Raw genomic sequence first — 57,134 nt, 5'->3', positions numbered from 1 at the left:
CCGCAAGGTAGAGGCCACAGGCGAACCAGTAGCATGGGCAGCCGCTCCAATAAATCAACATGCTTTCATGATGGCGCAAAGCATGCCTAGCCGCCAATGGTTAGCGGCCAATCCACTCGACAAAGCTGGTTTCACCCAGCGCATGGCGTTCATGCCGCACCCGGCTCATTGCCGCGTAGGGTAAATCCATTGCCAGTACCCGCGAAAGCGGCTGCTCGATCACCTGGCGCAGCAGGCCATTGCAGACAAACAGATGCGCCACTACCAGCACATGCTTGCCAGGCGGGTTACTTAACAGCTGCTGCCAGGCCTCGGCTAATCGCGCGTCAAAGGCTTGCAGGGTTTCGCCACCGGGGGGAGACACCGCGGCAGGATCGAACCAAAAGGCACTCATTCGCTCGGTGCCCTCTTCGGCAAACACCTGGGCGTGGGTTTTGCCCTCCCACTGCCCCAAATGCAACTCGGCGAAATCGTCTTCCACCTGAACGGGCAGATCAAACTCCTCGCCCAGCCATAAGGCGAATTCACGGCAGCGTGTTAACGGCGAGGTAACGATCGCATCGTAGGGCAAATGCCCGTCGACCGTTTGCCTCATGACTGCATCGGTCACCTGCTGCCAGCCGGTTTCACTCAGCGGATGGTCGGTGGAGCCGCGGAGCATACGCCCGCCCACCGGCTCACCGTGGCGCAGTAAGTCAATCGTTGTTTGTTCGGCTTCAGGAAAGCGCATAGGGGTAACCTCGCCGATTTAGGCAGCTTGCAGTTTAGATAATTGCGTGACGCACGCGTGCGGAAATCCACTCCGACACCAGCACGGTAGCGAAAATCATAATAAAGATGACGCTAACTTGATCCCAGGCGAGGCTATTGATCGAGGCATTCAACTGCAGACCAATACCACCTGCCCCGACCAAGCCCAACACCGTCGACTCACGGATATTAATGTCCCAGCGGTAAACGCTAATCCCCGCGAACGCGGGCATCACCTGGGGCAGCACGCCGTAGTTCATCACCTGCAGTCGACTCGCGCCGGTAGCGCTAATCGCCTCAACGGGCGTGGGATGGATCTCTTCAATCGCTTCGTAAAGCAGCTTGCCCACAAAGCCGATGGAGCGCAGGGCAATGGCAATAATCCCCGCCAGTACGCCGGGGCCAAGAATGGTGACCAGTAGCATCGCCCAAATCAGCGAGTTAATGGAGCGCGATGAAACGATCACCATCAGCGCCAAACTGCGCACCAGCGGATGCGGCGTCGTGTTACGGGCGGCTAAAAATGCCACCGGAAACGCCATCATAATCCCTAACGCGGTGCCCAAAGTGGCGATATTGATGGTGTCCCACATGGGCTTCCAGAGCACATTGGCGTAGCTCCATTCGGGAGGGGTCATGCGGCTGATCAAATCTGCTCCCTGGCGGCCGGCATCTTCCACAAACACCCACATGGTGTTGTCGGAAATCATCTTCCAGCAGAGCAGAAATAGGCTGACACCCGCCAGCCAAGCCAGGTACTGCAACCATTGAGCGCGAGTAGTGCGCCGCCGCCAAACCGGCTGACCCTGGGGTGTAGTGGAAACAGGCATTTAAACTCTCGACAAATTAAGGGGCCAGAACTTACGGATCCAGCAGTTACTGAATCAGCGTTTACTGAGTCCAGCGGCGGACATGGCTTGAGCTGTACTCGCACAGCAGCACGATGGCGATGATAATCAGCAGAATCGCCGCGGAGGTGTCGTACTCATAGCGGCTCAGCGAGGTATTCAGCGTGGCGCCAATACCGCCTGCGCCGACAATGCCAATCACCGAGGACTCACGGAAGTTGATATCCAAACGGTACATGGAGAGCCCGATCAAACGCGGCATGACCTGGGGCTGCACGGCGTGGTTCATGGTTTGCCACCAACTGGCGCCCGTGGCGCGTACCGCTTCTACCTGCCGCCAATCCAAATCTTCAATATCTTCCGCCAGTAGCTTGGCCATAAAGCCAATCGTCGCGAAGGCCAGAGTAATCATGCCCGCAAAGGGCCCGAAGCCGAACATCACCACAAACAGAATCGCGATGATGATCTCCTGGAACGTGCGCGAAACGGCGATAATCGCGCGGCACACAAAGTAGATCGGCAGTGGTGAAATGTTACGCGCTGCCCCTAAACCCACGGGGATCGCCAGCAGCACACCCAGTACCGTGGAGGTGAGCGTCATGGTCAAACTTTCCAGCAATCCCGCGACGATATCGTCGTAGCGGCTGACAAAGTCGGGCTGCATAAAGGCGCCTAAAAAATTAACCGCACGGCCTGCGCCTTCCGCCACCCGCTCCCAGTTCACCTCAACCGAGGCAAGCGCTAAAGACAGATACACCACTGCACCAATGGCGAGCCCCCAGCGCAAGCGGGGACTGTCAATTAGCGGTAGTCGCCGCCACTGACCGTGCTGCGCCGCCTGCTGGCGTGCATGCTCGCTCATCGTGCTGCCCCCGCTTCGATTGACGACATCACCCGCGCGTAGGGAGGATTAATCGGAGCAGTGTTAGTCGTCTCATCGCCGCTGACTTCTTCGTCCATTGGCTCAGGCGTGGTGTCCCAGTCCTCTTCACCGTAAATCGTGGTGAGGATCTCGCTGGTGAGGTCGCTGGGAAGGCCATCAAAGACGATTTCACCCGCCCGCAGGCCGACAATGCGGTCAGCAAATTGCTGGGCCAGCGCTACGTCGTGAATATTGATGATCGCCGCCAGTTCGCGCTCTGCGCACAGCTCACGAATCAAACGCATGATTTGGCGCGAAGTTTTTGGGTCAAGGCTGGCGGTGGGTTCATCCACCAGCAACAGCTTAGGACTTTGCAGGAGCGCCCTGGCGATACCCACCCGCTGGCGCTGGCCGCCAGACAGGGCATCGGCACGTTTATCGATGGCATGCGGCAACCCCACTCGCTCCAATAGACGGAAGGCTTCAATCACAGCCTCCTGCGGGTAGCGGCGCAGGAAGCTGCGCCAAAAGCCCACGTAACCGAGCTGACCTGAAAGCACGTTTTCCATCACGGTTAGGCGGTCTACTAACGCATACTCTTGAAAAATCATTCCCATGGAGCGGCGGGCATGACGCAGCTTATGTCCCGAGAGCTTCGTCAGTTCCGTGCCGTCCAGGCGAATGCTGCCCTGAGTAGGCTCAACCAACCGGTTCACACAGCGAATCAGTGTGCTTTTACCCGCGCCAGATGGTCCAATCAGCGCCATCACTTGGCCTTTGGGCAGCGTGAGTTCAATATCCGTCAGCGCTCGATCCCCGGTAGGGTAACGTTTACCAACGCCGGTGAGTGTCAACATGGAAGTGCCTCATCTACATAGCGGTTCGGCCAGAAGGTTGCCCTCCTGGCCGATCGTATTGGGGTACTGCTTAAAGATTAATCGCAGTCGTAGGTCACGCCGTTGGCGTCAGCGATAGTGCGAATAACCGCCCAGTTATCCTGATAAGTAATCGGAATAAACTGCGCTTCGCCGGAGTTGGCGAATTCTGACTCGAGGGCCGTGCCTTCCCAGTCGTAGCTGAAGAACGCATCCTGAATCTTCTCGGCAAGTTCCGGGTTCAGGTTATTCGCCAGCCCGTAAGCGGTGGTGGGAAAGGTTTGTGAGGTGTAGATAATTTCGTAATCACCTTCGTTCACTACACCGCGGGAAATCATCCGCTTGCCCACGGAGTTAGCAATCGCCGCCGCGTCGTAGTCTTCGTTGACCACGCCGAGAATGGAGTTGTCGTGAGAACCAGAGAAAGCGGTCTCAAAATCTTCCCCCGCTTCCATACCGTACTCAGAGCGCAGCAGCGCAGAGGGGGCGCGGAAGCCAGAGTTAGAGGTTTCTGAGGTAAACGCTAGTTGGCGACCCTGCAAGTCTTCAACGGCTTCAATGCCGCTTCCTGGGTAGGTGATAATCTCCATCTCATAGCCAAAACTGCCATCTTCCGCGGCCATCATGGCGAAGGGGCGGAAACCACCGCAGTTAACCGCGACCGGGACGCCACCGGTATTGAAACCGGCTACGTGGAGACGGCCAGCGCGCAGCGCTTCCTGCTGGGCAGCATTGGACTGCACCGGGAAGAACTGGACTTTTTTGCCCGTAGCTTCGCTCAGGTGATCCAGAAAGTCAGACCAGACATCCGCGTAAACCGCGGGGTCTTCAACCGGCGTGTAGGCAAACACTAAAGTATCCGGATCTACCCACTGAGACTCATCGCTGGGGACATCGGCGACCATATCGCCATCGTTATCCACATAGCGCGATGAAAGATCCGCAGAGGCGTTCACTGCGACCAAGGCGAAGGCACTGGCAACGGCGGCACTGATTAACGTGCGGGAGAGGGATAATGTCTGCATGGGTCACCTGTAGCGTTTTGTAGAGTTATTAAAAGATGACAACATCCTGACGACTCCAGATGACAAAAATGGGGCACTTATATGACCGCTTCGTGACTTTTTGGCGAAGGACAGTTAATCTGCAGTTTGAAAAGCCTCGTGACCGCGGCGCTCTACAAACAGGCTGTTACCGGGAATTTTTTTGGCCTGGTGCTTCAGCTCAGAAAGCTCGCCTGCGATATCCAGCGATTGGCAGGTAGTCGTATCATGGATGGGTTTTACCGCAATCGAGACGCTCACAAAGGGAAAAAACGTCATTCTATTTTGACGGTTTTCGATGTGAATCCCGCCCTGAAGGCGGTCAGCCTCTTCATAGAAGCCCGGAGCCATCACCTCGAATGAGTGTAGAATTTGCTGACAAACACTTTCCCAGTACTCAAGCGGCAGCAACATCATAAAATCATCGCCGCCAATATGGCCAATAAAGCCCCCGGCATTCTCTACCTGTGCTTGCAGCAGCCGCGATAGCGAAATGATGATGTGGTCACCTCGGGCGTAGCCATAGGCATCGTTGAAGGCTTTAAAGTTATCCAAGTCAACATAGGCCGCAGCAAACCCATGCCCGGAGGCCAAATAAGCCGCCAGGGTTTCATTGATCAGGATATTACCCGGCAGGCCGGTGAGCGGGTTGGCATGCCGCGCTTGGCGCACCTGAATCGCGGTAATCTCACGCAAAAGGTCAACGATATTGCCCATCCCCAGGTAGTCACCGTTAGCGTTAACGATGACAAAGTCCTCTTGCTCAATATCCCGGCTGTCGGTCAACTTCTGACTCAAAATCTCAAGCGGAGTATCCGCTTCGGCCACCAGCATGCGTGCATCAGCAACGTCCAGCACACGGCGCTTGGCATAAAGCGAATGGCTATAGGGGTTGGTAAATAGAGTTAAAAACGAGTTGCGTCGCACCACCGCCACGGGCTTACCATTCTCCAGCACGGCCACGCAGCGCAAGCTGGGTTGTTGGCGAAATCGCTCGGAGATATACGGCACTGCGCAATCCGTAGTTATGGCATCGGTAGCCCGTAATATCGAGCGCGTGGTGCGACCCGCGGGGCTTTTTAATTGGGTGCTCGCCGGCAGCACCATATTGAGTTCTAAAGGCGGCTGCTGGTTGGGTCGGGCGAAATAGAAGCCTTGTAGTAGTGCGAGCCCACGGTCGAGTTCCCACAAGCAAAGATGCTCAGCAGCGGTCTCCACCCCTTCGGCGATCACTTGGCAGTCCAGGCTACGCGCCACATCGAGAATCGAACGCAGGAACTCTCGCTTGGCAGGATCCTGGTCAATGCCGGAGATAAAGTGTCGGTCGAGTTTAACGAAATCCGGGCGCAGCTCCGACCAGTGGCGCAGGCTTGAGTGACCTGCACCGAGGTCATCCAGCGCCACCTGGAAGCCCATGGTGCGGTAGTGATCCACCGCTTGGCGCATTAGCTCGTAGTCGTGGATTGGCACGTGTTCAGTGAGCTCGATCACCACCCGCTCTGGGGGCAAGCCGCTGTCACGAATAAAGCCAAGCGTTAAGCCTTCGCGAAAATCACGCTCTACGATCGTCAACGGCATAACGTTAAGAAACAGCAGGCCCGGCAGATCGAGCTCTGCAAAGCGGTAGATGGCTAACCGTCGGCAGAGTATATCTAATTCCACCAGCTTTCCGGCCTGAGTGGCTACTTCAAACAGTCGTAACGGCGAGTGAAGCGGCGATGTTTTAGGCCCACGAATCAGTGCTTCGTAGCCATAAATCGCCTGCTGGCTGGCATCCACAATGGGCTGAAAGAGCACGTGCAACTCTTCTGTTGCAATAATCTTTTGCAACCACTGCGATTCTTGTGCGGTCATTTGCCTGCTGCCCTATTCTGCCACCCTAATAACCAGCGGTGGTTCCTATGATGTGTCACCTTCCCTGGAGTTGGTTGATAAGCTGCAAGCAAGCGTGCGTCATTTTTGTGACGCTATAATGACAATCATCAAGGACATCAGTCAGTTGACGCTACACTGATGTTAAATGAGCGGTTTTTCCCGCGCCGGAAAGACCACCTCGCTACCGTCGGCGTCGAGCTGTCGGATATCGATAGGGTGGCCTTTTTCATCCAGCGTTACTAAGCCAATGCCGCTGGCGTTCCACAGCCGTTCACCCGCGCTGGCGCGGTCAGGATCGCGGGGGTGAACGCTTAGCTTGCGGCGCTTGGTGAACCAATTAAGCGGCGACCACGGCGCGTAGAGCCAGCGATTGAGCCGGTCAAAGGTATTGAGCAGGTTTTTGGGAAAGGTGTTTTTGATCCCGCTTGAGGTGATCTGCCACAGATGGGGAGAACGGCGCTGATGACGCACCACAATGTCGTAGACAAACGAGTAGTGCACGTCGCCAGATAGAATCACGTAGTTGCCTGGGGTTTTGGAGTGCCGCCAAATCTGCAGCAGCGTATTGGCCGCTCCCCGGTGCGCCATCCAGTTTTCGGCATCCACCACCAACGGCTTACCGGCAAGGGTAAACAGCTTTTGGATTCCCTCTATCAACTTGACGCCGAACATCGGTGCGGGAGAGACAATCACCGCACTTTTGGCCCCCATTAGCGCCTGCTGCATTTCCATTAGCGCCTCCCAGTCCATCAAGCCTGAAGGCCGATGCGGGCTGCGTTCGCTGCGCCAGCGTCGGGTGCGGGTATCCAGCACAATTAGTGCGGGAGTGCCGGGCACCTGAAACTCCCAGCCCTGAAAACGCAGTAATCGCTCGATCAGCCCATCCTGTTCAGCGCAGACTAGCGGTTGGTCGCCATCACCCAGCAGGGTCAAGGCATGATGGGCTAACGGGTTCAATTTATCCGGATCGTTACCCCAGGCTTGGCAAAGCAGATAGGCCACCAGAGCGTTACCGATAATACGTTTAGAGAACGGGTGACCGTAGGCGGCGCGCTCCCAGTCGGCGGTTAGGTTCCAGTCGTCGGTAACGTCGTGGTCATCGAAGATCATCAGGCTGGGCAGGTGCGCCATCAACCGCGCACACTGGGGCAAGCCTTCAGCAAAGGCATCGATTACCGCCTGCTCCTGACGATAGAGCTCGGCGTCTTTTTCATCTAAGGCAGGCGCTTTAGGGGCAATCACCTGCCAGGGCACCGGCGACCACACCAAGCAGTACATGGCGAGCATTTCAGCCAGCGTCATCAAGTGATTATGGGCATTCGCCGAGGTAAACACTGGCTTTTTGACACCGCCGAAGAAGCGCTCGCGCAGCGCTGCGTTGCTGGTCACATCCGGCAACAGTTCAGCACGTCGGTAGTAGCTATCCGGCGAGCGGTAGAGCGCTTGGCTATCATCGACCGTCGCACCTTCCAGCCACTCATCCACCAGCCCTAGCCGCTCAATCAGCGCATGTACGGCGCGTAGCATCGGCCCGGCCACGTCGTCGGCGTACACCTGGTCGCCGGTCATCAGCAGCCAAGCGGGCCACTCGGTGGGAGCTGACTGCTGCTCAGCAATCCAACTGTCGGCGCGCACCAAGCCATCGGCGCTGTCGTGATGGGGCTTGCGGCAGGAGCCATGCATCAGGCGGTGATGGCGGGATGCAATCACAAAGGCAGGATAGGCGGCGCCGTCATAACAGAGCCACGGTGCCCACTCGGGCAGAGAGCGCCACTCGCCCTGCTGTGTTTCCACCTGCAGGTCGTACTCGATGCGCTCGTCACAGGGCAGCGCTGACTCAAGCTCACAATCAATTAGGTAGATAAAGGCCCGCTGACCGATGGGGATGCACTGCTGGTGGTGCGCTAAGCCGATTGACTGGCTATCGGCGTGCCCTGGGCGCAGCACTAATGCCATGTTCAGTGGCCGAGTGGCGACGAGCCAAAGTACCAGCCGTGTAGTGCTGATACGTCTTAATAGGGGGCCGGCGACTATATCGGGCAGCGTATCTGTACGATTCATTCGGTGCGGTCTCCATTATTTATACGAGACGATTACGCGCGACGACGGGCAGCTCCACCACGACTTTTAACCCACCAGTGCTGGCGCGGCTAAGGTGCAGTTGGCCGCTATACAGAGCGACAAGATCAGTCACAATGGCCAAACCCAAGCCACTGCCCGAACGCTGTTCATCCAACCGTTTACCGCGCTGCACCGCCTGCTGGCACTCTGCTTCGTTCATACCGGGGCCGTCGTCGCTAACGGTCAAGGTTAACTGCTGCCCGTCACTCTCTAGCTGTAGCTGCACATCGCTATGCGCCCAGCGCAGCGCGTTATCCATTAAGTTACCCACCAGCTCTTGAATATCCTGCCCATCCATATGGACTTTAATCTCACCCGCCCAGGTTTGGCGCAGCTCAATGCCACGCCGCTGGGCAAGCCTGGCCAGCCCATTGAGCAGCGGCGCCAGGGTGGCATGTAAATCAATGGGCGCAAAGCGAACGCCTTCGCCCGCCGCTGAAGCGCGTGCCAAATGATGACGTACCGCGCTATCCACGCGTTCTAGCTCAACCTCCCAGGCGGCTCGGTTCGCTTCCGGCAACTGGCGTAGCTGCAGGCGCATCACGCTCAGCGGGGTTTTCAGCGCATGGGCAAGGTTGCCAGCGGTATGGCGGCCACGCTCAATCAAGCGCTGATCGCGGGCCAGCACCGCGTTCATTGAGGCAGCAAGCGTTGCCAGCTCGTCGGGCAAGCGGGTATCTAACTGCTCGGCACGCCCCTGCTCCACCTCATGCAGGTTGGCATGCATGCGGCGCAGTGGCGCTAGCCCCCAGCGTACCTGGAGCGCCAATACGCCAAGCAACAACACGCCCAGGCCCACTAAACCGCCCCACAGCAGGCGCTGAAATTCGCCAATGTCCCGGGCCAACACATCGTCCCGGGCGGCGACGCTAATATGTAGCGGCGTTTCTAACGGCGCCAAATAGATATCACGCTCCACCACGCGCAGCGACTGCCCCCGAGGGCCAGGTATCGAGCGAGCGCTAAGAGTGTCGCTATCAATCACCGGCAGGCGCTGATCCCACAGCGAGCGCGAGGCCAACGTATGCTGCTCGCCATCGGTGATTTGCCAATACCAGCCGGAGTAGACATTGTCAAAACGCGGGTCGCCCAGCGCCCGGTCATGGACAAGCTGTTGCTCTATGCGGTCGTAGGTAACGCCCGCCATGATGACGTTGAGGGTGGCCCCCAGGCGCTCATCAAAGGCCTGAGTGGCCGAGGCACGGTAATGATGAGAAAGCAGCGTGCCCGCAACGGGCAGCGCCAGCCCTACCATCACTAGCACCGCCAGCAGTAACCGCAAGCTTATGGAGCGCTTTGCCCAGCGCCTTACCCAAAGTTCAGGCCAGACCGAATTGAGTCGACTCATTCGGTAGCGGGCTCTTCTGCTAATAAGCGGTAGCCCTGGCCACGCAGGGTGGCAATTCGCCAACTGCCCAACTTGCGACGCAGGCGGCTGACCTGAACATCGATCACGTTGGAGTCCGGCTCGTGGTCGCGGTCATAAACGTGCTCCGAGAGCTCGGTGCGGCTCACCACCCGTGGTGCGGCGTGCATTAAATAGCCCAGCAGTCGGGTTTCCTGAGCGGTTAATCCCACCGGACGCCCTGCCAAGGTGACGTGCTGGGTGTGGGTATCCAAACTCAACTCACCCACTTTCAGTACTGGATGGGCATGGCCGTGGCTGCGGCGCACAAGGGCGCGCAGGCGAAACAGTACTTCCGCGGGCTCAAAGGGTTTTGTGACGTAGTCATCCGCCCCGGCAGTAAAACCCGCGGCTTTATCGGCCCAGCGTTCCCGGGCGGTAAGGATCAGCACCGGCAGGTCGATACCATCTTCCCGCCATGCCGAAAGCCAGCGAGTGCCATCGCCATCGGGTAGTCCGACATCCAGAATCAGCGTGTCGTAGGCTTCCGTGCGTACCAGAAAATCAGCATCCTGACCGTTAGCCGCATGCTCTACAAGCCAGTCGCCATCGCGCAATGCTTGGCTAAGCTCGCGAGCCAGCGCCTGGTCGTCCTCTACCAACAAACACTTCATCGGCTAACTACCCTTTTTTGGCAAGTGACATCAACAGGCTAGCGGCGCATATCATTGATACGCACCCCTTCAATGGCCATCAATTGGCCGTTATGGCCATCAAACTCAAACTCGACCACTTGGCCCTGGGGGCCAAGCAATTTGATCTCATACTCGACATAACCCCCTTCACGTTCCACCTCAACCTCCAGTACTTCCCCTATATAGTGCGCTTCCAGCCAGTCCAAAATAGTGTCGAGAGGCACAACCTCACCGCGGCGCACTTCACCGTGTAGCGACTCCCAATGCTGGTCACCCACAGCGCTACCCGCCAGCAACAGCACCAAGGCTAACCCAGTGACGTTGCGGCGAGGGACGCTGCGCAGTAGCTTTTTAAAGTGGCGTAGGATTTTACTCATTGGGTCAGCATGCCAAAGGCAACATGAACGTTAGATGAACAGCTTTGTCAGCTTAAGGAAAGTATCGGGGTGGTATAAATTCACTGTCGCATTCGCTGAATGCCGTTTATTCACTGTTGTATAAACATTGACGTACAGACATTCTCGTACAGATACGTAAAGAAGGAATTTGCCATGAACACCATGAAAAAAATGCTGCTGATCCCGACCTCTGCGCTGCTGCTTGCTGCGGCTGCAGGGAGTGTGCAGGCCGACGATTCGCTGCCGATGGATCGCATTGATGACGTATTGACCCACGCCAATAACTACGGTTTCAGCCACTACGAAGAAGTTAGCATTAAAAGCCGTGGCCGCGTAGAGGTAGAAGGTTGGCTGGACGATGAGTGGTACGCCGATGTGGAATTTTCTCTTGATAACGGTGAAACGCTACAAGAGAAACGCGAGCGCCTGATTACCGGTGCCTGGGGTATGAGCGAAGACGATATCCGTCAAGCACTGGACGTAGCTAGCCAGGAGGGTATGGTTGAATTTGAAGATCTCGATATCGATAAAAGCGGCATCATCGATATTGAAGGCCGCGGCGAAGATGGCCGTGAGCTAGAAATCAGCGTCCGTCAGGGTTCTTCCGAAGTGACTCAAATTGACCGCGATTAATTTATCCAGCTAATCGCTTTGCGGGCTCCCCACGGGGAGCCCGCTGCGTTTATGGTAGGCTGACAAATCATGTAGCTAAAGTGATAGTGCTGACCTTATGAGGTTGCTGAGGAGATATCCGTGCTGAACGAAGGCGTTGATGGCGCGCTGGAGAATGTAGAACTCGGCAACACGGTGTCAGTGCTAAGAGATTTGGCTTGGCTGATCTCCACGCCTGATCTTGTGGTGCTTCCTCCGCCGATCCCCTGTGGAGGGCGGCCCACCATTAAAGAGTTAGGGCTGGAGAAATCGCTATTGGCCTGGCTACGTAAGCTTGGTCTATCACCGCTGACCGCGTTGAACGGCAGCCGCGCAACGCGTATGGGCCATTACCACGAACGCCTGTGGCATATGCTGTTAGATCACGCACCGAATACACGGCTGCTCGCCCGGAACGTGCGCATCACCCGCCAGCGCAACACCCTGGGCGAGCTGGATATGCTGTACAGAACCTGCGACAACCCGGCACCGATACATTTAGAAGTCGCTATTAAGTTCTACCTGGGGCTGCCCGAAGGGCCTGGGGCAGCCAATAGTCAAAGCCGCTGGATTGGCCCCGGCGGGTTAGACAGCCTGGCGCTTAAGTGCTCTCACCTCAGACGTCACCAGCTCCCCCTTTCCACCACGGCGCCTGCGCTGGAAACGCTTACGCATTGGCTAACGCCACGGGATCTGGGTGTTTCTGATCTGCGTTTAGGCGAGCAGTTAACCCAGCGGTTGGCGATGCCCGGCGTACTTTACTACCCCTGGCACACCGCCATGCCAGCGCCCGAAGGCGCGACGGCAGACCATCGCCGAGGTACCTGGTGCTACTTACGTGACTGGCCTGCGCTGGCAGCCCGGTTTCCCGCCATGCCGCGCATGGCGTGGTTGGAAAAACCTCACTGGTTGGCACCGCCGCCCCTCAGCGCTTTTCGCCCTGCGGCGGAGCAGTTGCCCGCCATTATCGAAAAGGTTCACGCCTGGCGCTCACCCCAGCAAGTAATGCTGTGCTTCTCAGAGCGGGAGCACAATGAACAACGCTACGAGCGGCTATTTTTGGTACCTGATGACTGGCCCCGGCAAGTGCCTCTACCGCCTCGCATTCGGGACTGAAAAACGACCAGAATAAGCCTCTATATAACGACAAGGTTATCGCGATGGATCAGTTCATGGGCTTCCACGTAACCGAGGATGGCTTCGATCTGGTGGCTGGGCTGGCCCGCCAATTGGCGCGCTTCATCAGCGCCATAGTTCACCAAGCCTTTGGCCACTGACGCACCCTGCTCATCCACACACACCACCATATCGCCGCGTTTGAAACCGCCCTGTACATCGCGCACGCCCACTGCCAGTAAGCTTGAGCCTTTATCGCGCAATACCTTGACCGCCCCCGCATCCAGCACCAGCGTGCCACGCACCTGCAGTTGACCCGCCAACCAGCGCTTGCGTGCCGCCATGGGCACTTGGTCAGGACGCAGCAGCGTGCCTAGCGCTTCGCCCGACATTATCCGGTTGATAACGTCAGGCTGGCGGCCACTGGCAATCACCGTGACCGCCCCGGAGCGCGCCGCCAACTGCGCCGCGCGCACCTTGGTACTCATACCACCCCGCCCCAGCGCGCCACCGCTGCCTGCGACGGCGGCTAAGCGTGGATCATCGGCGCGCCCTTCGGCAATCATCTGGGCGTTTGGATTGTGGCGCGGGTCGGCGTCAAACAGGCCTTCCTGGTCGGTCAATAGCAGCAGCGCATCCGCTTCCAGTAGGTTAGCAACCAGCGCGCCTAGGGTGTCGTTGTCGCCAAAGCGAATCTCATCAGTGACTACGGTGTCGTTTTCATTGATCACCGGCACCACGCGCATCTCTACCAACGTACGCAGCGCTGAGAGCGCATTCAGGTAGCGCTTGCGGTTGGAAAGATCATCATGAGTAAGCAGAATCTGCGCGGTGAGCATGTCGTGGCGGGCAAAGTGCTGCTCGTAGCATTGGGTCAGGCCATTTTGGCCTACCGCCGCAGCCGCCTGCAGTTCATGCACGGCGCTGGGGCGCACCTGCCAGCCAAGACGCACCATGCCAGCCGCCACGGCGCCGGAGGAGACCAGCACCACTTCTATCCCCTGCTGGTGCAAGGCGGCAATTTGATCCACCCAGCCACCGATGGCGGATTCGTCCAGGCCGCGCCCATCGTTAGTCAGCAGCGCGCTGCCAATCTTCACCACGACCCGCCGTGCACGGCTTAGCGCGCTGCGGCCCAGGATTTGCTCGTTACTTTCCATGCGACCCACCTCAATCAGACGCTAACAACGTAATCAGGCACTCATCACTAAATCAGATACTCACCACTAAATCAGACACGTGCAACTTAATCAGACGCCCATAAAAGGGGCCGCGCGAACGCAGCCCCCTTTTTGCATACTACCGATTTTAGCTGACTACCGAATGCACCCGTTCAATACCACTAAGGGGCGTATTCGACTTCAACGTCGTAATCATCGTCGTCGAAGTCTTCGTCATCTTCATCGTCCCGCTTACGCCGACGGCCCAGGCGAGCTTCGGTACGCGCAACCGACTCCTCTTCCATGCGGCGGCGCATCTCTTCTTCACGGGCCAACGCCTCTTCATCTTCGTGCTCAAGGCGGCGCTGCTCGGTCAACCAGCGGTAAGCCGCCTGAACCAGTTTATCGGTGCCGTCGCTGCTGATCGCCGAAATGCGGAATACCGGGCCTTCCCAGTTCAGCGCCTGAATAATCTTCTGGGCGCGCTCTTCACGCTCATCTTCCGGCAGCAGGTCAAACTTGTTCAGCACCAGCCAGCGCGGCCGCTCAGAAAGCGCCGGAGAAAACTGCCCCAACTCATGAACAATGGCTTTTGCCGCTTCCACCGGGTCGGACTCGTCAAACGGTGCGACGTCGACCACGTGGAATAGCAGCCGCGTGCGGGTTAAGTGCTTCAGGAAGCGCAACCCTAAACCGGCGCCATCAGAGGCTCCTTCAATCAAGCCGGGTACATCGGCCATTACGAAGTGCTCGTGCATACCCAGTTTTACCACGCCCAAGTTGGGCACTAAGGTCGTGAACGGGTAGTTGGCAACCTTGGGCTTGGCGGCAGACACCGAACGAATCAGCGTCGACTTACCCGCGTTGGGCATGCCCAGCAGGCCCACATCGGCCATTACCTTCATTTCCAAGCGCAGGTTGCGGCGGTCACCGTCGGTACCCGGTGTCGTCCGACGCGGTGCGCGGTTGGTAGACGATTTAAAGTGGATGTTACCCAAACCACGACGACCACCTTCGCCCACCAGCACCACCTGGCCAATTTCGGTCACATCGGCGATGACTTCCAGGGTGTCTTCATCAATCACCGTGGTGCCCACCGGCACTTTGACGTGCAGGTCTTCACCGGCCTTGCCGCTCATTTGACGGCCCATGCCGCCCTGCCCGTTCTGGGCTTTATAGAAGCGCTGGAATTTAAAATCGATCAAAGTGTTAAGAGCATCGTCACCAATTAGGTAAACGCTACCACCATGACCGCCATCGCCCCCATCGGGGCCGCCCCTGGGCACATATTTTTCGCGGCGAAAGCTCAGACAGCCATTGCCGCCTTTGCCCGCCTCAACAATAATCGAGGCTTCATCGACGAACTGCATTGGATTCTCCCGGCCGCTTCCGCCGCCCTAATATATGCACTACTTTTTCTCCAACCCTTTATTCCCACCGGTATCTTGGTAAAACCCAGCATTCTGGTAAAGCGTATTGGAAAAGAGATTTAACCGACAAAAAAGCCCCGCCATAGCGGGGCCTTTTTCTCGCAACCGCGAGCATAGTACTAGCCGTTTAGGCAGAAACGATGCTAACGAACTTGCGGTTTTTCGGGCCTTTGGTCTCAAACTTCACAAAACCGTCGCTCAGTGCGAACAGTGTGTGGTCACGACCAAGACCTACGCCTGTGCCCGCGTGGAAACGCGTGCCGCGCTGACGCACGATGATGTTACCCGCAGTCGCCGCTTGGCCACCGAAGAGTTTTACACCTAAGCGTTTGGACTCGGAATCGCGACCGTTACGCGTGGAGCCGGCTGCCTTTTTATGTGCCATTGCAAAATCCTCCTAAGGGAATTGACCGCTTACGCAGAAATTCCGGTAATTTTGACTTCAGTGAACCACTGGCGGTGGCCCTGACGCTTCATGTGGTGCTTACGACGACGGAACTTGATGATGGTGACTTTATCGCCGCGCCCGTGGGAAACCACTTCGGCAGAGACTTTAGCACCACTGATCATCGGCGCACCGATGTTGAAGTCATCGCCGTCAGCGACCATCAGCACTTCGTCAAACTCAATCGTTTCGCCGGTAGCGACTTCGATTTTCTCGAGCTTGAGGGTTTGACCTTCTTGAACGCGGTACTGCTTACCACCGCTTTTGATAACTGCGTACATGTCGCTCTCCGGACTGTCGTTAATGCCGTTCTAACGGTTAAACGGCACTCATCTCCTACGCTCTTTCGAGTCGTGCTCTTATCGACCTGCTGCGAGTGGCGCCCCTTTTGGAGCCATCTGACAGGGAGCAAGATGAGTGGGTCGCGGATTATAACGACTATCTTCTCTTACCACAAGACCATAGGCCGTTGTCAATTGACACGACCATCTCCTTATAACGGCATATCATAGCGTGACCACAGCGCGTGTCTTGACGCCTAACAGGCAGCCCCATAGCATGACCTCCACTATGGGCGGGAGTTACCGCCTCAATCTGCCGCGATGAACGTATCCCATGACCGCTAACGTCTCCTCAGCCCAGCCTGACAGCCCAACGCCTTCACCGCTGCATGCCGTGGTGGCCGATGATTTCGCAGCCGTCAATCGGACAATTGTCGAGCAGCTCAATTCTAAAGTGCCACTGGTTGAAACGATCGGCCAGTACATCACCGAAAGCGGCGGCAAGCGCTTGCGCCCTTTACTGGCACTCCTAGCCGCCCGCTCCCTCGACTACACCGGCGACAAGCATATTCCGCTGGCCACATTAATAGAGTTTATGCACACCTCCACGCTGCTACACGATGACGTGGTGGATGAATCGCATATGCGCCGGGGCAAGAAAACCGCCAACGACGCCTGGGGCAATGCGCCCTCGGTACTGGTCGGTGACTTTCTCTACGCCCGCTCGTTTCAGATGATGGTCGATGTGGGCTCGATGCGCATTATGGCGATCCTTTCCGGCGCTACCTGCATCATCGCGGAAGGGGAAGTGCTGCAGTTGACCAACATCGGCAACCCCAGCATCTCCGAAGAGGACTACTTCGAGACCATTTTGGGCAAAACCGCCATGCTGTTTGAAGCGGCTTCCCACAGCGGTGCTGTGCTGGCAGAAGCAACGCCGGAACAGGAGCGCGCTCTCCAATATTATGGCCGCTACTTAGGTCTCGCCTTTCAGTTGATCGATGACCTGCTGGATTATCAGGGCGACGCCGATGCCATGGGCAAAAACGTTGGCGACGACCTAGCCGAAGGTAAGCCGACACTGCCGCTGATCCACGCCATGGAGCAAGGCACGCCGGAACAGGCCAAGCTGATTCGTCAGGTGATTCGCGATGGCGGACTTGAGCAGCTCGACGCCGTGCTGGAAATTATTCACGCCACCGGCGCACTCGACTACACCCGCCAGCGGGCCGAAGAGATGGCCGATAAAGCCCTGCAGCAGTTGGATGCCCTGCCGCCCAGCGCTTACCGCGACAGCATGGCCCAGTTGGCCCGCTTAGCAGTTGATCGCCAAGCATAAAAATTGCTAGATCTCACCGCCGAGGACTTGAAAAAACACGTCTGGCTAAGTATGATCCACCTCCGTTGTTGAGCACAGATAAGCACGGCTCGGCAACCTTCGGAATATAGCTCAGCTTGGTAGAGCGCTGCCTTCGGGAGGCAGAGGTCGTAGGTTCGAATCCTGCTATTCCGACCAAGAATTCCAGAAAAACGGCCACTTAGCTAATATAGCAAGTGGCCGTTTTTTTATTTGCAGTAGCTCCAGGTTCCAAGCAGAAACATTAGGGGCTAGCAGCAAATGGCTAATACATCGCAAAAGCTAACCCGATTTACCTATCGCCTACGCCAAGACTCGAACGGTGGTCACTACGCCTGGTTTGAAATCCGAATCCGCTCGCAGAGCCAGCGCGTCAAGGGCGGTTCTTTGACCGCATTAGCCGTTGTATTGTTTGATGAAGTGCGTGTTTTTCATCGCCCGCACCCATCACCGGATACCGATAAGGGCGCTGTGGCCAGCATACGCAAATGGTTAGAAGAGAACGGAGAGACGCCATGAATAACATCATGATCATTGACGGCTATCGCGCCGTCATCCAGTACGACCCCGACATTGAAATGTTCCGTGGCGAATGCATTGAGCTAAGCGGCGGGGCCGACTTCTACGCCGATAGCGTTGCCAGGCTACGCGACGAAGGCAAAATCTCGCTGCGTATTTTTCTGGATGAATGCCAAAAGCGCGGCATTAAACCCACCAAGTCCTACTCTGGCAAGTTTCAGGTGCGTCTACCGGAAGAACTGCACAAACACGCCGCCGACGCCGCCACGACCAAAGGACAAAGCCTTAAGCAGTTTGTAACCACCGCTATCGAACACGAACTTTCTGTTTAAGCAATTCAGCCGCTTCATTTTCCCAATGCCCTGTTTTAAAAACATAATCCCCGGCCATCCAATGGCCGATGGTCTTTGGTATCCGTCTCCTTACAGAAAAGCTGGCTCCTTCCAGCTCGCGCATCCAAGCGTCATAGCCAGCTCCTCAAGCCCCCATTGATGTAAGCCATTGCCGACAAGATTTGTAAAAGATCTCTTACACCGACAATCACCGGATAATCGACGGAACCACCCATTGAGTAAACTGGGGTTATCAGGGTTATAGAAGTTGACCCTTTTGAAACTTGGGGTTATAGTAACCCCAATAATTAACAGCACAGGGGCAGGAGGTGGATAGCAGAACACTGATAAAAGAACTGAAGAAAGATGGCTGGGAGTTGGTCAGAGTCAACGGCAGCCACCACCACTTCAGGCACCCTACCAAGCCCGGCACGGTCACCGTGCCACATCCTAAAAAGGATTTGAAAACGGGCTTGGTAAGAGCAATCAGAAAAAGCGCCGGTCTCTTATGAGGTTGGCCACTGCTGCCCCCCATAAAGGAGATCAACGTATGTTGTTTCCCATTGCAATTGAGCGCGGCGACGAACAGCACGCCTATGGCGTCGTAGTACCCGATCTTAACGGCTGCTTTTCAGCGGGTGACACCTTTGAAGAGGCGTTAGCCAATGTGAAAGCAGCGATCGAAGGATGGCTGGAAGTAGCCGTGGACTATGGCGACCCCATTCCCGAAGCGACGTCCATTGAGCACCACATGGACAACCCTGATTACGCTGGTTGGATCTGGGCGGTGGTCGATATAGACCTGACCCCCTACCTGGGCAAAAGCCACAAAATCAACGTCACATTACCTGATTTACTGGTTAAGCAAATTGACGACTTTGTGGCCAGCCACCCCGGCGACAAAACCCGCTCGGGCTTTCTCTCCCGCGTCGCCATGGCCGAACTGGCCAGAGCACGCAAAGGCGCATAACCCAAGATAAACAAGACCCCCGGCCACTCCACATGGCCGAGGGTTTTTATTGCCGCATTATTCTGGCGAAGCGTTTCCGCAACGCGTGCTCTTAGGCGACACTTTCACTATGGCAAAGTTTTGCTAAGTTGCAAACAAGTAATTTAACGTTACGCAATGTAATGGTTCGCCTACACCGCCCAACACCTGGCTTGCCTTACCACCACCCCTTGAACTGCTGTGCGGTCACAAAACAGCCCTGGCCACCATTTGTTGGCACGCATCAACAGTACGACCAAGTAAATGCGGAGACTGTATGATGAATATCCAGCCTATCCATAACGATGCCGATCTTGATCGTGCATTTGCTCGCCTAGAAGAGCTATGGGCCGCAGATGCTGGTACTCCAGAGGCTAATGAGCTTGAGGCACTCTCCTTGCTCATCAAGAAATATGAAGATGACCGCTACCCTGTCGGTTCTTCCCATAGCGCTTAACGGTTCGTAGCCGAACCTGACTGCTTGAGAAGTAGAAGGTAAAAAACACAAACATAGCACGCTAACAAACATGCTACGATTAGCGTTTGTGCTCTTCACTCTCTCCCCTCCTCTTGATATGGACAAGACTATTAGCCAATTAACACATATTAAGGCCGTACTACTGTTTGCCAGCACCATGACCGTGATGTCGGGGGCAATTATCGCGCCTGCACTGCCGGGCATCAGCCGCCATTTTCCCGACCAGCCCCAGGTAGTGATCCAGCTGATTCTGACCCTGCCTGCGCTGATGATTACGCTGTTCAGTCCACTGATGGGTTATCTTGCTGACCGGTTTGGGCGCAAGAAATTGCTGCTGATGATGCTGGGCATCTACGGTTTTGCGGGGGGCGCGGGCTTTTTCATTGATCGCGTGGATCTGCTATTAAGCTCCCGCGCACTGATGGGGATTGCGGTAGCCGGTATTCTCAGTATCAGTACCACGCTGGTGGGGGATTATTTTGACAGCTCCGAACGCGCCCGTTTTTTGGGGCTGCAAAGCAGCTGCATGGCGCTGGGCGGGGTAATCTTTATTAACCTAGGCGGGCTACTTTCCGACTGGAGTTGGCGCGGCCCGTTTTTACTCTATATGACTGGTGTGCTGCTGCTTCCCTATGCCTGGGTGATTCTCCAAGAGCCTCGATCCAGTGATGGTGCCAGCCGCGATACAAGCGATGCGCCGGTAACGGTGGACTACGGGCGTACCTGTCTTGCTTACCTGATCGCCATGATCAGCATGACCATGTTTTATATGTTTCCCGCGCAGCTGCCCTTTCTGCTTTCCCAACAGGGCCAGATTAGCGGCATGGCGATCGGCGTGGCGCTCTCGATGGCAGCCCTGACGGCCAGCATCGTGGCGTTTTGCTATGGTTACTACAAGCCGTTCCTGTCGGTGATGACAATCTATGTGCTCGGCTTTTTCCTGGCGGCAGCCGGTTTTTTGGTGGTGGGCTTCACCCAGAGTTACGCCATGGCAATCGTGGGTGCGGCGATCTCCGGATTTGGCCTTGGCGCCTTCATGCCCAATACCACCACGTGGCTGATGCGGATCACTCCTCAGCGAGTACGGGGCCGGGTATTTGGCGGTTTTACCTCGACCTTCTTTTTTGGCCAGTTTATCTCCCCGGTGGTGGTCGCCCCGGCGGTGATCTGGCTGGAGTCGTTGCGTAACGTGTTTACCGGCATGGCAGTCGTGTGCGGCCTGCTGGCCGTTATCCTGATCATTCTAGGCAAGACGACGCTAAAGGCCGACAGCCAACTTTGAGCATCAGCACTTACGCGGGCGGGTGAATCAACCCCACGACACTGACAAGAATCAGCACCGCGCCCAGCACACGAAAGAACAGCCCGGTGTTCGCTTTGAGCATATAGCGATGGGCTTTCTCGCCCACCAAATGGCCGATAAAGGCACAGGGCAGCAGCCACAGCTGGTGAATTAACTGAAGATCCACGCCTGCAATCAGGAACGAGACCATTTTGATCATCACCAGGATAAACCACAGCACAAACATGGTATCCCGCAGTTGCTCTTTGGCGACGTGAGTGGCGAATACCGCCACAATCAACGGCGCGCCAATCAGCGACGTACCGCTGACATACCCACCAAGCGCCAGCAGCACGTAGTCCACGTACTTGTTCTTGCTTTTGAACGGCTTATTCAATACATAGCCAATGGCATAGATGATCACAATGCCGAAAATGATACTGGTCATGACTTGTGCGGGCAGCGTTAACAGCCCCACTACCCCAATCAGCTTGGGGATGATCATGATTTTCAAGGCTTTGGTTAAATAACCCCAATCGATATTACTCTCTGGCGATGTGGTGCCCACGCCCGCTTGCTGTAGCTGGCGATGCCCACTCCAGGCGATCCAACTGGAGAAAATCAGCAGGTGAATGGCAATAATCGGCAAGAATACCAGTGGCTCGTTGACGACCAAAAGCAGGAAAGGCAGTGCCAGCACGGCACCGCCAAAGCCCAAGCTGGTTCGCACAAAACCGCTCCAGGCAAAAATTAGCCCGATCAGCGCATACTGGTACCAGAGTAGATCTGTCATGGTTCGCGTTAGGATCCTAAGTTAGGGGTGGATATCTCCCAGCGTCCACCAACGTGGCAATAGCGCACGTACGCTGGCCTGGGCAAAACGATCATCCATTAATACCACAACCCCTTGATCTTCTGGACTGCGAATAACGCGACCTGCGGCCTGCACCACTTTGATCATGCTAACTAAGTCTGCTTTCATAGCCCCCTCAATTAAGTTAAAGTGGCCGACTTTTTTGGGTGGGTCGTTAGAACTGTGTCTTTTTCCCTATATCTCGAAGATTGGCGGGGTTGGCTTCCTGAAGGGGCGATTACCACCAGCAAACCAAGCTGGCGAATCTCGGCTCAGTTGGGCAAAGGGATGCCGGCCATGCTGCGACGGCGTCTTGATGACACGGGCCGTGCCACCTGCGACATCCTTCGAGAATTGGATCCAGAGGCCGGCTTGCCCTTAGTGCATGCCTCACGACATGGGGGCACTGCCGATACGTTGGCGATGCTTGAAAACTTGCAAGGCGGCCACCCTGTCTCCCCAACCCGTTTTTCAATGTCGGTGCATAATGCAATTTTGGGTGTTCACTCCATCTCTCAGTCTCATCACCGGCCTTTACAGGCGCTAGGCGCCTGTGGCGATGAGTTTGACGCGCTACTTTACGAGTCATTCGGATATCTCATGGAAGGATATCCTGCCGTTATTGCCGCTTTCTCAGAAAGCCCTTTGCCCTCTGCTTATCAAGGGTGTACTGAGCATCCCGGTACGGCATGCGTTGTTGGCATGCGATTAACGCTGAACCAGGGACGACAACTAACAGCTACAAAGCCAACGCATTGTGCTTACCCAACGCCTATCACAGTAATGAACTGGCTTAATGGAGATGCTCCCTTCCTGGATGGTAGGAGTCGCTGGCAGTTGAGGCAGGAATGAATATACATAGATGGTATCGCGGATTGGGCACCGCTCTTTCTTTCACAGCCTTCGGAATCGGTGGCCTTTTTATTGGTTTAGTGGTTGCCCCGTTGCTGAGCCTCTGTGTGCGTAACACCGAGCGGCGCCATTATTTAGCACGGCGCCTTATCCAATGCTGCTTCTTAGCTTTTATCAAGATGATGCAAGGCCTTGGAGTCCTCGATTACCGCCTAGGCAACAAGGAACGGCTAATGCGTCCTGGGTTATTAGTGATAGCCAACCATCCGTCGCTGATCGATGTCGTTTTCCTATTGGCCCATACGCCCCATGCCAATTGCATTGTTAAGGGTCGGCTGGCCCGCAACCTTTTTACGCGGGGCCCAATTCATGCGGCAGGTTATATCACCAACGACACCCCCGAAGCAGTACTCGACGCAGCACGTGAGAGCCTACGGAAAGGTAATTCGCTAATCCTGTTTCCCGAAGGCACCCGTACCAGCCCGCAACGTCCGATCAAATTCCGGCGCGGCGGGGCAAACATTGCATTACGCACAGAGACAGCGATCACACCAGTACTGATACGCTGCACGCCAACAACACTGACCAAGGGTGAACCTTGGTATCACATCCCAGCCACCAAAGTCAGGATGGAGCTTCACGTACTCGACGATTTGCCCGTTACATCAGATAGCCAACAGCCGACCGGGCAGCTCGCTAGACAACTAACACAACGGCTGAGCGATCACTTCAACCGGGAATTGGATCACTTTCATCATGAGCGAAACCTGCAATCTGACGCTTGAGCTCAAGCGCCTGATCATTGACACGCTAGAGCTTGAAGATATCAATCCTAGCGATATCGACCCTAACGCCCCTTTATTTGGCGAAGGCCTCGGGCTCGACTCCATTGATGCCCTCGAACTCGGCTTGGCACTTCAAAAGCAGTACGGCATCAAGCTGGACTCCGAAGCCGAGGAAACCCGTCGTCATTTTGCTAGCCTGGCAAGCCTACAGGCACTGGTGGAGGCCCGTCGTGACAATTGAAACCGCTGACAGTAACCACGAACAGATACTGGCGCATATCCGCAAAACACTGGTCGAGTTATTTGACCTCAGTGCCGATGACGTTCAACCCAAAGCGCGCCTCTACGAAGACCTCGACATCGACAGCATTGATGCGGTGGATTTGGTTGTTGAACTCAAGCAGTTCACGGGGCGACGTATCAAACCCGATGACTTTAAGTCAGTGCGTACCATCGATGATGTCGTCAATGTCGTCGAACAATTGATGCAACGATAAGAGATGCCGAAACAAGCAAGCATGTTACTGGCGTTGATCTGGCCGATATTGGTATTCGTCCTGCACGACCACGTAGGCAGCTGGCCACTTTTAGTCGTCGGTGCCGCACTGCTCGCCTGGAGAATGCCCCAGGCTCGCTACCTCGCCATCATGGTGGCGATAGTGTTGCTAGCTTTAGGCGGCCTGGGGCACGCCGAGCTTGGTATGCGTGCCTACCCCGTCGCCGTCAATACCATCATGCTGACCATCTTTCTATCCAGCCTGTGGCGGGGCATTCCGGTCGTGGAACGTTTAGCACGCCTGCGCGAGCCTGACCTACCCCCCGCCGGAGTGCGCTATACCCGGCGCGTCACCTGGGCATGGTGCGGCTTCTTTGTCTTCAACGGGGCCATCGCTGGCTGGACGGCGCTGTACGCTGACCTGGCCACCTGGTCGTTATACAACGGCGTCATCAGCTATGGGCTGATCGCCTTGATGTTTGTCGGTGAATGGCTGCTACGCCACCGGCTGCGGAGGAGTCTGTCGTGACCTTCATCCCGCTTACTCGGTTGCCCTGGCGTAACACGATTGCGAACCATTACGCACTTCCGAATCACTGGATCGCCCCAGCGTCGCTCACTCGGCGCATCAATGCCTGGCGCCTCTGGTTAGCAGACAAACCCAGCGGCCACTGGCTGCTCTGCCATCAGCAACCTCTGGAGTTCTGCGCAGCCTTGGCGGCACTATGGGAAAGTGACCGGGTCGCGGTATTACCCGCTGACAATCGCCCAGAAACCTTGGCCCTGCTCCTTGAAAAGGTTGATGGTACGCTGCCCGACGATCCCGGTGAGCTTGAAAGCATTACACCATTCGCACATCCCGAGGCACTTGACCCAACGGCTACGGCAGTCGTCCTGTACACGTCCGGCTCCACCGGCGAGCCCGTTCATCTGACCAAGCGTTTCAACCAGTTGGATGCGGAATTGACGGCGCATGCCAAGCTATGGCCATTAGCTGATAGCGGTGTCATCTCTCAGGTCAGCCATCAGCATATCTATGGCTTGCTCACCGGGGTATTGCACCCCTTATGCACCGGCACCCCCTTCTGTGGCGATGAGTGTCGTTATCCGGAAGGCCTTTTCGCACGCCTGCAAGAGGCCGGCGCGGCCGGTTTGAAGCCAGTGATCGTGAGTTCCCCTGCCCAATTATCACGCCTACCGGAGCACCTACCGTGGAGCGAGACACCCCGCCCCACGCGCGTATTCTCGTCTGGCGCGCCCCTGGCGTTGGAACATGCCCAGCACACCGAGCGTCTACTCCAGGCGCCTGTGATCGAGATCTATGGCAGCACCGAGAGCGGCGGAATTGCCCAGCGGCGCCAAACGCAGGGTACCGTCTGGCAGGCCTTGCCAGGAGTAGAGCTAGCATTTTCGGACGATTACCTAAGCCTGCGGTCGCCGTTTCTGGAAACGCCACAACGCTGGTGGCACCAGCCGGACCGGGTGGTACCGACAGAAGGCGGCTTTGAGTTGCTGGGGCGCGCTGATCGTCTGGTCAAAATTGCCGGTAAACGAGTCTCGCTGAATCATGTTGAACGCGTCCTCGCCGCAGCGGAAGAAGTAATAGAGGCACGCTGCGTCGATCTCGGTCGAACCGATGGCCGAATGGGGGTCGTGGTCGCCCTCTACGATGCGTTCATTCCGCACCAGCACGATACTCGTCATGACTTAGTGCAACGTATGCGAGCCCATCTCTCGCACCACCTTGAACCCATCGCCATTCCTCGCTACTGGCGCTTTGTCGATGCACTGCCGAGCAATGCCCAGGGCAAGCTGGATCGCGCTCTGATCAATCGCCTGTTTGCCGATCTCGATAACCACAAGATACCGCGCTGGCTGGGTGAGCAGCGACCAGGTGCTGACTCTTGTCTATTGACCCTGGAAGTACCGGAGCGATTGATTTTTCTCGAAGGACACTTCGACGAATATCCGTTGGTGCCGGGTGTCGTGATGGTGCAGTGGGCCATCGAGTGCGCCAACGACTGCTTCGCTGAGCTGGGAGAATTTCAGGGCATCGAGCGCTTAAAATTTCAGCGGGTTTTACAACCCGGCGCACGCTTCACTTTGCAGTTGACGCGCCGCGACGACGGTATCGCCTTTACCATAGAATCTCATGAAGGTCGCCATTGCGCCGGTCAAATTCGCCTGCAAGCCAGCCACGGGGGTAAACATGGCTGACCCACATCCTTGCATCTTGATCCCCGTTTATAACCACCCAGCGACGATCAGCCCGCTATGCGATGAGCTCGCTGTATTGGAGATACCCCTGCTACTGGTGGATGACGGTAGTGACCATGAGTGCGCGAGCGAGCTTGACCGCCTGGCCGCAAACGGCCATCACCTGCTGCGCCTGGATATCAACCAGGGCAAGGGGGCCGCGGTACGTGCTGGGCTCAAGCAAGCCCAGCATCTGGGTTACACCCATGCCCTTCAGGTTGATGCCGACGGCCAGCATGGCATCGATGACCTGCCCGCTTTTCTCGCCGAACTGGATACGGCACCCGATACGCTGGTGGTTGGCTATCCCCGCTATGATGCCAGCGTGCCAAGAGTACGTTTTTACGGCCGTTATGCGACCCATATCTGGGTATGGATCAACACCTTGTCGCTGGATATCCGCGACTCGATGTGTGGCGTCAGACTTTATCCGGTCGCGGCGCTCAACCGACTACTGGCCCAGTATAGCTGCGGCAACCGCATGACCTTTGATACGGAAGTGTTAGTGCGCTGGCATTGGGCGGGGGGTGATATGGCGCATCGCCCGGTACGCGTACACTACCCGCGCGACGGAGTGAGTCATTTCGCCGTGTGGCGTGACAACCGCCAAATCTCTCTTATGCACACCCGCCTGTTCTTTGGCATGCTGCTACGCCTACCGCGCTTGCTGGCGCGACGCTGGCGAAGGCAACACGAGGTGAGCCGATGAGCCATCATTGGGCGCGGATAGGCGAGCGTGGCACGGTAGCGGGCATGTTCCTGATGGTGGTGATACAGCGCCATTTGGGGCGCTGGCCCTTTCGGCTGGCGTTATGGCCAGTCATGCTGTGGTATTTCCTGATACATGCCACGGCAAGACGCTCGTCACAAGCCTTCCTGCAGCGCCTCTACCCCCAGCTTGAGCAGCGCATTTTGGCCCGATGGTGGCACAGCTATCGCCACTTCCTGGCCTTTGGCGAAGCCCTGATGGACAAGGTAGAGGCGTGGTGCGGAAATATCACCGACGAACGTTTGGTCGGTACTGGGATTGAGCACTTCAGTGCCGCCATCGACGGCGGTCGGGGTGGATTAATTCTGGTCGCCCATCATGGCAATCTCGATGTGGTCAATGCCCTCGCTGAGAGACACGCGAAACTCGATTTGACGGTGATGATGCATACGCGCAATGCCCGCAAGTTCAATGCACTGCTTGAGCGTGTCACGGGTAAAGCCCGCCCCCAGGTACTCGAAGTCAGCGAGGTCACCCCTGCCACCGCCCAGACCTTGGCAGAGCGCATTAACGCCGGCGGCTATGTGGTCATCGCGGCTGACCGCTTTCCTCTGTCAGGGCAGCGCACGCAGACGCTTGATTTTCTCGGCGGTCAAGCAAGATTCCCCGAGGGCCCTTTCCGCCTGGCCACGCTGCTCCGTTGCCCGCTATATGCGCTGGCCTGCGTGCGCGATGGCGCTAACTTTCGAATCGACTTTGAATGCCTCGGCGATACCCAGGAACTGCCACGCCGCCAGCGCGAAACATGGATTGCCGACGCCATGCAGAACCATGCCAATCATCTAGCCGAGCGTGTTCGGCGACACCCTCTGCAATGGTTCAATTTTTATCCGTTCTGGAACAACGACACTGGATACCTTCATGACGATACTCCATGACCCGGCGGCGGGTTCTATCACCAGCGAACCTCTCATCCTGGATGGTTCGATTGTCAGCCTCGAGGAGGTACTGGCCGTCGCTGAAGGTCGCCGTCGCGTCACCCTATCAACGGCCCCGGACTTCCGTGAACGCATTGCACGCGGCAACGCCTTCCTTGAACGCCTACTCGAGGAAGAGGGAGTCATCTACGGCGTCACCACCGGCTATGGCGATTCCTGCACCCGTGAGGTCTCCGCGTCCGATCTGGAACAACTACCGCGCCAGCTATATACCTTCCACGGCTGTGGCTTGGGCGAGGCGTTGTCGGTGGAAGCCGCACGAGCAGTGATCATGGTACGCCTAGTCTCGCTATGCCGCGGCGTTTCGGGGGTCAGTGTCGAGCTCCTCGAACGCCTGACCTGGTTGCTAGAGCATGATGTGATCCCGGTTATTCCTGAGGAAGGATCCGTCGGAGCCAGCGGCGATCTGACGCCACTGTCTTATTTAGCTGCTGTCCTATGCGGTGAGCGCGACGTGTTTTATGGCGGCCAGCGGCGTCCCACCGCCGAGGTCTTCGCCGAGCACGGCCTCGTACCCTATCGCCTAAAGCCTAAGGAAGGCTTGGCATTAATGAACGGCACCGCTGTAATGACGGCACTGAGTGTGTTCGCCTTCGCCCGCACTGTCTATTTAGCGCAGCTGGCCACCCGTATTACAGCCCTATCCGTACATGCACTGGACGGTAATCCCTATCACTTCGATGCTGAACTGTTCGCCGCCAAACCCCACCCGGGACAAAATAAAGTCGCCGCGCGACTACGCGAAGATCTTCACGCAGCCAAAACACCGCGCAACTCGCCTCGCCTCCAGGATCGATACTCAACCCGCTGCGCCCCGCACGTAATCGGCGTGGTGGAGGATGCCTTACCTTGGTGGCGCCAGTTTCTTGAGAACGAACTCAACAGCGCCAATGACAACCCGTTAATCGACGCCGAACAAGGCAAAGTGATGCACGGCGGCCACTTCTACGGTGGGCATGTCGCTTTCGTGATGGATAGCCTCAAGCAAGCCTGTGCCAACTTGGCTGATCTGCTCGATCGCCAACTGGCGCTGCTGGTCGACGCTCGCTTCAATCACGGCCTGCCCAGCAACCTGAGTGGTGCCACACCCGCGCGGGCCAGCCTCAACCATGGCTACAAGGCCGTACAGATCGGCGCCTCGGCATGGACCGCAGAGGCACTAAAGTTGACCATGCCGGCCAGCGTGTTCTCGCGCTCCACTGAATGCCACAACCAGGACAAGGTCAGCATGGGCACCATCGCCGCGCGTGATGCACTGCGTGTGCTAACACTGGTCGAACAGGTGACTGCCTCTACCCTGCATGCTGCCTGCCAGGCCGTCGAACTGCGCGGTCAACTCGCCGATGCCCCTCCACTACCCAAGCGCCTGGCAGGATTTCTCGATGACTGTCGGCAGACCTTTCCCGCTCTCGGCGAGGACCGCGCACTGGAGCACGAACTGCGCACACTCTGTGACCTGATTCGCCAACGTCACTGGAGCCTATATGACGCCTAACGACCGCCCATTACCCAGTTGCGAGACCGAGCTAACAATCCCCTTCCATGATATCGACATGATGCAGGTGGCTTGGCATGGCCACTATGTGCGCTATCTGGAAATAGCCCGCTGCGAACTGCTTGATGCCATTGACTACAACTACCCGCAAATGCAGGACTCGGGGTACGCCTGGCCGGTCATTGATCTACGCCTACGCTACGCCGCTCCGGCGCTATTCGCCCAGCGTATCGCCATCGAAGCGCGCCTTAGCGAATGGGAGAATCGCCTCAAGATCGACTACACCATCCGCGATGCACAGACGCGCAAACGCCTGACGCGAGCCTGGAGCGTACAGGTCGCTGTCGGGATTGAGGATCGCGAAATGCGCCTGGAGTCGCCGCCCGTTCTGGTCGAACGTCTTCTCGCCTGGCAGGAGGCTAATCAGTGACACGCTCTATTCGCCACTCGATTGTTTATGTAGCTGTTTATGTCGCTGTTTATGTCGCCCTTAGCCTGATGGTCAGTCCCGCTACGTGGGCGGCCCTCAATGGTGATGGCCTTGATGGTGACGCCCTCGCCGAACGTCTAGCTGCCCACGCCCCGCAGTGCGGCCGCTTCGATCAGTCGCGCTGGCTGGCCGATCTTGATGCCCAGCTGGATAGCCGTGGGTACTTTGAACAGCAAGCAAACGGCCTGGTTTGGCAGACGACATCCCCCGTGCGAGATCGTGTGGTTATGAGCGAGGACAACGACGAACTGCCCATGGGGTTTCAAGTGGTCGCACCGGTGCTTGGTGGTCTTCTGTCAGGCAACTGGCAGCGCCTGGAATCACACTTCACCATCGAGCTCAGCGGTGCGCTGGACGACTGGCAAGCCAAACTGACGCCCAGTGAAGTACACATCGCCGAACGGCTTTCGCAACTGCTCGTTCAAGGCAACCAGCAAGTGGAGCACGTCGAGCTGATGTTCACCAACGATGACCGCCTCAACCTGACTCTGGCAACAGTGGATTGCGCCAGCCTCGAAGAGGGTGACCGTTCACTGTGAGCAAGGCAACGCACCCGAGCAGAATAGAACGTCTAGCCGCTATCGGTTGGGCCGGGCTGTTGCTGGGCTGCGCCATTCTGCTGGCGGGTTTGCTAGGCAGAGGGGCACCACTGGATACGCGCATCACTGCACTATTGCCGGAAACCCACCAGGGGGCTTTGCTTGAGCAAGCCGAACAGCGCTTAACCCACACCTTTGAGGACCGCTTCGTGCTGCTGGTTCGGGGTGAGTCCCCAGCCAGGCTGGTCGCCGAACTCAAAACCCGGCTAACAGATTCGGCAAGCGTCAAGGCTTTCGACGATGACAGCTTGCAGCGCCCCAGCAGCGACTTGGCGGCGTACCGTTATCGTCTGCTGACCCCATCACTGGCGGATGCCAGTGATGGGGCCTGGGTACAGCGCGGCCTAAGGCAACTGTTTACGCTGGGAAGCGAAGCGGATCCTCGCCGCGATCCCTTCGGTCTACTGGATGCCTGGCTGAACCAGCGGCTTGCTGGCCCCATACGATTGATCGACGGCCTACCGGCCGTCAGCGACGGCGACAAGCACTGGTTCGTCGTCAGCGGCCAGCTATCAGCCAGCCCCTACGACATGGCCATGCAGCAACGCCTTATGGCAGCGCTGTCGCGCTTCGGCGAGGGTCACCCCCAGGCCGAGCTGTTACGCAGTGGTCTGGTATTTCATGCTGCTGCCGGCGCCGATCAGGCCAAGCGAGAAATCTCCACTATCGGCCTGGGCTCGCTGCTGGGTATCGGCTTACTACTATGGGTCACGTTTCGGCGTGGTTCGATGCTGGCCAGTTTATGGCTGCCGGTCGCTTGTGGCATGCTGTTTGCGCTGCCACTGACCTGGGTGCTGTTTGGTACGCTCAACCTGCTGACGCTGGCATTCGGCGCCAGCTTGATCGGTATCGCGATAGATTACGCCCTGCATTTCCAGTGCGCCCGCCAATTAGCGCCCGAACAACCACTGGCACGGCTTTGGCCAGGGCTGTTGCTAGGCCTGATATCCAGCCTGGTCGCCTATCTTGTCCAACTTGCGACCCCACTGCCGGGGCTACGCCAAATGGCGACTTTCGCGGCGCTGGGCTTGGTCGGCGCCTGGTTGACCGTGCGCCTTTGGCTACCGTGGTTCACTCCTCGTCCCCATGCCGCGACGGCACGTATTGCAGCCCGGCTGGATCACCTGCGGCTACCGCCCCGAGCGCCCTTGCGTTGGGGGCTGCTGGCCCTGCTTGGCATCCTGGCGGTGGTCATCGTCGCCACACGGCTGACAACCAATGACGACCTGCGTCAGCTCAACCCTTCACCCACCGCGCTGATTGCTGAGCAGCAACGTGTACAGGGCCTATTGGCAAGTCCCACGGGCAGTCGTTACCTGATCGTCACCGCCAAGCATGAAGCCGAGCTATTGGAACGACTGGAAGCCTTGGAGGCTACGCTGGCAGAGCTGAAGACCCAAGGGCACTTGAGCCAGTACCGTCATCTTGCCCAAGCGGTACCCTCCCCTTCGACCCAGCAAGCCAACCTGGAGCGAGTGCACCAAGCCTATGACAACGCCCTGCCCGAGCTGATCGCCAAATCTGGTCTTCCCCTGGACTTACTGGAAGCCGCACAACAGCCGTTGCGAGCGGTGCCGCTATTGACCATCGAAACATGGCTTACAACCCCCGCAGGAAGTGCCGATAGCACGCTCTGGTTAGGCGACGTCGCCACTGACCAACGTTCTGACATGGCGGCGCTGGTGGTATTGGGCGATGCCGACAACATGGCCCAGAAAGCGCTCATGCGTCTTGCGGCACCGGCATATGTGCTCTACCAGGATCGGGTGGTCACGTTATCCGACCATTTGTCACGGCTACGCGATCAGATCGCCCTATGGCTGGCTGTCGCCGTCGCAGGATTAGCGGTGGTATTTGGCTGGCGCTATCGTGGGCAGGCTTGGCGCGTATTGCTGCCCCCGCTGGGTGCGCTGTTAGCGACCCTGGCACTGTTCAGCGCGCTCAATATCGGCCTGACGCTATTCCATCTTCTGGGCCTGCTGCTGGTACTGGGTATCGGCCTCGACGCTGGCATATTTAGCACGGAACACCCAGATAGCCCTGCGGCCTGGCTGGCCATCAGCCTATCCTGTGCGTCGAGCCTATTGGCCTTCGGCCTATTGTCGTTCAGCGCTACTCCGGCACTGCATTACCTGGGGCTCACCTGCCTCGTTGGGCTTGCGTCGGCGTGGGCCCTGGTGCCTTTCGCAAGGGCGAACACCCGGCACAATTCTTCCCACTGCAATTCTTCCCACTACAATCCACCATGATGGCGACAGGAGCCACGAAACAGATGAAGACGCAAGACACTACCGATGTCGCCATCATCGGCGCAGGCCCCTCCGGCGCCGCTGCGGCCGCTTGGCTCGCCCGGCGAGGCATCAATGTGCGGGTTATCGAGCGCCAGCGCTTTCCGCGCTTTTCCATCGGCGAGAGTCTGCTGCCACAATGCATGGTACATCTTGAGGCTTGCGGCCTGCTCGACGCCGTTCAGACAGGTGACTTTCAGTTTAAGAATGGCGCTGCCTTTACCTGGAGAGACCGCTATGCCGCCATCGATTTTCGTGACAAGTTCAGCCCTGGCCCCGGCACCACCTGGCAGGTCGAACGTGCTGATTTCGATCAGCGCCTGATCGACGGCGCGCGTCAAGCAGGTGCTAGCGTCGAGTTTGAAACACAAGTCGAGGCCTTCGTTGCCGACCACGATCGACCCAGCCTTACACTGGTTGATGCCAATGGCGAGCAACGCTCGCTACAAGCCCGCTTCGTACTTGATGCCAGCGGCTATGGGCGTGTTTTAGCACGTCTCACCGGTCTTGCTCGGCCTTCGACCCTCGAATCACGCTGTGCGCTGTTTACCCACATTGAGGACCATATCGATTGTTCGCACTATGATCGAGACAAGATTCTGATCGGTTTGCACCCTGAACATTCGGGCATCTGGTACTGGCTGATTCCTTTCAGCCAAGGGCGTGCGTCGGTCGGTGTGGTGGGCGACCGAGCAACGCTGGAAGCCGCCGGTGTCGACGACAACGAGCGCCTATGGCATTTTCTCCATGCCGAGCCCAGGCTCAACAAACTGTTGGTCAATGCTAAAGCCATACGCGATATCGGCCGCCTGGAAGGTTATTCCGCTGATGTCGAGCAACTGCACGGCCCCGGTTTTGCTCTCTTGGGTAATGCGGGCGAATTCCTTGATCCGGTGTTTTCCTCGGGGGTAACCATTGCCTTGGACTCAGCCCTGCGTGCCGCTCCCCTGGTCGAGCGGCAGCTCGCTGGCGAAAAAATCGATTGGGATAGCCAGTTTGAACAACCACTACGCCGTGGCATCGCCACCTTCCGCGAGTTTGTCGACGCTTGGTACGATGGTCGCCTGCCACGCATTATCTTTAACGATCAACAGATACCACGCATACGCGAAATGATCAGTTCGGTACTCGCCGGCTATGCCTGGGATGAAGAGAACCCATTTGTCGCCGCCAGTCGCCGTCGCCTTCACAGCTTAGCTGAGGCCTGTAGCGACATTTCGAGCCATGCCACGGGTGAGGGTTGATGGCCATGAAGTTACCCCCTTTCGTGCGTCAGGCATGGCTGATCATCGCTATAACACTACTGGCCGGCTGCGCCGGACGGCCGGTCGCTACGCTTCCGGGGCTATCAACGTTGCCGGAGATGGAGACGCAGATGCAACGCCTGACGTTTTACCATCACGACCAACGGCATGAAATGATCGGAGTGCTGCGCCACGACGACATGTCGTTGCGTCTGGCCATACTCAGCCCACAAGGCCAGCGCTTGCTGACCTTGGTACATGATGACGATGGGAGCCACTTTCTTCACGATGCCTCGTTCGAGCCACCCTTTTCGGCCGAATGGCTCGCCAGTCGCTTGAGCTGGAGCCTATGGCCCTCAACAGCTATTTCCCAAGCCTTCCACACCAGTGCCTGGTCGCTGGAAGAGGATCAAAAGGGTCGTACCATTCGCTACCATCAGCGCGTCATCGCTCGTATCAGTGGTGACGCCTCATGTCGGGTAATAGAAGACATTGAGGCTAATTACCGATTGTATATTGCACGACTTGATGACACCGACCGGACGGCAGCCACATGCTCAGCCCAGTGACTTCCTTTCAGGCGCAACCCTGCCGCCTGCTGCCGCCAGCACTGGTCTGCTCGATTGGCGACGACTTAGCGGCAATCACCGACGCCCTGTTCAACGGTCGGCGTGGGCTGGTGTATGACGACGTGTTTACACCAGGCCGCTCCTTGCCACTAGGACGGGTAACCACTGCATTACCCGATGCCCGCGATTTACCACCGGAGCACCGCTCGCGCAACAACCAACTGCTGGCCGCTGCACTAGAGCGGCTGGCACCGACACTCGACGCCTTTCGCAAACGCAGCCCCCAAGCGCGTATCGGCGTGGTGCTCGGTACCAGCACCTCGGGAATCGGTGAAACCGAAATGGCTGTGGGAGAGCGAATGAAAGAAGGCAAGTGGCCTAGCGATTTCCATTATCAACGCCATGAAATCGGCTCGCCGGCCAAGTTCATCGCCGAGCGGCTAGGCCTTGAGGGGCCAGCCTACACACTGTCCACTGCCTGCACCTCCAGCGCCCGGTCTCTCGCCAGTGCCAAACGCTTGCTGACGAGCGGTATCTGCGACGCAGTTATCGCTGGTGGCGCCGATAGCCTTTGTGGCTTGACAGTCAATGGCTTCGCCTCTCTTGAGGCGCTCAGCGATCACCCCTCCCAGCCCTTCTCAGCCAACCGTGATGGCATCAACCTCGGAGAAGCAGCAGCGCTGTTTCTGGTCACCGCCGAAACCGGCGGTATTCAGCTCAGTGGTTACGGCGAGAGCAGTGACGCCCACCATATTTCAGCGCCACGGCCCGACGGCCAGGGCGCTATTCGCGCCATTCAAGCCGCCTTGAAGATGGCTCAACTACCCGCCACGGCCATTGATTACCTCAACCTACATGGCACTGCGACACGCCAGAACGACAGCATGGAAGCCATTGCGGTCGCGCATATCTTCGGCGATAAGCTGCCATGTAGCTCAACAAAGGCGTTGACGGGACATACCTTAGGTGCCTGCGGTGCATTGGAAGCAGCGTTCTGCTGGTTAACGCTCAACGCCGGTCGTCTTCCACCCCAGGTTCACGATGGTGAGATCGACCCGCAACTACCATCGCTGAATTACGCCACGGCAACCCAACACGACTGCCATCGGGCTGTCAGCAACGCCTTTGCTTTTGGTGGTAACAACATCGCCTTGCTGTTGGAACGTTTTAATGAATGATTCACTCTTCTCCTGCTTACCTGATTTGCCTTGCGATATCGCCCCTTACGTACCGCATCGTTATGGCATGTGCCTACTGGATACGCTACTCGCGGTGGGCGAAGAACACCTGCATGCCAGCGTAACGCCTCAACGCGATGACCTGTTTGCCACCCACGATGGCATACCTGGCTGGGTAGGACTGGAGTGGCTTGCCCAGGCGATTGCCGCCTGGGCTGGCATTCAGGCCGTGGCGGGTGGCGACAAACCGAAAATCGGCTTTTTGCTCGGCACTCGTCGCTATCAATGCCAGGCACCGTTTTTCAGTTTCGACCAGCCGATACGTATTGAAGTTGAACTCAATTTTCGTGCTGACAATGGCCTGGGCGCTTTTTATGGGCGTTTGTTTGACGCTAATAATCAGCCTATCGCCAACGCTACACTCAACGTCTTTCAGCCCGAAACGCGGCAAGCGCTGGACGTTATTCAACAAGGGAGCACCTTATGACGAATACCATCCTGGTCACCGGATCAAGCCGCGGCATCGGCAGCGCCATTGCCCTGCGCCTGGCGCGGGATGGCTTTGATATCGTGCTGCACTGCCGTCAACGCCAGGCAGACGCCGAAGCGGTCGCCAACGATATACGCGCACTGGGGCGCAGTGCCCGCGTGCTATGTTTTGATGTCGCTGACCGTGCCGCCGCACGGCATGCCATAGAGACCGACATTGAAGCACATGGTGCCTATTATGGAGTGGTCTGCAACGCTGGCATTACCGCCGATGGCGCCTTCCCCGCTCTCTCCGATGAAGACTGGGATAGCGTCATTCACACCAATCTCGATGGCTTCTACAACGTCGTTAAACCCTTGGTCATGCCGATGGTTCGCCGCCGGGCACCCGGCCGTATCGTCGTGATGTCTTCCGTTTCGGGAATGATGGGCAATCGTGGCCAAGTCAATTACAGCGCTTCCAAGGCCGGACTGATCGGTGCGATGAAGGCGTTGGCGGTGGAACTGGCCAAACGGCGAATTACGGTCAATTGCGTCGCCCCAGGGCTGATCGATACCGACATGACAGATGAATTGGTAAATGAAGAAGCACTCAAGCTGATTCCCATGCGCCGCACCGGAACCTGTGAAGAAGTGGCGGCCACGGTGAGCTTCCTGTGCTCGCACGATGCAGGCTATATCACGCGGCAGGTTTTCGCCGTCAATGGAGGAATGTGCTGATGCCAAACAACACATTACGCCAGGATGGGCTCGGTCGCAGAGTGGTGGTTACAGGGATGGCCGGTTTCTCACCGATCGGTAATGACTGGCCAAGTATGCGTGCACGCCTCGAGCGACTACAAAATGGTATTCGCTATATGGATGACTGGGATAGCTACGAAGGTCTCAACACTCGGCTCGGCGCTCCCGTCAACGACTTCACACTACCCGGGCATTACCATCGCCGTGCACTGCGCAGCATGGGCCGGGGAGCACAAATGGCGACCCGTGCCAGCGAACTGGCACTAGAGGATGCAGGGCTACTTGACTCGACGCTCTTAGGGAGTGGCCAAATGGGGATCGCCTATGGCGCGTCAGCGGGAGAGCCCGACGCCGTCGCCGACTTCGGCAACATGTTAATCAACAAGTCGACCGATGGGCTTAATGCGAACTCCTATATCCGCATGATGGCCCATACCGCGCCGGTCAACATTGGTGTGTTCCTCGGTGTGCGCGGACGCATCTATACCACCTCGAGTGCCTGCACATCGGGTAGCCAGGGCATCGGCTACGCCTATGAAGCCATTCGCTTCGGGCGCCAGACAGCGATGATTGCCGGTGGTTGTGAAGAGCTATCGGCCTCTGAAGCAGCTGTCTTCGACACACTATTTGCCACCAGCACCCGCAACGATGCGCCACACACCTCCCCACGTCCCTTCGATACCGAGCGCGACGGTCTGGTGATCGGCGAAGGTGCTGGCACCTTGATCCTTGAAGAGCTTGAGCACGCCCTGGCACGGGGGGCCAACATCTACGCCGAGCTAGTGGGCTTTGGCACCAACAGCGATGGCCGCCATGTTACTCAGCCCGACGCCCGCATCATGGAGCAGGCTATTCGCCAGGCGCTCGATGACGCTGGCTTGCAGCCAGAACAGATCGGCTACGTCAGTGCCCATGGTACTGCCACCGACCGTGGGGACATCGCCGAGAGTCATGCCACCCATGCCGTTTTCGGCTCAAAACTCCCGATTAGTGCCTTCAAAAGCTTTACCGGCCACACACTGGGCGCCTGTGGCGCACTGGAGGCCTGGGTCGCTATCGAGATGATGCGTGAAGGGTGGTTCCATGGCACTGCTAACCTTGACCAGCTCGACGACGCCTGTGCAGCACTCGACTACCTAAGCGGTCAAGGACGTCATATCGATTGCGACTATGTCATGAGCAATAATTTTGCCTTCGGCGGTATCAACACTTCGTTGATCTTCCGGCGTTGGCTCTAAAGGCACGACCCCGTGCCACTCAAGGTGCCTGGTATCAGGTGCTTACAACCCAGCGAAAAGGAACGCTAAATGACCAGAGGATTGATTTTATTCACTATGTTACTGGGGGCTCTGCTGCTGAGCACAACTAGCTATGCACGGGATACCACCCACATGCTGTCGATTGAAGAGGCCATGAATACGCCTGCAGCCAGGGAACGGCTCGATCCCGACATCCGCTTTTTCTTTGCCGATACCCCGCACGGCGAGGTCGCCAACGAGTATGGCAACTTCGTTACCAGCAAAAAGACCAATGCTTTCAACAAGTCTGATGAAGAAGCCTGTCAATGGGTCATGTTATCAGCGCTAATCAGCCTGCAAGATCGTATCAAAGCCGAAGGTGGCAATGCGGTCGTCAATATAGAAAGCTTTTACGACCGTCAGCCGATGGCATCAAATACTGAATACGAGTGCCATGCCGGGGCCATCATGGCAGGCGTCGCCTTACGCGGCGATGTGGTCACCCTGCGTTAATAATGACGCCTCGTCTCGACATGTTGTTAGTACAAGCTCCCGCTGATAGCAGCGGGGCTTGTCTATCACGGCTGGGAAGAGAACTGCTCTCGCAGCTCACGGCAGCACACGGTTTCCACTGCCCAGTGGATGAGTGGACGCCCAGAGGATGCGGCGCACCGCGGCATCCCGCGCTTCCCTCCCCCTGGCGGGCGTGCCTCTCCCATCGCGGCCTGCGCGTTATCGCTGGGATCGCCACGGTGCCAGTGGGCATTGATATCGAGCAAGTGCGTTCCCGACACAGAAACCGGCTAAGCGGACTGGTAGCGTGCTTGCCTGAAGCCGATGTGCGCCATGAGATAATGGCGTCCACTGCCCCTTTAAGCATGTTCTATCGAGCCTGGACACTTCACGAGGCGTTGTTCAAGCTTGATAGCCTCTGCGGTAAAACGCCCCATCATGTACTAGGCACTCGTCTTTCTCGACTGCTTCCCGGTGGGGGTGCCCACGCTTGGCAGTGGCAACATGAGAACTGGACAGTCAGTATCTGCTGCCAATATAGCTTGCTGCAGATTCGCTCGTTACCCAGGCTCTCCATCAGCAAAAGCGATGGCCTATTAAGCTCCCCACCAGCGTGGCAATAGCGCACGTACGCTGGCCTGGGCAAAACGATCATCCATTAATACCACAACCCCTTGATCTTCTGGACTGCGAATAACGCGACCTGCGGCCTGCACCACTTTGATCATGCCGGGAATGCGGTAGGTATAGTCGTCACCTTGGCCGAAGCGGGCGGTTAGTCGTGCTTTAAGCGCTTCGTTAAAGTCGTTAAACGGCGGTAGTCCCAAGGTGGCGATAAAGGCTCCGATCAATCGGTCGCCGGGCAGGTCGATGCCTTCTGCAAAGGCACCGCCCAACACCGCAAAGCCGATGCCTTCTCCACCGGGTGCAAAGCGCGCCAGAAATTCCTCGCGCTGCGCTTCCGGCATCCCGCGGGTTTGGCTGAAAACGGGTACTTCCGGGTGCGCCTCGCGAAACCGCGCCAGCGCTGCCTCCAGGTAAGCAAAGCTGCTGAAGAACGCTAAATAGTGGCCTGATTTGCGCTGATACTGCTGCGCCATGGCCGCGACGATAGGATCGATAGAGGCGTCCCGATCCCGAAAACGCGTGGAGATATCCGTGCGTATACGCACCTCCAACTGACACGCGGTAAAGGGCGATGCCACTTCCCGCCATACCGTGTTTTCCTGCAAGCCCAGCAGATCCCGGTAGTAGTGGGCAGGGTTTAACGTCGCCGAAAACAGCACCACTGAGTGGGCCGCGTTAAACCGTGCGGCCAGAAAATCGGCGGGTATCAGATTGCGTAACCCCAACACCGCCCGACCGCGCCCATAGCGGGTAAGATCACACAGGGAGTGCTCACCAAAGCGCTCCGCCAGGCGGCAGAATGCCAGCGCTTCAAATAACAATTCCTGTAGTTCCAGGCTGGCATCTTCGGGGTGCTCACCCAGGTGGTCAGTGATGGCGGCGCCCACCTGTTGGGCAGCGGTGACTAGCTTGTCGGGCAATACCGTAAGCAGCCGGTAGGCCGGTTTCCTGGGGTCGCCCTCCTCTTCCAGCCCTGCTTCTTTAATCACCGCTTGCCATTGGCGGGACAAACGACCCAGGGGCCGGGAGAGCGCTTTGGGCGCAGCACGGCGAACCCGGTTGAAACGCTGCTGATCGAGCTCGGCGCTGTACATGCCGCGGGCGCGCTCAATCAGATTATGCGCTTCGTCGACCAGCACGCCCGTTCGCCAATCGTTGGCCTGGGCCAAACCGTGCAGCAGGGCGTGGCTATCGAACCAGTGATTGACGTCACCGACGATCACATCCGCCCAGCGCGCCAGCTCCTGGCCGAGATAATAGGGGCAAACATCGTGGGCCAACGCCACTTCGCGCAGCGCGTCGCGATCCAGCCATCCCTGATCCACCGCCGCTTGGCGTGCTGCAGGCAGGCGATCGTAAAAGCCGGCGGCCAATGGGCACGACTCGCCGTGGCAGGCGCGATCTGGGTATTCGCAGGCTTTCTCCCGCGCCACCAGTTCCAGCACCCGCAGAGGAAGTGTTTCATCACTAGTGCGCAGTGTAGCCAGGGCATCCAGCGCCAAACGGCGGCCGGGGGTTTTCATGGTCAGAAAGGCGATCCTATCGAGCTGCTGGCGGGGCATGGCCGAAAGCATCGGAAACAGCGTGCCCATGGTTTTACCGATGCCGGTGGGCGCCTGGGCGAGCAGGCAGCGCCCGGTGCTGGCAGCTTTGTAAACATCTTCAGCGAGTTCGCGCTGGCCGGGGCGAAACGCAGCATGGGGAAAGCGCAGGGTCTGCAGGCCACTATCGCGATCCTGACGGTGCCCGGCCTCCTGTTCTGCCCAGGCAAGGAAGCGTTGGCACTGATCGGCAAAGAACGCCTGGAGTTCGTCGGCAGTGGCTTCCTGGCTGATCGGGGTCTCTTTGCCGCTGGCAATATCCAGATAAACCAACGTCAAGGTAATCTGTTCCAGCGCACGCTCAGCACACAGTAACGCGCCGTAGACTTTTACCTGCGCCCAGTGGAGGGCGCGCTGATTATCCGCCATGCGCTCCAGGCTGCCACGGTGGGTTTTAATCTCCTCCAGGTGGTTGGCCGTGGGGTCGAAACCATCGGCGCGGCCGGTAACTATCAGCCCTTCAAACTTCCCCGACAGGGGCAGTTCAGCGAGATAGTCTTCTCCCCGGCGGCTGGTCACCAGCGTATGCCCTTCCATCCCTTCGCGCGCACTGGGCGCCGGGGTAAAACGGTGATCGAGATCCCCCTGCCGAGCAGTGAAGTCGCACAGCGCGCGCACTGCCACGCGATAGGTCGCGCTCATGGTTCAGGCTCGTCGCCAGTCGACCAGCTCACGTAACACACCGCCACGGGCATGGCATGGCGGTGAAAAAACGTAAGCCAGCGGCGCTGGTTATCCTGCAGCCGATCGCCGGGGCCTTTGACCTCAATCATCCGATAGCGTGGCTCGCCAACGGGCGCATCGGGCATAAATTGAATTAAATCCGGTAGCCCGGCCCGGTTGGCTTTCAGATCCCCCAGCAACCGCTCAAAGCACAGGCGTAGGTGCACGGCGGGAATGCACGTCAACGCCAGCTCAACCAGCGGTTCATCGACAATCGTCCAGTGCACAAAGGGGGACGCCAAGCCGTGTTTCTCCCGCCAGGTCGATCGAATCACTTCGCGGTAACTGCCGCCTTCCAGGTGCGCCAGGCAGGCATCGAAAGCGTCTCGACGCCGCGCCACGAAATCGTCGCGGTATAAATCTGCCGGGCCATTGTGGAAGGGGTGGAAGAAAGCGCCTGGCAATGGAGCAAAAATCGCTGGCCAGCAGAGCAAACCAAACAGCCCGGTCAGCAGCGCATTTTCCACGTAGTAGATCGGCGCCCCAGGCTCGCTGAGTACCTCGACCACGGCGCGTTCGACCCACTGCGGCCCAGGCAATGATAAGTCCCAGCGCTCATGAGTGGGTTCGGGGTCACTCGGCTCAGCAGGCAATTTAAGCCGCCGCCGTAAGCGGGGCAGAATCCGCGCCAGCGCCTGGTGCTCGGTTTCGTTGGGGCTGCTATTGAGGGCTTGGGTCGCCAGCTCAAAGGCCGCAGTGTGTTCGCCTTGGCGCTCCAACACACGTAACTGCCGAATGCGCGCTTCGCTACTGGCGGACTCGCGATACAGTCTCAGCGCTAGCGCTGCGTCTCCGCTACGCTCTGCCTCACGGCCCAACTGGAGCAGTAACCGCGCGCGCCGTGTGGCTAGCCAGCGGTTATCCGCAGGCGGTGGCATTTCAGGGAATAGATCGGCGGGCAGCTCGCCGTCGTCCAGACGTTGGCGCAGACGATGGAGCGCTAAATACGTATCCACTTCATGGCGCGACTGGAAAGCGCGGGACTCTGGCGTGAAGGGCACACTTTCAAAACGCTGGAGGCCAAGCTCGGTTAACACGAACTCGGCCCAGTCCTGGCGCAGGTTGCCAAAGAACATCAGGCGCAGGCGGTCGCAGGTTTCCATGACTGTTAGCCGCAGAACTGGATCGTTTGCCTCGGGCCACCACTGGCATAACCGCTTGGGTTCATTGAGCTGGCTCGCCAGCGTGTCGTAGAGCACGGTTTTAGCGCTTGAGGCGCTCAGCCCGGCAGCGCGTATCTCCGCTACCAACGCCTGGCGCAGTTCGGCCAAGCGTAGCTGGTTAAACAGCTCATCAACGCTAAGCACCGATTCACTATCGACCCAACCTAGCGACATCAAGGGCGCCATGGCGCTGGCACTGTCGCCCACCTCGGCGTAGCTTAATTTGCTGAGCCGAAACAGCTCGCCCTTGCGCATCACCATGCGCACCAGCAGCGCTTGGGAGGCTTGCGGTAAGCTCTCAAACTGTTCAAGAAAAGCGAGCTCGTCTGCCGCGAGCAAATCAGCGTGGCGCTCCCCCACCCAGGCCAAAACGAAGCGAAAGTTCGTCAGGTAATAGAAGGGGTCATCAAGGGAGGCGGTAGGTGTCGCGAAAGCACTGTTCATTTATCCATTGTATCAGTGCGATGCTATTTTGACAGTCTCGCCGTCATTGAGATTAAGCATTCAATAAGAGCGTTTGAAAGGCCTTATAGGCCGCCACCACCGTTGCCATTTGCGCGGTATGCGCCTGCACAAAGGGCTCGCCGGTTAGGGTTTCATCAGGGTATTCAGTGATCAGCATCAATGGCGTTAATTGATTGGCATCTTCCGAGATTAGGTAGGGGAAGCCGTTCAACATCGGGAAGGTTAACGCTCCTGCATGAGTCTCAAATAACGCAATTTGCGCGGCATTAAATTCGACCAGCCCAGGCACTTGCGCAAGCTGCTGGGTAACGGCTTCCACCAACTGCTCGGCGGCTGTTTCGTAGCCTGGCTGATGGCGCAGGATCAAAAAGAAGCCCTTGGGAATCGTCCACATCTCAAAGCCGCGGGGCACGTAACCGCTTAACGGCCGCGTCCACTCATGGGCCGGGTAGCCGTGCAGATTGATATGCAGTCCGGCATTACTGAAAGCAAATGCCTGTTCACGAATAGCATGTTCAAATGGCTGCCCAAGCGGCTGGCTCTGGAGGTCATTACCAAAGGCGGTATAGCGCGCCGCGTGGTGCATATGGCGTGGCTGAGTGGCGACGAGCCGGCCTTGCAATGCGTAGCCATCAGGGTTTTCCAGCGGCGAAATGACGAAGTGGGCCTCAGGCTCACCGCTAAGCTGCGCCGCAGCACGCAACACCCCCACCACGCCGGAGGTTTCGTTGGCATGCTGCCCCGCACTGATCATAACGGCGCGGTCACTGCCGACGATATAACGCGCCTCTACCGCTCTCCCCGCTCGTGTCTTGGCCTGTAACGTCTGACCACCCAGCGCTGCCAATAACACCTCTATTTGTTCAACGCCGATGGCCTGCTGAGCGCTCTCCAGTTCGACCTCGGCCCGCGGCAGTTGGGAGGCATCCAAAGGCCGTAGGCTGACGTTTAAATAGGCTCGCTCCCCCTGAGAGGAGACTTCCGGCACAATCTGCCCCGGCTGAATGGATCGATCCCCCAGCGCCAAACCTGCGCGGCGCTGAAAATACTCCAGCGCTGAGAAATAGAGCTCTTCATGGAGCGCCTCGGCAAGGCTGATATGCTCATCGTCCAACGCTAAACGGCGGTCACTACAGGGCAACTGCACCGTAAAGTTGAGCTCTTCAAAGTAGGGCGATGCTGTCTGCCACTGGGTTGAGGATAACGTCGCCATCGCCGCTTGAAACAGCGCTTCATAGTCCGTCTCAACAATTGACTCGCTTACCTCGCCATTGGGAGAGGTGAGCCGCAGCCAGCCACAGGGTGAGCACTGTGCTTCATCTACATGATCTAAATGTTGACGGTTAGGTGCATCAACCCAATACGTTTCCCGCTCCCCAGTGCTACGCTCCACACGAACGCGATAATGAAGAGGTGTAGAAATGGTGGTTGAAATAGTGGCAGGCGTAGCATCAACTTCTTCCCAGCGTAGCGCTACACCTTGCGGAAGTAGCGCCGCCAGCGGGTAGGCTTCCAGCAGAAAGCGGCGCGGCGCATGTGCTAACACCGGGTACTCAATTACCAGCGACCGCAGCGACGCCCACGAGAACTCCTCTAAAAAGAAGTGCACCAGGGGCTTATAGGCACTGCGCAGGCGCGCACTAATACCAGCAGCCTTGAAGGCCGTTTCTGTGGCTTGGCGTTCGCTTTCATCGTCGAAGACCCACGCCTCCAACTGATAGCCTTGATAGGCAGGCGTGGCGTACTCATCAAGCAAAGATCGCGTGGTGCGTGGAAACGAGCGCTCTAACAAGATCTCGATACGGGGATCGTTGGTCATAAGGAGGTGCGTCCGGTGGGATCCAAGGCATCCCGGAGCCAGTCACCCAGCAGGTTCAGCCCTAGCACGGTTAACAGAATAGCCAAGCCAGGGAACACACTAACCCACCACGCCGTTTGCAGATAGGTACGCCCTTCCGCCAGCATGCCGCCCCAACTGGGAATCACTGGATCCACGCCCAAGCCTAAAAAGGTCAGGCTGCTCTCAAGCAGAATATTATTGGCCACATTGAGGGTCATCAGCACGATGACGGGGCCAATCAGATTCGGCAACAGATGCTGGAACAGAATACGAATATCTTTCACCCCAATCGCTTTGGCCGCCAGAATAAATTCGCGGTCGCGCAGCGATAGCACCGAGCCGCGCACCAAGCGCGCGTACTGCACCCACTGGGAGATAATCAGCAGAATAATCATATTGGTTAGCCCGCCACCAATCACGGCGATAAAGGTAATCGCCAGCAGAATAAAGGGCAGCGCGAGCTGCACGTCGGCAAAGCGCATCACGATCATATCCAGGAACCCGCCGTAGTAGCCGGATACCAACCCCATAATGATGCCGATCACCACCGCCCCAAGGGCGGAGTAGACCCCAACTTTTAGCGAGATTTCACCGCCGATAATCACCCGCGCGAGCACGTCCCGGCCTAATGGATCCGTGCCCAGGGGAAAGCCAGGCTCCACCAGTGGCGGCGTTAAACGGTAGGCTAAGTTAAGCTCTGAACCTCCTCCGGGAAATAGCCAGCCGGAGAAGATCACCGCTAAACCAATACCGCCCACAAGCAGTACGCCAAGGATAAACTCAAGGTTTTTAAAGCGTTTCAATTTGTCGGTTTTAATAGCTGCGGTCATGGTTATTCCTTGCGCACCCTGGGGTCAACCAGGCCATAGGCGATATCAACAAGCAGGTTAATGGAGATGATCATTAACGAGAGCACGGTAATAACGCCTTGTAAGACGGGGTAGTCCCGGGCCGATACGGCTTCGAAAGCCAAGGTGCCTAGTCCTGGCCAGTTAAAGACACGCTCGACCACCACGATACCGCCCAACAGACCACCGAACTGCAAACCAAAATAGGTGATCAGCGGAATGGAGCAGTTACGCAGCGCATGTTTGTAGAGTACGACCGTGTTGGAAAGGCCTTTTGCCCGCGCCACCATGATGTACTGAGAGCGGAGGGTATCCAGCATAGTGGTTCGCACAAGGCGCACGTTGGTGGCGGTTAGAATGATCCCCATCGTCGCCGCGGGCATAATGAAGCTGGAGAAGCCCTCCATGCCACTGGGCGGCAGCAGATTAAAAGTGATGGAGAGCAGCAGCACCAGCATGATGGCCAGCCAGAAGTTAGGAAAAGAGAGCCCGATCAGGGAAAAAATCCTGATCATCTGGTCGGGCCACCTTCCCCGCGATACCGCGGCCTTAATACCCAGCGGTATCGATACCACGATAGACACAAACAGCGAGGCAAAAGCCAGCGCCAAGGTGGCGGGCAGCGCGCGACCAATCAAGTCACTCACTGGGGTTCCGCCCATAAAGCTGCGCCCAAAATCACCCACCACCAGACCGCGCAGGAAACCGATGTACTGGGCCAGGAAGGATTGATTCAAACCCAAGGCTTCACGAATCCTTTCCAGATCCGCCTCGGTAATACTACCCGCCCCTTGCGCCAGCATGACCGCCGGATCACCGGTTAACCTGATCGCAAAAGAGACGATCAGCGTCACGGCGATCACCACAAAGACGGCCTGCAGTATTCGATAAAGAAGAAATTTTGCCACTATGACCCCAAGCCCGAAACGCTTACATGAAGCTTTTGTGAAGTGTCAGTGTGAAGAGCCGACCGCCCTTTCAAGCGGCCGGATGGCGTCACGTTTATTCACTAACGTCCACGTTGGTTAAACGCATACGGTTATCCGGGGCAGGTTCAAAATTCTCCACCCGGTCACTGACACCGTAGAGGGCATTGATGCTATAGAGCGGCATTTCCAAGGCGCGATCCTGGGTATACTGCGCAATCGCCTGGAGCAGCGTTTCTCGCTCTTCCTGATCAGTAATGCTGCGCTGGGCTTCGAGCATTTCATCTAACTCAGCGTCGCTATCATAAGGATTCCAGCGTTCGCCCGTGTGGTACATCAGGTAAGCGGTATTGTCGAAGTCGAACGTCCAACCGCCCCATTTCTGCTGGAACATCTCCCCAGTGCGGCCTGCCGGGATAATGTCGTTAAGTAGCACATTGGTTTCATATGGCTGGATCGAAGCGGTAATCCCCACCCCTTGTAGGTAAGACGCCACTACCTGGGCCACCTCACCAAAGGTGGCGTCGTTACCGCGCACATCAATCTGTACTGTTGCGCCTTGCTCGACGCCCGCTTCATCCAGCAGTTTGCGAGCCTGCTGCGGATCGTACGGCAGGGGCTCCATATCAGGGTCGTTGCCGAAGGACTGAGCGCCCTGGAAGCTGGCGATCATTTCTCCCTCACCAGCCAGGATGGAGTCGATAATCGCCTGTCGATCCACGGCCATGATCAAGGCTTTACGCACGCGTTCGTCGGCGGTAATACCGGATTGGGTGTTGAACCGAATCGCTTCCACCGTCGGCGAAGCCACGCTAACGATGCTGGCGCCGTCGTGGTTATTGATGGTGTCGATCATGCCGATAGGAATCGTCGGCGGAATAACGATATCAACCCGCCCAGCCTGCAGTTCAGCCACGGCGGTGGAAGGCTCGGAGATAAAGCGGTAAGTCACTTCGTCAAGTTTCGGCGCGCCGCCCCAGTGGTCAGCAAAGGCCTCAAGCTGAACGTCTTCACGAGGATTATATTCCACTACTTTGAAAGGCCCAGTGCCTACCGGATGGGTATTGAAGTGTTCATCACCATGCTCGGTCAGATACTCCGGTGGCACAATCATCGCCCCGTAGCCTGCTAGCTTAGTGAGCAGTACTGGGTCGGGCTCATTCAGGTGGAAGTCAACTGTGTACTCATCGATGACTTCCACGCTTTCAATCGCCGTGTAGTTGGAGCGCTGGGGCCCCTGCCCACCTTCCTCACCTAATAAGCGATCAAAGGTAAACTTTACCGCTTCAGCATTGAAGGGCTCGCCATTATGGAAGGTGACGCCTTCACGCAGAGTGAAACGGATACGGGTACCATCATCCAGTTCCTCCCACTCGGTTGCCAGACCGGGCACCAGCTCTAAATCAGGGCCTCGATAAGTCAAACCATCGAAAATATTGGTGGCAACCGAGGCCCAATTCACCAAAAAAGTGTCGATGGGATCCCAGCTACCCGGATCTTGCGGCGAAGCAATCGTTAATGAACCAGCCTGCGCAGAGGCAGAGAAGGCAGCGCTCAGAGCCATACCGGCGATGGCACCATTGAGCACGCGTTTGTTTTTCTTCATGGGATTACTCCTGTTGTTGTCTCACAGTTTTTATACCATCAGGAAACTAACTATGATGCCAAACGCTCGGCGCTGCCTACTTCCTGGGCAACGAAATGACCGCTAGCCACCTGCACTAATGGCCAATGTTCTGGCTCATCACCGACCTTACGAATGGGGCTAAGAATATCGCCCTGCAGCAATGTACGCTCCCGCCTCTGTGCGGGGTCGGCCACGGGCACAGCGCTCAACAGCTTGCGTGTATAGGAGTGCTGAGGCGAATCAAACACCGCTCGGCGCTCGCCTAACTCAACGACTTGGCCAAGGTGTAATACCGCTACGCGGTGGCTCATTTTTTCCACCACTGCCATATCGTGACTAATGAACAGATAGGCCAAGCCTTCGTCTTGCTGCAACTCCATGAGCAGGTGAATGATCTGCGCCTGGATGGAAACATCGAGGGCGGATAGCGCTTCATCAGCAATGATCAACTTAGGCTTGGAAGCCAGAGCGCGGGCAATACATACCCGTTGGCGCTGGCCGCCGGAAAATTCATGGGGATAGCGCTCAGCCTGATCAGCACTCAAACCAACGCGCTCAAGTAACTGATTAACGCGCTGACGGATTGCTTTAGCACCGTGCAACAAGCCGTGCGTACGAATGGGTTCGGCTATCGAAAAGCCCACGGTTTTGCGGGGATCCAAGGAGGCAAACGGATCTTGAAAAATGTACTGCACTTCTTGGCGCAGGCGCATTTTTTCTGCCCGGGACATATCGGCTACGGCCTTGCCACCAAAGCGTATCGTGCCACTGGTGCTTTCCTGCAACTGCTGAATGGTGCGCCCGATGGTCGACTTGCCAGATCCCGACTCCCCTACCAGCGCCAGCGTCTCTCCAGGAAAAATGCTGAAACTGACATTTTCCACCGCATGGACGCGATGGCTAACCCCCCCAAAGAAGCCTTTTCGGATATCGAAGCGGGTGACTAAATTTTCTATCTCCACCACCGGGGCTGCATCGGTTCTAGCGGTATCCTGCTGACGACTTTCACCCAGAGTGCGCGCAACATTGCCATCCAGCACCACTAATGGATCCATGCGTGGAAGGACTTCGCCCTGCATGCTGCCAAGTTTAGGCACCGCCGCTAACAGTGCTTGGGTATAGGGGTGTTGGGGGCGGGCGAAAATCTCCTCCACCGAGGCTTCCTCGACCTTTTCGCCATGGCGCATGACTACTACCTGGTCGGCCATCTCCGCCACCACCCCCATATCGTGGGTAATGAAGATAACAGCCATCCCTAGTTCCTGCTGCAGGTCACGCATGATGGTAAGTATCTGCGCTTGAATGGTGACATCCAATGCGGTGGTGGGCTCATCGGCAACCAGCACTTTTGGTCGGCAGGCCAGCGCCATCGCTATCATCACTCGTTGGCGCATGCCGCCGGATAGCTGGTGGGGGTATCGTTTTAACAGCGCTTCAGCATCGGCCAAGCGCACCAGTTTTAACAGTTTTACTGCTTCGACCCGCGCCGCGTCTTGGGTTAGCTTCTCATGCAATACCAGCACTTCGGTAATCTGATCGCCAATAGTGTAAACCGGATTCAGCGATGTCATTGGCTCCTGAAAAATCATGGCAATCTCTTTGCCACGTATCTTGCGCATCGCCTTATCCGAAAGCTGGGTAAGATCTTGCGGTTGAGAGCCACTGGCGTCACGGTGGAACAGTATTGTGCCGCTGGTAATCTCAGCATTCATGTACTCCACCAAGCGCATAATAGCCAGTGAAGTCACCGATTTACCCGAGCCAGATTCGCCAACGATTGCCGTCGTTTTACCGGGATAAACATCAAAACTCAGGTTTTTAACAACCTGGTTGGAGCCAAAATTCACGCCCAAGGAGCGAACCGATAGCGCTGGTGTAATGGTCACAAGATGTATTGCCCCCTGCTCTTAGATAGCGTTTTTTTAAAACGTTAGTCGAGTAGACATATCCTTTCAAACTACTCATCTTATTAAACTTTTGTCAATACATCGTTATTAAGCACCTACTAATTCTTCTGCCATTAAAAAATTCGGCTACCTGTTAAGACATACATCTCGCGCACAAAAAAAGCCCCATCGCAGGAGCTTTTGATCGCAGTTAGTGCTGATGGGTGCTGTTACCCCACCCGGTGCTGCTTGAGCACGGTGAGGCTTCGTTCTTCTTCGCTTTGCGGCTGGGAAGGTGCTTGACGGGTGCCGACCAGCACGTACCACTCGGCCTCTGAAAGGTAGGTTTGGCACCAGCGACCAAGGTCGGCTGCGCTCTCTTCGCGGCTAGAATCGCCGCAGCGGTAGTCGTTCGCCAAATGAAGGAGGTCTTGACGGGCGGTACGCGCACGGGCGTTGCCACCGTGTACTTTTACCAGCGGGCAGCGTCGGTCATAGGCAGCGTTAGTTAACGCATTAAGCCAACGCTCCAATTCATGTGCCTGAATTCCACCATACACTGCCACGCTTGAGCTCCCTGCCCCGTTGAAAGGGCAATAGCCTGCCCGATTTAGGGGCCGCTGTCACGGTTAACCTTTACCCTTGTTTAGATGCAGTTCCAGACCGTTTTATAGCGCCTGTTCAAAACCTTGTAACACGTTGACTACATTGACACCTATTTCATCTACAGCATAGCCCCCTTCCATCAGAAACACGCTGGGTAAGCCTACTTGGGCCAGGCGCTCACCTAACGCTGTGAAATCTGCGCTGGTAAAGGTGAAGGCACTTATGGGGTCACCTTCGAAGATATCGACCCCTAACGATACGATCAGGCATTCACACTCCGCGGCTTTAATTTGCGCCAAGGCTAGCTCAAGTGTGGCCATCCACCTGGTAACGCTGGTGCCCGGAGGCAACGGGTAATTGACGTTAAAGCCCTTGCCTTGCCCTTCGCCGTTTTCATCAGCGTAGCCCAAATAGTAAGGAAATGTGACTTCAGGGTCGCCGTGCAGTGAGATAAACAGCACATCATCACGCTTGTAGAAAATCTGCTGGGTGCCGTTGCCGTGGTGAAAGTCGACATCAAGAATGGCGACCCGACGTTTGCCTGCATCCAGCGCTCGCTGGGCGGCAATGGCGGCATTGTTAAAGAAGCAGTAACCGCCAAACTGATCAAACGCGGCGTGGTGCCCTGGCGGCCGGCATAAACCAAAACTGGGTTCGCCGGTTTGTAGCGTATGTTCTAGCGCGCCTAACGCCACGTCTTTACTCGCCATGGCGGCTTCAAAGGTGCCTGCTGAGATCGACGTTTCCGCCGCCAGCGCGTAGTAGCCTAGCTGACCACTAACCGATCGCGGGATGCGGTCACCACGCATGGTTCGTGCGGGCCAAATATTGGGAATCGCCTCCCCCTCATGCCCAGCCGCCCGCCACTCTTGCCAACAGTTGGCTAGAAACGTTACGTACTCTTTGTCATGCACCGCTAATACGGGGGCTAACCCATAAGCGCTAGGGGTACGAATATCGCCAAGCCCGGACTGGTGAAGATGCTTTAGCACTAGATCAAGGCGTTCGGGGCACTCAAACGGAGTCACCAAAGCGCCATCGTGCAACTCCGTGCGCGCTTGGCGTAAACGGCTATCCTCTGAATAAAACGTCAGCATGTGGGTTCCTTAATCTACGCCTAACGGTAAAGATACTAGTTAGCTTCTAATTGTACAGGCCACTGCTTGGCCCAGCGGCGCTTTTGGCTCGGCGATTGTTGCTTTAACTGATATTCAGCCCGGCTTGCAGCGGCGCGGTCTTCAAACGGTTCGGCACCCAACAGCGCAACGGGCGGATTCGCACGAGTATAACGCGCCCCTTTGCCGGTGCAGTGCGCTTGATAACGCTTTGCCAGGTTATTGGTAATGCCGGTATAGGTGCCGCGCTGGCACTCCAGCAAATAGAGATACCATTGCGGTTCGGCTTTGTGAGGCTGAACGATGCCACTATTCACCGCAACATACCTTTAATTTACGCCCACTACCACATAAGCACGGGTCGTTGCGGCGTGGTTTCAGGCGGGTAAGCGTGGGTGTTCCGTCTATATACCACCAGCGTTGCTGCTCTTTAACGAAGCGGGAGACCTCTTCTAATACATGCCAGCCTTTTTGCACTCGCCCCCTTTCATAAAAACAGGCACGAAAATGCACGTAACCGATATTGTCGAGCGGCGGTTCTGCGGAGACGATAGATAGCGACTTCCACTCAGCGTCAGGATCAGGCGCAAGCTCTGCAGGGCGGGTAGAGGGGTGCCATGTCGCCAACAGGTAGTCGCTACGCCCTAGCACAAAAGCCACATAGCGAGAGCGCATCAAAGCTTCAGGCGTGGGGGCAAGCCCGCCTTGGTGATAACGGCCACAGCACTTATCAAGCGTTAATAAGCTACCACAGGGGCAACTTGGATTAGTTGTGGAGGTCATAGAAAAGCTCGTTAGTCACATCTTTTATAGCCTAACCGATACGCCCTATGCGCGTCGCCCGACGCGTATCACTATTGTTCGATATTTATGCTGCGTTAGGTATATAGTAGTGGGGCAATACATTCAGACGATGGGGTACGAAACACGATCGATCATTCTTTCCAAAATTTTTGGAGGTTCTCCTATGAAGGTCTTTAAACCGGAATGGCAGTGCACGTTTAGCGTAAACGAAGGCGCGGAAGAATCAGCAACTTGGAAAGAGAAAATCGCGTGGCGGCTCAGGGGAGTTGCGGATCGGCTGGAAGGTGGTGGGCGCACGGTAAAAATCGATTACCGAGTGACGCCAGCGGTTAGCCAACAGGAAGTCGACACTTGCTTAGGCAAGGGCTTCGAAGTAACTCAACGCCTGCTAACGCAGTTAGCCCAACAGCAGGCGTGCGAAGATGTGATGCGCCATGCCAAAGCTGAGCTGTTTGAACAACATCCTCAGCACTGAAAAAGCGACATGGTATGAAAGCACTACAAAAAATCCCACCCCATTAACCGGGTGGGATTTTTTTTGGGCAGTGATTAGCTAGTTAGACAGTCTTCTCTAACGCTCTACCCATCTTCGTTAGAAAATCCTCACACGCTTCAAGCTGCTCAATATCAATATATTCATCGGGCTGATGCGCCTGGGCGATGCTGCCAGGGCCAAGAATTATTGTCTGCAAGCCCTGGCCCTGGAACTGCCCCGCTTCCGTGGCGTAAGCCACCGCGTGGTCGCAGCACACTGCTGGCAAATGGTCTTTGGCTAGGCGAAGTACCTGATCGTTTTCGCGGTCGGCCAGGCCCGGCACTGTCACGTTTAGCGGCTCAGTAGTAATTTCAACGTGCTTGCCTTTGGCCTGCAGCTCAGCGCTTAGCTGGGCGCAATAGGCCTCAAAGCGCGCGTATATTTCGTCGAAGGTGTCCGTGGGCAGATGGCGAATTTCCCACTCGAACTGGCACTCCCGCGCCATAATATTGATCGCCGTACCACCTTTGATTTTGCCGACGTGCAGGCTGGTGTGAGGCACGTTAAAGGCCTCATCGATGCGCCCCTCTTCCACCAACGCCGCCATGGTGTCCTCAATAAAGGTCACTAGCCTTGCCGCTACGTGAATGGCTGAGGTGCCTTGATTGACCTGGCTGCTGTGAGCTTCCTGACCAATCACGGTGGTACGCAGATTGGTCGCCCCTTTCTGCGCTACCACTGGCTGCATGCTGGTGGGCTCGCCGACAATCACATGGGCGGTGGTGGAGTAGTGCTCGTAAAAGCGCTTAATGAGGCTTGGCGCACCCACGCAGCCGATCTCTTCGTCATAGGAGAAACCCAGATAAATCGGCTGCTGCAGAGGCGCTTTCGTCCAAGTGGGCACCATCGACAATACGCAGGCGATAAAACCTTTCATATCGCAGGTGCCACGCCCATAAAGGCGCCCATCGCCACCATCACGCAGGGTGAACGGATCGCTCGACCACGGCTGCCCCGCCACCGGTACCACATCGGTATGCCCGGAAAGCATCACACCGCCCGGCGCCTCTGGGCCAATTCTTGCGATCAGGTTGGCCTTGGTACCGCAGGGGCTCATCACCCGCTCGGCGCTAACGCCATACTCGGCCAAATAGCCTTCCACATACTCAATCAGCGCCAGATTAGATTCACTGGAAGTGGTATCGAATGACACCAGCTTCGTCAGTAAAGTGGTCACGTCAGTCATACTGCTCTCGTTAGTTGGACTCTTCCTATCACACTATCATCGCCCTCTTCCTTTTCCTACTCAGTAGGCCTGCTGGCAGCGCAATGTTGACTGTCACGGCAGGTTCATCGTGCATTCACTAAAACGTCATCTACACTTCTTACTGTTCAGTGCATCTAAAAATCTCAACAAACGCATTGCACGCCTGACTAAGTTCAGGCCTATAAGGAGCTTGTTATGTCTCGTTTCACACTGCACGCGCTTGCCGTAGGGGTGGCGACGGCCAGCCTAAGCCTGTCTGCTCAGGCGGCAACAGAGATTAGCTGGTGGCACGCCATGGGCGGCCAACTGGGCGAAATTCTCGAAGAGATGACCCAAGACTTCAACGAGTCTCAAGACGACTACCACGTTACTCCCAGCTATCGCGGCACCTATACCGAAACGATGACGGGCGCGATCGCCGCCTTCCGTGCCAACGAGCAGCCGCATATCCTGCAGGTGTTTGAAGTCGGCACTGGCACCATGATGAACGCCAAAGGCGCCATCTACCCAGTGTACGAGCTGATGGAAGAGCATGGCCGCGCTTTCGATAAAGAAGCCTTCCTGCCCGCCGTCGTGGGTTATTACACCGACACCAACGGCAATATGCTTTCTTTCCCGTTTAACTCCTCTACGCCAATCATGTACTACAACCGGGACATGTTTGAAGAAGCAGGCCTGGATCCCGAGCAGCCCCCACAAACATGGGACGAAGTGGCCGATTTTTCACGCCAAATTGTCGACTCTGGTGCGGCCAGCTGTGGCTTTACCACCTCCTGGCCTAGCTGGGTCATGCTGGAAAACTTCTCCGCTTGGCATAACGTGCCGCTAGGTACACTGGAAAACGGCTTTGGCGGTATGGAAACCGAGTTTACCTTCAACAATGAGCTGGTCGCTCGCCACTGGGACAACCTCCACGACTGGCAGGAAGAAGGTGTCTTTAAATGGGGTGGCCCCGGCTCCGGCCCCGACTCTGAGCCGATGTTCTACTCCCAGGACTGCGCGATTTTCTTCGGCTCTTCTGCTTCACGTGCGGATGTCGCCGCCAATTCAGAATTTGAAGTTGGCTTTGGCATGCAGCCCTACTACGACGACGTAGAAGGCGCACCGCAGAACTCAATTATCGGTGGCGCCACTCTGTGGGCACTGCAGGGCCATAGCGATGACGAATACGAAGCCGTTGCGGCGTTCTTTGAGTACCTCTCCCAGCCCGAAGTACAGGCACAGTGGCACCAGCAAACTGGCTACCTGCCCATCACTCAGGCCGCTTGGGATCTGAGCCAAGAACAGGGCTACTACGAAGAGAATCCAGGCGCGGATATTTCGCTGAAACAGATGACTCTCAACGAGCCGACCGAGAACTCCAAAGGCCTACGCTTTGGTAACTTCGTGCAGATTCGCGACATCATCTCCGAAGAGATGGAAGCGGTGATGACCGGTGACAAATCGGGTCAGGAAGCAGCGGATGAAGCAGTAGCACGCGGCAATGATCTGCTCCGTGATTTTGAAGCTGCCAACCAGTAAATAAGTACTCACTTCGCCGCCTACCCTTCTGGGTAGGCGGCGATTTCGTTTGTTGATGCTTATTTTTGCTAACAATTTGCAGAGCTGCCCATGCAAACCAAACGCATGACCTACCCTGGTCGCTTTTTGCCCTACGCGCTGCTGGCGCCCCAGGTGATTGTGACACTGATTTTCTTTATCTGGCCTGCGGGCCAGGCGCTGTATCAGTCGCTACTGCGCGAAGACGCCTTTGGGCTGCGCTCAACGTTTGTGGGTCTTGAGAACTTTGCCCGTCTATTTCGTGACGGCAGTTATGTCAATTCGCTATCGGTGACGGTGGTATTCGCCGTGGGCACTACCCTGCTATCGATGACAGTGGCGCTTTTATTGGCCAGTACCGTCAACCGGATGATTCGCTCACGCAGCACCTACACCACGCTACTGGTGTGGCCCTACGCCATCGCCCCCGCCCTTGCGGGCGTGTTGTGGTGGTTTATCTTCAACCCCTCTATCGGCATTGTGCCCTATATGCTGGAAATGGTGGGTTACCAGTGGAACCACCGTAACTCGGGCAGTGACGCCATGCTGCTGGTGATTTTTGCCGCCGCCTGGAAGCAGATATCCTATAACTTTTTGTTTTTCCTGGCGGGCTTACAGTCAATCCCGCAATCGCTGATTGAAGCCGCCTCCATTGACGGCGCCAGCCCGACTAAGCGCTTCTGGACGATTATTTTCCCGCTGCTCACGCCTACCACCTTCTTCTTGCTGGTGGTTAACGTGGTGTACGCCATGTTCGACACCTTCGCGATCATTCACGCCACCACCGCAGGCGGTCCCGCTCAGGCCACGAACATACTGGTTTACAAAGTGTATGCCGACGGCTTTGTCGGGCTAAACCTTGGCTCGTCCGCGGCTCAGTCGGTGATTCTGATGGTGATTGTGGTGGCATTAACGATGATTCAGTTCCGCTTTATTGAGCGCCGCGTCAACTACTAGGGCCTGTTGAGGTTTCACTCA

The 57,134-nt window shown here is 56.9% G+C and carries 60 protein-coding genes, 1 tRNA gene and 1 pseudogene (1 of these 62 running past the window's edge); 33 read left to right on the top strand and 29 right to left on the bottom strand.

Going from position 1 to position 57,134, the window contains the following annotated elements; genetic code table 11:
* The 11 genes from K7H09_RS14560 to K7H09_RS14510 form a co-directional block, all read right to left on the bottom strand.
* Positions 1-35: the 5' portion of a C40 family peptidase gene (locus K7H09_RS14560; protein WP_022520749.1), read on the bottom strand. 478 nt of this gene lie to the left of the window's left edge; 35 of the gene's 513 nt are visible here — the first part of the coding sequence; it begins with the start codon at positions 33-35; the stop codon falls past the left edge of the window.
* Between the two features lie 65 nt (positions 36-100).
* Positions 101-730, bottom strand: coding sequence for a histidine phosphatase family protein (locus tag K7H09_RS14555; RefSeq protein WP_027958201.1), 630 nt, complete (start codon positions 728-730; stop codon positions 101-103).
* Positions 731-764: 34 nt separating this feature from the next.
* Positions 765-1,580 carry a phosphonate ABC transporter, permease protein PhnE gene (gene phnE, locus K7H09_RS14550; protein ID WP_022520751.1) on the bottom strand — a complete coding sequence of 272 codons (816 nt, stop codon included), beginning with the start codon at positions 1,578-1,580 and terminating at the stop codon, positions 765-767.
* 61 nt (positions 1,581-1,641) lie between these two features.
* Positions 1,642-2,460, bottom strand: coding sequence for a phosphonate ABC transporter, permease protein PhnE (gene phnE, locus K7H09_RS14545; RefSeq protein WP_041158979.1), 819 nt, complete (start codon positions 2,458-2,460; stop codon positions 1,642-1,644).
* Positions 2,457-3,317 (bottom strand): phosphonate ABC transporter ATP-binding protein, encoded by an 861-nt coding sequence (gene phnC, locus K7H09_RS14540; RefSeq protein WP_141440107.1) that lies wholly within the window; start codon positions 3,315-3,317, stop codon positions 2,457-2,459. Before phnC ends, phnE (K7H09_RS14545) begins: the two co-directional genes overlap by 4 nt.
* A gap of 77 nt (positions 3,318-3,394) precedes the next feature.
* The gene (phnD, locus tag K7H09_RS14535; protein WP_138800229.1) at positions 3,395-4,360 is read right to left on the bottom strand and encodes a phosphate/phosphite/phosphonate ABC transporter substrate-binding protein; all 966 of its coding nucleotides are present in this window, start codon (positions 4,358-4,360) and stop codon (positions 3,395-3,397) included.
* A 114-nt stretch (positions 4,361-4,474) separates the two neighbouring features.
* The gene (locus K7H09_RS14530) at positions 4,475-6,232 is read right to left on the bottom strand and encodes an EAL domain-containing protein (protein ID WP_141440108.1); all 1,758 of its coding nucleotides are present in this window, start codon (positions 6,230-6,232) and stop codon (positions 4,475-4,477) included.
* Between the two features lie 162 nt (positions 6,233-6,394).
* A complete protein-coding gene (locus tag K7H09_RS14525; RefSeq protein WP_230805020.1) occupies positions 6,395-8,314 on the bottom strand; it encodes an alkaline phosphatase D family protein in 1,920 nt (639 codons plus the stop codon).
* A 19-nt stretch (positions 8,315-8,333) separates the two neighbouring features.
* Positions 8,334-9,722 carry a sensor histidine kinase gene (locus tag K7H09_RS14520; RefSeq protein ID WP_141440110.1) on the bottom strand — a complete coding sequence of 463 codons (1,389 nt, stop codon included), beginning with the start codon at positions 9,720-9,722 and terminating at the stop codon, positions 8,334-8,336.
* Positions 9,719-10,393 (bottom strand): response regulator transcription factor, encoded by a 675-nt coding sequence (locus K7H09_RS14515; RefSeq protein WP_022520756.1) that lies wholly within the window; start codon positions 10,391-10,393, stop codon positions 9,719-9,721. Before K7H09_RS14515 ends, K7H09_RS14520 begins: the two co-directional genes overlap by 4 nt.
* A gap of 38 nt (positions 10,394-10,431) precedes the next feature.
* The gene (locus tag K7H09_RS14510; protein ID WP_022520757.1) at positions 10,432-10,791 is read right to left on the bottom strand and encodes a PepSY domain-containing protein; all 360 of its coding nucleotides are present in this window, start codon (positions 10,789-10,791) and stop codon (positions 10,432-10,434) included.
* Between the two features lie 174 nt (positions 10,792-10,965).
* On the opposite strand from K7H09_RS14510, the gene K7H09_RS14505 reads away from it, so the two are divergent.
* Together K7H09_RS14505 and K7H09_RS14500 are read left to right on the top strand one after the other, a co-directional pair.
* Positions 10,966-11,445, top strand: coding sequence for a hypothetical protein (locus K7H09_RS14505; RefSeq protein WP_039859964.1), 480 nt, complete (start codon positions 10,966-10,968; stop codon positions 11,443-11,445).
* A gap of 120 nt (positions 11,446-11,565) precedes the next feature.
* A complete protein-coding gene (locus K7H09_RS14500) occupies positions 11,566-12,579 on the top strand; it encodes a DUF1853 family protein (protein ID WP_141440111.1) in 1,014 nt (337 codons plus the stop codon).
* Between the two features lie 20 nt (positions 12,580-12,599).
* Here K7H09_RS14500 and proB read toward each other — a convergent pair whose 3' ends face one another.
* The 4 genes from proB to rplU all read right to left on the bottom strand — a co-directional run bounded on the left by proB (position 12,600) and on the right by rplU (position 15,895).
* Positions 12,600-13,739, bottom strand: a complete 1,140-nt coding sequence (gene proB, locus K7H09_RS14495) for a glutamate 5-kinase (protein WP_141440112.1) — start codon at positions 13,737-13,739, stop codon at positions 12,600-12,602.
* A 182-nt stretch (positions 13,740-13,921) separates the two neighbouring features.
* Complete coding sequence (gene cgtA / locus K7H09_RS14490; RefSeq protein WP_009287884.1) at positions 13,922-15,109, bottom strand: Obg family GTPase CgtA; 1,188 nt, start codon at positions 15,107-15,109, stop codon at positions 13,922-13,924.
* 187 nt (positions 15,110-15,296) lie between these two features.
* On the bottom strand, positions 15,297-15,554 hold the full coding sequence (gene rpmA, locus K7H09_RS14485; RefSeq protein ID WP_008957069.1) for a 50S ribosomal protein L27: 258 nt from the start codon (positions 15,552-15,554) through the stop codon (positions 15,297-15,299).
* 29 nt (positions 15,555-15,583) lie between these two features.
* A complete protein-coding gene (gene rplU, locus K7H09_RS14480; protein WP_022520761.1) occupies positions 15,584-15,895 on the bottom strand; it encodes a 50S ribosomal protein L21 in 312 nt (103 codons plus the stop codon).
* Between the two features lie 334 nt (positions 15,896-16,229).
* On the opposite strand from rplU, the gene ispB reads away from it, so the two are divergent.
* The 8 genes from ispB to K7H09_RS14440 all read left to right on the top strand — a co-directional run bounded on the left by ispB (position 16,230) and on the right by K7H09_RS14440 (position 20,851).
* A complete protein-coding gene (gene ispB / locus K7H09_RS14475) occupies positions 16,230-17,234 on the top strand; it encodes an octaprenyl diphosphate synthase (RefSeq protein WP_022520762.1) in 1,005 nt (334 codons plus the stop codon).
* 100 nt (positions 17,235-17,334) lie between these two features.
* Positions 17,335-17,411 (top strand) — tRNA-Pro (locus K7H09_RS14470).
* 102 nt (positions 17,412-17,513) lie between these two features.
* Positions 17,514-17,771, top strand: coding sequence for a type II toxin-antitoxin system HicA family toxin (locus tag K7H09_RS14465; RefSeq protein WP_208797111.1), 258 nt, complete (start codon positions 17,514-17,516; stop codon positions 17,769-17,771).
* Complete coding sequence (locus K7H09_RS14460) at positions 17,768-18,103, top strand: type II toxin-antitoxin system HicB family antitoxin (protein ID WP_141440132.1); 336 nt, start codon at positions 17,768-17,770, stop codon at positions 18,101-18,103. Before K7H09_RS14465 ends, K7H09_RS14460 begins: the two co-directional genes overlap by 4 nt.
* A 329-nt stretch (positions 18,104-18,432) precedes the next feature.
* The gene (locus K7H09_RS14455) at positions 18,433-18,615 is read left to right on the top strand and encodes a type II toxin-antitoxin system HicA family toxin (RefSeq protein WP_084625441.1); all 183 of its coding nucleotides are present in this window, start codon (positions 18,433-18,435) and stop codon (positions 18,613-18,615) included.
* Between the two features lie 38 nt (positions 18,616-18,653).
* A complete protein-coding gene (locus K7H09_RS14450) occupies positions 18,654-19,073 on the top strand; it encodes a type II toxin-antitoxin system HicB family antitoxin (protein WP_141440133.1) in 420 nt (139 codons plus the stop codon).
* Positions 19,074-19,368: 295 nt separating this feature from the next.
* On the top strand, positions 19,369-19,548 hold the full coding sequence (locus K7H09_RS14445) for a hypothetical protein (RefSeq protein WP_208797109.1): 180 nt from the start codon (positions 19,369-19,371) through the stop codon (positions 19,546-19,548).
* Between the two features lie 70 nt (positions 19,549-19,618).
* Positions 19,619-20,851: an MFS transporter gene (locus K7H09_RS14440; RefSeq protein ID WP_230805018.1), complete on the top strand. Its 1,233-nt coding sequence runs from the start codon at positions 19,619-19,621 to the stop codon at positions 20,849-20,851.
* 10 nt (positions 20,852-20,861) lie between these two features.
* On the opposite strand, the gene K7H09_RS14435 is transcribed toward K7H09_RS14440, so the two are convergent.
* Both K7H09_RS14435 and K7H09_RS14430 read right to left on the bottom strand, forming a co-directional pair.
* On the bottom strand, positions 20,862-21,644 hold the full coding sequence (locus K7H09_RS14435) for a sulfite exporter TauE/SafE family protein (RefSeq protein WP_009287879.1): 783 nt from the start codon (positions 21,642-21,644) through the stop codon (positions 20,862-20,864).
* A gap of 21 nt (positions 21,645-21,665) precedes the next feature.
* Positions 21,666-21,812: pseudogene (locus K7H09_RS14430) on the bottom strand (helicase C-terminal domain-containing protein); the annotation flags it as partial.
* Between the two features lie 75 nt (positions 21,813-21,887).
* Here K7H09_RS14430 and K7H09_RS14425 point away from each other — a divergent pair.
* The 20 genes from K7H09_RS14425 to K7H09_RS14330 all read left to right on the top strand — a co-directional run bounded on the left by K7H09_RS14425 (position 21,888) and on the right by K7H09_RS14330 (position 39,267).
* A complete protein-coding gene (locus tag K7H09_RS14425; protein WP_201764700.1) occupies positions 21,888-22,556 on the top strand; it encodes a beta-ketoacyl synthase chain length factor in 669 nt (222 codons plus the stop codon).
* The gene (locus tag K7H09_RS14420) at positions 22,553-23,341 is read left to right on the top strand and encodes a lysophospholipid acyltransferase family protein (protein WP_141440134.1); all 789 of its coding nucleotides are present in this window, start codon (positions 22,553-22,555) and stop codon (positions 23,339-23,341) included. The genes K7H09_RS14425 and K7H09_RS14420 overlap by 4 nt, the downstream gene beginning before the upstream one ends.
* A complete protein-coding gene (locus tag K7H09_RS14415; protein ID WP_039859949.1) occupies positions 23,313-23,582 on the top strand; it encodes a phosphopantetheine-binding protein in 270 nt (89 codons plus the stop codon). Before K7H09_RS14420 ends, K7H09_RS14415 begins: the two co-directional genes overlap by 29 nt.
* Entirely contained in the window at positions 23,572-23,838 is a 267-nt protein-coding gene (locus tag K7H09_RS14410) for an acyl carrier protein (protein ID WP_085947160.1), read from the top strand. The genes K7H09_RS14415 and K7H09_RS14410 overlap by 11 nt, the downstream gene beginning before the upstream one ends.
* 3 nt (positions 23,839-23,841) lie before the next feature.
* Positions 23,842-24,366 carry a hypothetical protein gene (locus K7H09_RS14405; RefSeq protein ID WP_230805014.1) on the top strand — a complete coding sequence of 175 codons (525 nt, stop codon included), beginning with the start codon at positions 23,842-23,844 and terminating at the stop codon, positions 24,364-24,366.
* A complete protein-coding gene (locus K7H09_RS14400; protein WP_141440136.1) occupies positions 24,363-26,054 on the top strand; it encodes an AMP-binding protein in 1,692 nt (563 codons plus the stop codon). The genes K7H09_RS14405 and K7H09_RS14400 overlap by 4 nt, the downstream gene beginning before the upstream one ends.
* Positions 26,047-26,802: a glycosyltransferase family 2 protein gene (locus K7H09_RS14395; protein WP_039859942.1), complete on the top strand. Its 756-nt coding sequence runs from the start codon at positions 26,047-26,049 to the stop codon at positions 26,800-26,802. Before K7H09_RS14400 ends, K7H09_RS14395 begins: the two co-directional genes overlap by 8 nt.
* Complete coding sequence (locus K7H09_RS14390) at positions 26,799-27,740, top strand: LpxL/LpxP family acyltransferase (protein ID WP_041158931.1); 942 nt, start codon at positions 26,799-26,801, stop codon at positions 27,738-27,740. Before K7H09_RS14395 ends, K7H09_RS14390 begins: the two co-directional genes overlap by 4 nt.
* Positions 27,724-29,295 carry an HAL/PAL/TAL family ammonia-lyase gene (locus K7H09_RS14385; RefSeq protein WP_041158930.1) on the top strand — a complete coding sequence of 524 codons (1,572 nt, stop codon included), beginning with the start codon at positions 27,724-27,726 and terminating at the stop codon, positions 29,293-29,295. Before K7H09_RS14390 ends, K7H09_RS14385 begins: the two co-directional genes overlap by 17 nt.
* Positions 29,285-29,725 (top strand): acyl-CoA thioesterase, encoded by a 441-nt coding sequence (locus K7H09_RS14380; RefSeq protein WP_039859936.1) that lies wholly within the window; start codon positions 29,285-29,287, stop codon positions 29,723-29,725. The genes K7H09_RS14385 and K7H09_RS14380 overlap by 11 nt, the downstream gene beginning before the upstream one ends.
* Positions 29,722-30,324, top strand: coding sequence for a LolA-related protein (locus K7H09_RS14375; protein WP_041158929.1), 603 nt, complete (start codon positions 29,722-29,724; stop codon positions 30,322-30,324). The genes K7H09_RS14380 and K7H09_RS14375 overlap by 4 nt, the downstream gene beginning before the upstream one ends.
* Complete coding sequence (locus K7H09_RS14370; RefSeq protein ID WP_041158928.1) at positions 30,321-32,633, top strand: MMPL family transporter; 2,313 nt, start codon at positions 30,321-30,323, stop codon at positions 32,631-32,633. Before K7H09_RS14375 ends, K7H09_RS14370 begins: the two co-directional genes overlap by 4 nt.
* 23 nt (positions 32,634-32,656) lie before the next feature.
* A complete protein-coding gene (locus tag K7H09_RS14365) occupies positions 32,657-33,916 on the top strand; it encodes an NAD(P)/FAD-dependent oxidoreductase (protein ID WP_041158927.1) in 1,260 nt (419 codons plus the stop codon).
* A 5-nt stretch (positions 33,917-33,921) separates the two neighbouring features.
* Entirely contained in the window at positions 33,922-34,485 is a 564-nt protein-coding gene (locus K7H09_RS14360) for a DUF3261 domain-containing protein (protein ID WP_230805012.1), read from the top strand.
* A complete protein-coding gene (locus tag K7H09_RS14355) occupies positions 34,470-35,663 on the top strand; it encodes a beta-ketoacyl-ACP synthase (protein WP_051052116.1) in 1,194 nt (397 codons plus the stop codon). Before K7H09_RS14360 ends, K7H09_RS14355 begins: the two co-directional genes overlap by 16 nt.
* A complete protein-coding gene (locus tag K7H09_RS14350) occupies positions 35,656-36,150 on the top strand; it encodes a hotdog family protein (RefSeq protein WP_230805010.1) in 495 nt (164 codons plus the stop codon). Before K7H09_RS14355 ends, K7H09_RS14350 begins: the two co-directional genes overlap by 8 nt.
* On the top strand, positions 36,147-36,872 hold the full coding sequence (fabG, locus tag K7H09_RS14345; protein WP_039859927.1) for a 3-oxoacyl-ACP reductase FabG: 726 nt from the start codon (positions 36,147-36,149) through the stop codon (positions 36,870-36,872). Before K7H09_RS14350 ends, fabG begins: the two co-directional genes overlap by 4 nt.
* Positions 36,872-38,131 (top strand): beta-ketoacyl-ACP synthase, encoded by a 1,260-nt coding sequence (locus K7H09_RS14340; protein ID WP_039859926.1) that lies wholly within the window; start codon positions 36,872-36,874, stop codon positions 38,129-38,131. Before fabG ends, K7H09_RS14340 begins: the two co-directional genes overlap by 1 nt.
* 69 nt (positions 38,132-38,200) lie before the next feature.
* The gene (locus tag K7H09_RS14335) at positions 38,201-38,644 is read left to right on the top strand and encodes a hypothetical protein (protein ID WP_041158925.1); all 444 of its coding nucleotides are present in this window, start codon (positions 38,201-38,203) and stop codon (positions 38,642-38,644) included.
* A 2-nt stretch (positions 38,645-38,646) separates the two neighbouring features.
* The gene (locus K7H09_RS14330; protein WP_141440139.1) at positions 38,647-39,267 is read left to right on the top strand and encodes a 4'-phosphopantetheinyl transferase superfamily protein; all 621 of its coding nucleotides are present in this window, start codon (positions 38,647-38,649) and stop codon (positions 39,265-39,267) included.
* Here K7H09_RS14330 and K7H09_RS14325 read toward each other — a convergent pair.
* From K7H09_RS14325 to K7H09_RS14275, 11 genes are all read right to left on the bottom strand, one after another.
* A complete protein-coding gene (locus tag K7H09_RS14325; RefSeq protein WP_230805008.1) occupies positions 39,241-41,514 on the bottom strand; it encodes an ATP-dependent DNA helicase in 2,274 nt (757 codons plus the stop codon). The two genes, K7H09_RS14330 and K7H09_RS14325, sit on opposite strands and share 27 nt — an antisense overlap.
* Positions 41,511-43,202, bottom strand: coding sequence for a VRR-NUC domain-containing protein (locus tag K7H09_RS14320; RefSeq protein ID WP_230805006.1), 1,692 nt, complete (start codon positions 43,200-43,202; stop codon positions 41,511-41,513). Before K7H09_RS14320 ends, K7H09_RS14325 begins: the two co-directional genes overlap by 4 nt.
* 52 nt (positions 43,203-43,254) lie before the next feature.
* On the bottom strand, positions 43,255-45,042 hold the full coding sequence (locus K7H09_RS14315; RefSeq protein ID WP_230805004.1) for a peptidase M14: 1,788 nt from the start codon (positions 45,040-45,042) through the stop codon (positions 43,255-43,257).
* Positions 45,039-45,893, bottom strand: a complete 855-nt coding sequence (locus tag K7H09_RS14310) for an ABC transporter permease (protein WP_009287872.1) — start codon at positions 45,891-45,893, stop codon at positions 45,039-45,041. Before K7H09_RS14310 ends, K7H09_RS14315 begins: the two co-directional genes overlap by 4 nt.
* Positions 45,894-45,895: 2 nt before the next feature.
* Positions 45,896-46,819, bottom strand: a complete 924-nt coding sequence (locus K7H09_RS14305) for an ABC transporter permease (RefSeq protein WP_009287871.1) — start codon at positions 46,817-46,819, stop codon at positions 45,896-45,898.
* A gap of 94 nt (positions 46,820-46,913) precedes the next feature.
* Positions 46,914-48,443 carry an ABC transporter substrate-binding protein gene (locus tag K7H09_RS14300; RefSeq protein WP_041158922.1) on the bottom strand — a complete coding sequence of 510 codons (1,530 nt, stop codon included), beginning with the start codon at positions 48,441-48,443 and terminating at the stop codon, positions 46,914-46,916.
* A gap of 50 nt (positions 48,444-48,493) precedes the next feature.
* A complete protein-coding gene (locus K7H09_RS14295; protein ID WP_052475669.1) occupies positions 48,494-50,350 on the bottom strand; it encodes an ABC transporter ATP-binding protein in 1,857 nt (618 codons plus the stop codon).
* A 230-nt stretch (positions 50,351-50,580) separates the two neighbouring features.
* Positions 50,581-50,916 carry a hypothetical protein gene (locus K7H09_RS14290; protein WP_022520776.1) on the bottom strand — a complete coding sequence of 112 codons (336 nt, stop codon included), beginning with the start codon at positions 50,914-50,916 and terminating at the stop codon, positions 50,581-50,583.
* A gap of 102 nt (positions 50,917-51,018) precedes the next feature.
* Positions 51,019-52,053, bottom strand: coding sequence for a histone deacetylase family protein (locus K7H09_RS14285; protein WP_027958175.1), 1,035 nt, complete (start codon positions 52,051-52,053; stop codon positions 51,019-51,021).
* 35 nt (positions 52,054-52,088) lie between these two features.
* Complete coding sequence (locus tag K7H09_RS14280; RefSeq protein WP_052475668.1) at positions 52,089-52,388, bottom strand: GIY-YIG nuclease family protein; 300 nt, start codon at positions 52,386-52,388, stop codon at positions 52,089-52,091.
* Positions 52,381-52,854: a YchJ family protein gene (locus K7H09_RS14275; protein WP_041158919.1), complete on the bottom strand. Its 474-nt coding sequence runs from the start codon at positions 52,852-52,854 to the stop codon at positions 52,381-52,383. The genes K7H09_RS14280 and K7H09_RS14275 overlap by 8 nt, the downstream gene beginning before the upstream one ends.
* Before the next feature lie 184 nt (positions 52,855-53,038).
* Here K7H09_RS14275 and K7H09_RS14270 point away from each other — a divergent pair, with 184 nt between their 5' ends.
* Positions 53,039-53,350: a hypothetical protein gene (locus K7H09_RS14270; protein WP_022520780.1), complete on the top strand. Its 312-nt coding sequence runs from the start codon at positions 53,039-53,041 to the stop codon at positions 53,348-53,350.
* A gap of 82 nt (positions 53,351-53,432) precedes the next feature.
* Here K7H09_RS14270 and argE read toward each other — a convergent pair whose 3' ends face one another.
* A complete protein-coding gene (gene argE / locus K7H09_RS14265) occupies positions 53,433-54,596 on the bottom strand; it encodes an acetylornithine deacetylase (RefSeq protein WP_041158918.1) in 1,164 nt (387 codons plus the stop codon).
* Positions 54,597-54,812: 216 nt separating this feature from the next.
* Between argE and ugpB the strand changes: the two genes are divergently transcribed.
* Both ugpB and ugpA read left to right on the top strand, forming a co-directional pair.
* Complete coding sequence (ugpB, locus tag K7H09_RS14260) at positions 54,813-56,138, top strand: sn-glycerol-3-phosphate ABC transporter substrate-binding protein UgpB (protein ID WP_041158917.1); 1,326 nt, start codon at positions 54,813-54,815, stop codon at positions 56,136-56,138.
* A 90-nt stretch (positions 56,139-56,228) separates the two neighbouring features.
* Positions 56,229-57,113, top strand: a complete 885-nt coding sequence (gene ugpA / locus K7H09_RS14255) for a sn-glycerol-3-phosphate ABC transporter permease UgpA (RefSeq protein ID WP_009288107.1) — start codon at positions 56,229-56,231, stop codon at positions 57,111-57,113.
* Positions 57,114-57,134: the final 21 nt, after the last annotated feature.

Source organism: Halomonas sp. IOP_14 (assembly GCF_021021315.1).
GTDB classification, from domain to species: Bacteria; Pseudomonadota; Gammaproteobacteria; order Pseudomonadales; family Halomonadaceae; genus Vreelandella; species Vreelandella titanicae.
This window is presented reverse-complemented; position numbering and strand designations above follow the sequence as displayed.

Coding starts and splice junctions, on each gene's coding strand:
- K7H09_RS14555 (WP_027958201.1), bottom strand. CDS start 730: ATGCGCTTTCCTGAAGCCGAACAAACAACGATTGACTTACTGCGCCAC.
- phnE (WP_022520751.1), bottom strand. CDS start 1,580: ATGCCTGTTTCCACTACACCCCAGGGTCAGCCGGTTTGGCGGCGGCGC.
- phnE (WP_041158979.1), bottom strand. CDS start 2,460: ATGAGCGAGCATGCACGCCAGCAGGCGGCGCAGCACGGTCAGTGGCGG.
- phnC (WP_141440107.1), bottom strand. CDS start 3,317: ATGTTGACACTCACCGGCGTTGGTAAACGTTACCCTACCGGGGATCGA.
- phnD (WP_138800229.1), bottom strand. CDS start 4,360: ATGCAGACATTATCCCTCTCCCGCACGTTAATCAGTGCCGCCGTTGCC.
- K7H09_RS14530 (WP_141440108.1), bottom strand. CDS start 6,232: ATGACCGCACAAGAATCGCAGTGGTTGCAAAAGATTATTGCAACAGAA.
- K7H09_RS14525 (WP_230805020.1), bottom strand. CDS start 8,314: ATGAATCGTACAGATACGCTGCCCGATATAGTCGCCGGCCCCCTATTA.
- K7H09_RS14520 (WP_141440110.1), bottom strand. CDS start 9,722: ATGAGTCGACTCAATTCGGTCTGGCCTGAACTTTGGGTAAGGCGCTGG.
- K7H09_RS14515 (WP_022520756.1), bottom strand. CDS start 10,393: ATGAAGTGTTTGTTGGTAGAGGACGACCAGGCGCTGGCTCGCGAGCTT.
- K7H09_RS14510 (WP_022520757.1), bottom strand. CDS start 10,791: ATGAGTAAAATCCTACGCCACTTTAAAAAGCTACTGCGCAGCGTCCCT.
- K7H09_RS14505 (WP_039859964.1), top strand. CDS start 10,966: ATGAACACCATGAAAAAAATGCTGCTGATCCCGACCTCTGCGCTGCTG.
- proB (WP_141440112.1), bottom strand. CDS start 13,739: ATGGAAAGTAACGAGCAAATCCTGGGCCGCAGCGCGCTAAGCCGTGCA.
- cgtA (WP_009287884.1), bottom strand. CDS start 15,109: ATGCAGTTCGTCGATGAAGCCTCGATTATTGTTGAGGCGGGCAAAGGC.
- rpmA (WP_008957069.1), bottom strand. CDS start 15,554: ATGGCACATAAAAAGGCAGCCGGCTCCACGCGTAACGGTCGCGATTCC.
- rplU (WP_022520761.1), bottom strand. CDS start 15,895: ATGTACGCAGTTATCAAAAGCGGTGGTAAGCAGTACCGCGTTCAAGAA.
- ispB (WP_022520762.1), top strand. CDS start 16,230: ATGACCGCTAACGTCTCCTCAGCCCAGCCTGACAGCCCAACGCCTTCA.
- K7H09_RS14465 (WP_208797111.1), top strand. CDS start 17,514: ATGGCTAATACATCGCAAAAGCTAACCCGATTTACCTATCGCCTACGC.
- K7H09_RS14460 (WP_141440132.1), top strand. CDS start 17,768: ATGAATAACATCATGATCATTGACGGCTATCGCGCCGTCATCCAGTAC.
- K7H09_RS14450 (WP_141440133.1), top strand. CDS start 18,654: ATGTTGTTTCCCATTGCAATTGAGCGCGGCGACGAACAGCACGCCTAT.
- K7H09_RS14445 (WP_208797109.1), top strand. CDS start 19,369: ATGATGAATATCCAGCCTATCCATAACGATGCCGATCTTGATCGTGCA.
- K7H09_RS14440 (WP_230805018.1), top strand. CDS start 19,619: ATGCTACGATTAGCGTTTGTGCTCTTCACTCTCTCCCCTCCTCTTGAT.
- K7H09_RS14435 (WP_009287879.1), bottom strand. CDS start 21,644: ATGACAGATCTACTCTGGTACCAGTATGCGCTGATCGGGCTAATTTTT.
- K7H09_RS14420 (WP_141440134.1), top strand. CDS start 22,553: ATGAATATACATAGATGGTATCGCGGATTGGGCACCGCTCTTTCTTTC.
- K7H09_RS14415 (WP_039859949.1), top strand. CDS start 23,313: ATGAGCGAAACCTGCAATCTGACGCTTGAGCTCAAGCGCCTGATCATT.
- K7H09_RS14405 (WP_230805014.1), top strand. CDS start 23,842: ATGCCGAAACAAGCAAGCATGTTACTGGCGTTGATCTGGCCGATATTG.
- K7H09_RS14395 (WP_039859942.1), top strand. CDS start 26,047: ATGGCTGACCCACATCCTTGCATCTTGATCCCCGTTTATAACCACCCA.
- K7H09_RS14390 (WP_041158931.1), top strand. CDS start 26,799: ATGAGCCATCATTGGGCGCGGATAGGCGAGCGTGGCACGGTAGCGGGC.
- K7H09_RS14385 (WP_041158930.1), top strand. CDS start 27,724: ATGACGATACTCCATGACCCGGCGGCGGGTTCTATCACCAGCGAACCT.
- K7H09_RS14380 (WP_039859936.1), top strand. CDS start 29,285: ATGACGCCTAACGACCGCCCATTACCCAGTTGCGAGACCGAGCTAACA.
- K7H09_RS14365 (WP_041158927.1), top strand. CDS start 32,657: ATGAAGACGCAAGACACTACCGATGTCGCCATCATCGGCGCAGGCCCC.
- K7H09_RS14360 (WP_230805012.1), top strand. CDS start 33,922: ATGAAGTTACCCCCTTTCGTGCGTCAGGCATGGCTGATCATCGCTATA.
- K7H09_RS14355 (WP_051052116.1), top strand. CDS start 34,470: ATGCTCAGCCCAGTGACTTCCTTTCAGGCGCAACCCTGCCGCCTGCTG.
- K7H09_RS14350 (WP_230805010.1), top strand. CDS start 35,656: ATGAATGATTCACTCTTCTCCTGCTTACCTGATTTGCCTTGCGATATC.
- fabG (WP_039859927.1), top strand. CDS start 36,147: ATGACGAATACCATCCTGGTCACCGGATCAAGCCGCGGCATCGGCAGC.
- K7H09_RS14340 (WP_039859926.1), top strand. CDS start 36,872: ATGCCAAACAACACATTACGCCAGGATGGGCTCGGTCGCAGAGTGGTG.
- K7H09_RS14335 (WP_041158925.1), top strand. CDS start 38,201: ATGACCAGAGGATTGATTTTATTCACTATGTTACTGGGGGCTCTGCTG.
- K7H09_RS14330 (WP_141440139.1), top strand. CDS start 38,647: ATGACGCCTCGTCTCGACATGTTGTTAGTACAAGCTCCCGCTGATAGC.
- K7H09_RS14325 (WP_230805008.1), bottom strand. CDS start 41,514: ATGAGCGCGACCTATCGCGTGGCAGTGCGCGCGCTGTGCGACTTCACT.
- K7H09_RS14320 (WP_230805006.1), bottom strand. CDS start 43,202: ATGAACAGTGCTTTCGCGACACCTACCGCCTCCCTTGATGACCCCTTC.
- K7H09_RS14315 (WP_230805004.1), bottom strand. CDS start 45,042: ATGACCAACGATCCCCGTATCGAGATCTTGTTAGAGCGCTCGTTTCCA.
- K7H09_RS14310 (WP_009287872.1), bottom strand. CDS start 45,893: ATGACCGCAGCTATTAAAACCGACAAATTGAAACGCTTTAAAAACCTT.
- K7H09_RS14300 (WP_041158922.1), bottom strand. CDS start 48,443: ATGAAGAAAAACAAACGCGTGCTCAATGGTGCCATCGCCGGTATGGCT.
- K7H09_RS14285 (WP_027958175.1), bottom strand. CDS start 52,053: ATGCTGACGTTTTATTCAGAGGATAGCCGTTTACGCCAAGCGCGCACG.
- K7H09_RS14275 (WP_041158919.1), bottom strand. CDS start 52,854: ATGACCTCCACAACTAATCCAAGTTGCCCCTGTGGTAGCTTATTAACG.
- K7H09_RS14270 (WP_022520780.1), top strand. CDS start 53,039: ATGAAGGTCTTTAAACCGGAATGGCAGTGCACGTTTAGCGTAAACGAA.
- argE (WP_041158918.1), bottom strand. CDS start 54,596: ATGACTGACGTGACCACTTTACTGACGAAGCTGGTGTCATTCGATACC.
- ugpB (WP_041158917.1), top strand. CDS start 54,813: ATGTCTCGTTTCACACTGCACGCGCTTGCCGTAGGGGTGGCGACGGCC.
- ugpA (WP_009288107.1), top strand. CDS start 56,229: ATGCAAACCAAACGCATGACCTACCCTGGTCGCTTTTTGCCCTACGCG.